This is a genomic window from Amycolatopsis sp. NPDC051373, assembly GCF_040689465.1.
Lineage (GTDB): Bacteria > Actinomycetota > Actinomycetes > Mycobacteriales > Pseudonocardiaceae > Amycolatopsis.
In genome coordinates this window covers 147266-202568 of sequence record NZ_JBFBAE010000014.1, presented here as the reverse complement: position 1 = coordinate 202568, position 55303 = coordinate 147266, and the positions used below count along the sequence as shown (strand labels likewise).

Below are 55303 nucleotides of genomic sequence, written 5' to 3'. Positions count from 1 at the left end.
CATGTGGACAGTCCTTTGTGCGGTGTGTGGAAGTGCGACAACGCCGCCACGGTAACCCTTTTCCTCCGGTTCCGCCGCCGCTCGGATCACCCGTCGAACCGGCCTGCGGCACCACTCATCCCCTTGACCCCGCACTTGCACGCCCACCGCCTCTGCCGAGCAGCACCCGCGATCCCCGGTGATTTTCACCGCTCGCGTGTCGCGCTAGGTTTACCGGCGTGGAACTGCGCACCCGGGACGCCCGCCGCCTGGCCATCAGCAGCCAGCACCTCGACGGACCGGGAGCACGCGGCGTCGGCGAGGTCCTGAACACGCTGCGGTGCCTGCAACTCGACCCGATCACCGTGGTCGCGCACAGCCACCACCTGGTGCTGCGCAGCCGGTTGCGCACCTACGACCCCGCGGAACTCAACACCCTGCTCTGGGACGAGCGCCGGCTGTTCGAGTACTGGGCACACGCCGCGTCGATCGTGCTCACCGAGGACTACCCGCTGCACCAGGCGCTGATGCGCGGCTACCCGGCCGGGAAGTCGGCGTACGGGCGCCGGGTCGCGGAGTTCCTCCACGGCAACGGCGCCTTGCGCGAGCACGTCCTCGACCGGCTCCGTGACTCCGGCCCCCTGCCGGCCGGCGCGTTCGAGGACCGCTCGGCCGTCGGATGGGTCTCGGGCGGCTGGACGACCGGGCGCAACGTCGAGCGCATGCTCGACGTCCTGTGGTTCCGCGGCGAGATCATGGTCGCGTCGCGAACCGGCGGGAAACGCCTGTGGGACTTGACTTCCCGCTGTCTGCCCGCCGGCCTCGATCGCGCACCCCTGACCGAGACCGAGATCGTCACGCGCTCCGCGGAACACGCGTTGCGCGCCCTCGGCGTCGCGCGGCGAGCCGACATCGAGCAGCATTTCGTCCGCAACCGCTACCCCGGGCTGACGGAGGTGCTGGCGACACTCGTCGAGGCCGGCCGCGTGGTGCCCGTGACTCTGGAGAAGGACCCCACGCCGTGGTACGTCCACGCTGACCGGCTGCCGCTGCTGACAGCCATCATCGCCGGCGACTGGACGCCGCGCACGACGTTGCTCTCGCCGTTCGACAACCTCATCTGCGACCGCGCCCGCGCGCAACGGTTGTGGGACTTCGAGTTCCGCACGGAGATGTATGTGCCGAAGGCCAAGCGCCGCTACGGCTACTACGTGCTGCCCATCCTCCACGGCGACCGTCTGATCGGCCGCGTCGCCCCGCGAGCGGATCGCCGCCGCGGGGTGCTCGAACTCGAAGGCGTCTACGCCGAACCCGGCGCACCGGCCCGCGCGGGTACCGCCGTCCGGCGCGCGATCGCGGAACTCGCGGCGTTCACCGGCACCGAACGCGTCGAGTATTCCGGTGCCGTACCCGAACCGTGGCGGGCGGCGCTGATCAGGAATTGACGTTTTCCTTGCGCGACTTGATCATGCGCACAACACGCGGTCCGTCGTACGGTAAAGCTTAGCTTTGACAAGCATTACCGAGAGAAAGGACCACCCGCCATGTGGGCAACCCCTCACCGTTGCGCTGCTGATCGGCTTCTTCGCCGAACCTGACGCTGGACCGGACGGGGGCCGCGATCGTGTTCCTCGTGCTCGCGGCGGCCACGATCGCCACCACGGTGGTGCTGCGCAGGAACAAAGCCGCCTGAGTCAGGCGCGCACGGGCTTGCCCGGCAACGCGTCGGGCACGATGGAGCCGGCGCGGACCACCGGGGTGCCGTTCACGAACACGTGCTCGATCCCCACCGAGGGCCGCGTTCCGTCCACATAGGACGCCTGGTCGGCGATCCTCGCGGGGTCGAAGACCACCACGTCGGCGTCGCTGCCGGCGCGCAGGCGGCCCTTGCGCCGCAGGGCGGGCACGGCTTCGTCCAGGACCTGCGCCGGCAGCAGCGAGCAGCGCGCGACCGCCTCGGACAACGTCAGCTTTCCGCTTTCGCGGTAGAGCCGGCGGATGGCGCGCGAGAACGTGCCCGCGCCACGCGGATGGCCGAGTGCGCCCGGCGGCAGCGGCCACGTCAGGGGGTCCGGCCGCCCACCTGTCCAGGTCAGCGGCATGGCGTCGCTCGCGATGGCGGTGCCTTCGAAGAGCAGGGCGCGTTCCAGCGCCGGGTCATCCTCGTCGAGGAAGTGCAGCAGCGCGAGCGCGCCCGGCGTGCTCGCACGGACCTCGGCGAGGCGCGCGGCGTCCGCGATGCGCTCCCCCGTGCCGACGAGCACGAGCGAGTCGGGCCGGATGCCTTGGCGCGCCAGGACTTCCGGGGCCAGGAAGGCCGCGCCGATGGCCGTCGAGCCGGCACCGTAGGGATAGGCCTCGGTCGTCACCTCGGCGCCTTCCATCCGGCAGCGCTCCACGAGCCCGAGCACGCGGTCGACCTGGCGCCCCGACGTGCTGTTCACGTGGCAGTAGTGCAGGTGCACGCCGGTCTGCCCCGCGACGCGCGCGATCTCCTCGGCGCCGTCGACGGGCACGTCCGGGTCGGCTTCCACGAGCGGGCGCGCGTGCGTGAACGCGGGCCGCCCGGCCTCGGCGGCCAGCTCCGCCACGGCGACGAACTCGGCCGGGTCGAGGTGCGGCGCGTAACCGGCGAGCACGCCGATGCCCAGCGCGCCGTCGGCCAGGTCCCGGGACAGGTGCTCGAAGATCCGCGCGTGCTCGGCCGTCGACGCCTCGGCGCGCCACGCGGGCACGCCCAGGTGCGTGAGCACCGTGTCGGGCGGGCCGTCGAGCGGCGCGCCCGCGAGCACAGCCATGCGCGCCAGCGCCCACGACGTCGAGTAGCCGTAGTTGATCGGCCGGCCCTCGGCCGCGGCCCGCGCGTACGCCGCGCCGACCGGTGTGATGCCGGCCTCCAGCTCCAGCGCCGTGGTGACGCCGTCGAGCGCCTGCAGCCGCTGCTCGGGAATCGCCTGGCCGTGGCTGTGCAGATCGACGAACCCCGGCGCGACGACGAGGCCGGTCGCGTCGATCGTCTGCTCGCCGCGAAGCGGTGTTGCGGACACCACACTTACGGTGCCACCGGTGATCCCGACGTCAGCCACCGCGTCGAAGCCGCTCTCCGGGTCGAGCACGCGTCCACCGCTGATCACGAGCGGAAAGCTGTCCTGTGAAGTGGTCACGATTCGCTCCTGGGAGTGGGCGACGGCACGCACAAGGTACTGCTGATTCACCCGGCCGTGGGAATGACCCTCACCCCCGGTTTGTTGACACGTCCGCAGAGCTGAGACTAAATTGCGGACGCGTCATCAAACACCTCTGGATCAAGCCCTGACCAGTGCGACTGACCCGATGACCGCCCCCTCGAACCAGGAAAGTCGGACATGACCAAGATTGCGATCATCCTCGGCAGCACCCGTCCGGGCCGCAACGGCGAAGCCGTGGCGAAGTGGGCCCTCGACATCGCGAAGCAGCGCGGCACCGCCGAGTACGAGCTCCTCGACCTCCTCGACTACGAGCTCCCGCACCTCGACGAGCCGCTGCCGCCGGCCATGGGCCAGTACGCGCAGGCACACACCAAGCGCTGGGCCGAGAAGATCGCCGAGTTCGACGGCTACGTTTTCGTGACCGCGGAGTACAACCACGCCATCCCGGGCCCACTGAAGAACGCCATCGACTTCCTGGCCGCCGAGTGGAACAACAAGGCTGCCGGCTTCGTCGGTTACGGTTCCGTCGGCGCCGTCCGCGCGGTGGAGCAGCTGCGCCTCGTCCTGAGCAACCTGCAGGTCGCCCACGTGACGAGCCAGGTCGCGCTGTCGCTGTTCACCGACTTCGAGAACATGTCGACGTTCAAGCCGGCCGAGATGCACACCGGCTACCTCAACACCACGCTCGACCAGGTCGAGGCGTGGAGCAAGGCGCTCGCCACCCTTCGCAACGCCTGAGTCCCGTGTTTGACCTCCCCGCAGCCGGGTAGCCGGTGAGCAGCCGACAAGGGAGGCGACACGATGAACGACAAGGCCGAGAACAAGGCGGAAGAGCTCAAGGGCCGAGCCAAGGAGGCCGTCGGCGACGCCACCGGTAACGAGCAGTGGCAAGCCGAAGGCAAGTCGGAGCAGGGTAAGAGCAACTTGAAGCAGGCCGCCGACAAGGTCAAGGACGCCGTGAAGGGCGTCAAGGACTGAGTTCGGGAAAACCCAGGGTCACGTGACCCTGGGTTTTCTTGCGCCCACCGTACTTGCGCATCACGCAGACTTTGCGTGATGCGCAAACTTACGATAGCTTGGGAGCATGACCGAACGACCGAGCCTGCGCGAACGGCGCCGCCAGGAGACGCGCTCCGCGATCTCCTGGGCCGCGATCCGGCTCGCCGTCGAACGCGGTCTGGCGCACGTGACCATCGAGGACATCGCCACCGAGGCCGGCGTTTCGCCGCGCACCGTGAACAACTACTTCTCCAGCAAGGCCGAGGCCATCGCGGCCCGGCACCACGACCGCGTCCAGGGCATCGCCGACCTGCTGCGCACGCGGCCGGCCGACGAACCGCTGTGGACCGCCATCACCGAAGCCGCGCTCGCCCGGTTCGAGGCCGACGGCGCCGACCGCGCCGAGCGCACCCCGGATCCACTGTGGACGCAGGGTGTGCAGCTGATGGTGGCCGAACCCGCGTTGCAGGGCGAGTTCCAGAAGGCCAATGTGGCGGCCGAGATCGCACTCGCGCAGGCGATCGCCGACCGAACCGGCACCGACGTCGACCACGACCTCTACCCCGTGCTCGTCGCCACCGCCGCCGGCGGCGCGATCCGCGCGGCGACGGTCCACTGGCTGCAAGCCGAACCACCCGTTTCCTTCGGCTCGGTGCTGCGCGCCGCTTTGGGCGCGGTAACCGTCTCACTTCCCTGATCTCCCAGCTGTTCCGATCCGCCAAGGAGAAAACCATGCCCGCGATCGACGTGGTGATCGCCGGCGGTGGGCCCAATGGGCTCATGCTGGCGTGCGAACTCAGTCTGGCCGGCGTCCGGCCGATCGTCCTGGAACGGCTCACGGAACGCGATGAGGAACAGCGGGCCAATGGGCTCGTCGGCCAGGTCGTGCGGCTGCTGCACCGCCGTGGCCTCTACGATCGGCTCACCGGCCAGGCCGAGCCGGCACCCGCGCCGCAGTACATGTTCGGCGCGTTCCCCCTCGACCTTGCCCGGTTGCCGGTCAATCCCGTTTACATCCTGCCGATACCCCAGCGGGAGCTGGAACGCGCACTCGAGGAACGGGCGATCGAGCTGGGCGTGGAGATCCGTCGCGGACACTCGGTGACCGGCTTCGAGCAGGACGGCTCGGTGCGCGTCACCGTCGCCGGCCCCGCCGGTGAGTACACTATGGACACCAGATTTCTGGTCGGCGCCGACGGCGGACGCAGCACCGTCCGCAAGCTCGCCGGCATCGATTTCCCCGGTGTCACAAGAGACAACGTTGTTTCGTACACCGGGCACGCGAGCGTGCCGGACTCCCTGCGCGACCCCGCGACACGCGGACTGCGCCTCGACGGCGTCGGCGTTGTCCAGCCCTTCCGGCACTTCCGCACGGAGACGGGCCTGTTCGTGTTCGCCCCGTTTCCGAACGCGGCGCCGCTGATCGCTTCGTCCGAACGCGACCGTCCCAAAACACCCGACGAAGTACCGCCGACGCTCGACGAGCTTCGCGCCAGCGTCCGCCGAGTCCTCGGCGTCGATCTGCCGCTCGACACGCCGACCGGCCCCGGGCCGCACCAGCTGCGCCGGGTGTCCAGCGGCAACACGCGGCTGGCGTCGACGTTCCGCGCCGGCCGCGTGCTCCTGGTCGGCGACTCCGCCCACGTGCACTCCGCGATCGGCGGGCCGGGCCTGAACCTGGGGCTGCAGGACGCGGTGAACCTGGCGTGGAAACTCGCCGCCGAGGTCCGCGGCTGGGCACCGGCCGGCCTGCTCGACACCTACGACGCCGAGCGCCGGCCGGTCAGCCGCCGCGTCGTGATGCACACGCAGGCACAAGGCGCGCTGACCGCGCCGGGCCCGGAAGTCACGGCGCTGCGCGAGCTGTTCGGGGAACTCCTCGGCCACCAGGACGTGACCCAGCACCTCGCGGATTTGTTGTCCGGCGCGGACATCCGCTACGGAGACGACCCGCACCCGCTCGTCGGCCGCTGGGCACCGGACCTGCCTTCCGACGCCCTCGCCAAGGCGTACCTCGCGGCGCGGCCGGTCCTGGTCGACCTCACCGCGGACGCCTCGCTCGCCCCCGCCGTGACCGATTTTCAGGACCGCGTCGACACGGTGTCCCTGCCCGTCAGGTCGATCGAAGCGACCGCGTTGCTGATTCGCCCGGACGGCTACGTCGCTTGGGCCTCGTCCGATCCCGAACCGGACGTGGCCGGACTGCGGAAAGCGTTGGTCCGCTGGTTCGGCGCCGTCACCGCAACCGCGTGACGGCCACGTCGACACACGCCGACGCGGCCAGCCGGCCCTCGGGCGTCACCAGGCTGCGCGTGGCCACGGTGAACGCGGTGCGCAGGCCCTTCCGGTGCGTGTCGTCGAGGGTGACCATCTGGTAGTAGCTGTCGTGACAGGTCTGCCAGACCTCGTCGGGCGTGCCGCCGAAGTCGACGACCATCCGGTCCCACGCGACGGGTTCGAAGCCGGCAGGGCCGAGCAGCTCGTCCAGACCTTCGCGCGTGCGGGTCCGGGGGTCGCCGGCCGCCGGCACCCGGCGTTCCTCCGGCACCACGGCGAACAGCGGTCGCGCGACCTTGAGGAAGATCTCCATCGCCTCCCGCCCGCCACCACCGACGCCGATCGCCAGCGTGCCGCCCGGGGCCAGCACGCGCGCGACCTCGGCGACGACCTGCTCGACGTCGGCCATGAGCATCAACGCCATCAACGACACGACCGTATCGAACTCGCCGTCCTCGAACGGCAGCTCCTGCGCCCGCCCTTGGCGCAGATCGGCTTCGGCCAGCTCGGGCCGGCGCCCGGCCGACGCCAGCTGCCCGGGCGAAAGGTCCACGCCCGCCAGCTTCGGCACCCCGCGGCTGCCGAGTTCGGCGAGCAGCGCGCCGTCACCGCAGCCGAGGTCGAGCACGGCCTTGGCTGTGGTGACGCGGTCGGCGAACACCTCGTACACGGTCCGCCCGTCGCCCGTCACACGACCGCGCCCGGCCAGCTCGGACGCGGCGTCCGGGCGGGCGTCGTGGTAGCTGCGCAGGAACTCCTCGGCGGACGTCATGGCGAGACGTTAGCGCGGATCGTCACTCCGCCAGGCGCGTTCGGGCGATGTTGAGCCGCACGGCCGCGGGCAGGATCCCGTCGGCGGTCAGCAGCCCACGCGTCGCCTCGCTGAACTCGGCGCGCAGTTCGGCGAGCTGCACGTCGTCCAGCGTCGAGGCGGGGTAGAGCGTCTCACAGCACGTGACCCACACTTGTTCCGGCGGTGCGGCGAAATCGACCACGATCTGTTCCCAAGCAACGGGTTCGAACCCCACCGGCGCGAGGAACTCGTCGAACCCCTCGGCGCTGCGCGTCCGCCGGTCCCCGTCGATCGGCGGTTTGCGTTCTTCGGGCACCGCATCGAACCTCGGCTTGGCGAGCTCGAAGAGCACCTCCGTGGCCCCGACGGCGCCAACCCCGCCCACCACCGCCGCGAACACCCCACGCGGCGCCAGCACCCGCGCCGCCTCCGCCACGACCTGCTCGAGGTCGGCCATGAGCATCAACGTCATGTGCGACACGACGGCGTCGAACGTTTTGTCCGCGAAGGGGAGTTCCTGTGCTCGCCCTTGCTTCAGCTGGGCTGCTCTGAGCTCCGGCCTTTGCGCGGCCAGCTCCAGCTCCCCCGCGGACAGATCGATCCCGGCCAGGCTTTCGGTTCCCTGCCTCGCGAACGTCGCCAGCAGCGCCCCGTCACCACACCCGAGATCCACCACCCTGCGCGCTTTCCCCACCCGCTCGGCGAACACGTCGTAACTCGTGCGCCCATCCCCGACCACCCGCCCGGCCTCGATCAGCACCGACTGCGAATCCGGCTTGCGGTCGTGGTACTCCCGCAGCCACAGTTCCCCCGGTGTCGTCATGCCCCCGACGTTAGCGCGGAAGATCTCAGCGCAGCCTCGTTTCGACGATCCGCATGTTCAGCCCTGCGCGCAAGCGGCCGTTCTCCGCGAGTTGGCGGGTTTCTTTCAGGAACGCGGTTTCGAGCCGCTTCAGCTGCGTGGCGTCGAGGGTGTCGACCGGGTAGAACATCTCGCAGCAGCGCGTCCAGACGTCCGCTTCGGGCCCGCCGAAGTCGAGGTCGATCAGGTCCCACGAGACGGGCTCGAAGCCGGCCGCGCCGAGCAGCTCGTCGAGGCCTTCGCGGCGCCGCACGCGCGGATTGCCAGCGATGCGGACTCGGCGCTCTTCGGGAACCTCGTCGAACAGGGGGATCGCCAGCTCGATGAACACCTTCAGCGCTCCCGTGACCGCACCGGCGATGGCCGCGCCGAACACCCCACCCGGTGCCAGCACGCGAAGCCGCTTCGGCGATGACCGCTTCGACGTCGGGGAAAAGCATCAGCACCATGTGCGACACGACGGCGTCGAACTCCCCGTCCCCGAACGGCAACTCCTGCACCCGAGCCAGCCGCAGGTCGGCTTTCCCAAGCTCCGGCCGGGCGCGCGCCACGTCGAGATGCGCCGCGGACAGATCAACGCCCGCCAAGACCTCCGCGCCGTTGATCGCGGCCAGCAGCGAACCGTCGCCACAGCCGAGGTCGAGCACGCGCCGTGCACCGGACAACCGCGCGGCGAGGACCTCGTAACTCGTCCGCCCGTCATCGACGACCCGGCACGAATCGATCAGATCGGACATCACATGGGGTTTCCGGTCGTGGTACGCGGCCATGAAGGCTTCGGCGGGTGTCGTCACCCCCGCGACCGTAGCGGGATTTAATCCATCTCTTCGCGTGAACGACAACCAGGTGGTGCTGCGACCGCGATGAAGGCAGCCCCGTTCGGAGTGGCCGGGGCGGACTATTCCGCCAACGCTGCGCTTACCTCGCAGCTGTCAACGACCAACCCCGAAACCTCCAACGAGTGTCCCCACCAGACGACCACAGCAGGATTTGATACATCTCTCCCATGAACGACAACCAGGTGGTCCTGGGCATCGACATCGGCACAACCGCCGTGAAAGTGGCCGCGTTCGGCACAGACGGCCGGGCGCGCGCGGTGCACAGCGTCGCTTACCCGATCACCCGGCCGCGGCCCGGCTGGGCGGAGCAGGACCCCGAGGACTGGTGGCGAGGCTGCGTCACCGCGACCAGCACCGTCCTCGCCGAAGTGCCCGACGTCGTCATACGCGCGGCGGGGATCGTGAGCCAGGTCAACACTCACCTGCTCGTGAAGCAAGACCTGACCCCGCTGACGCCCGCCGTGATCTGGCAGGACCAGCGGTGCGCCGACATCGCGCGGGAGCTGGACACGCGGTTCACCCCCGAGGCCAAGCTGCGGATCTGGGGCGGGCCGGTGGCGCTGGACGCGTCGTTCGTCGGGGCGCGGGCGGCGTGGTTCGCGGAGCACGAACCGGACAAGTGGGCCCGGAAGCGGTGGATCCTGAGCCCCAAGGACTTCATCGGCGCGCGCCTCACCGGCCGCGTGGCGACGGACAAGCTGTCCGGCGTCCGGATCGCGGGCGCGCGCGGCTATCTGCCCGAGGCTGTCGCCCTCGTCGACGGGCTGGGTGAGCGGCTGCCGGAGCTGCTGGAGCCCGAAACGCCGCTGGGGCCGGCAAAACAACTCGAAGGTGCGCCCGTCGTCGTGGGAACGATGGACGCGTTCGGCGCGGTTTTCGGAACGCGCACGACGGAGCCGGGCCGCGGCATGATCTCGTGCGGCACGTCGCTGGTCGTCGCGGGTGCGTCGCGTCACCGCGCCACCCAGCAGGGCATCGTGACATTCCCGCCGCGCGGCGACCTCTACGTCCACGCCGGTCCGACGCAGGCCGCGGGCGAGGCCGTCAGGTGGTGGGCCCAGGCGTCGGGACAGACCGTGCCCGAGGTGTTCACCACAGCGGCCGACGGTGCGGCCGGGATCGTGTTCACGCCGTACCTTCAGGGCGAACGCGCACCGCTGTGGGACGCCGACGTGCGCGGCAGCTTCCTCGGGCTGAGTTCGTCGGCGACCCGAGCGGACCTCTCGCGCGCAGTGCTGACGGGCGTCGCGTTTTCTGCGCGGCACGTGCTGGAGCAGGTGGAGCAGGCGTGCGGCTTCCGGCTGCCGACCCTCACGTTCTCCGGCGGCGGCGCGCGCAGCGACCTGTGGACGCAGCTGCACTCCGACGTGCTCGGCCGCCCCATCGAACGCCTCCGTGTGCACGACAGCGCCGCGCTCGGGGCCGCGCTGCTGGGGGCCGTCGGCGTGGGACTGCAGCCGGACGTCGAGACGGCGGCCGCCGCGACCGTCGCCGTGGAGCGCGTGTTCGAGCCGCAGACGGACCTGACGCGGCTGTACGAGGCGTACCGCGCTTCGTACGAGGGGCTCGCGAAGGTGCACGAGCTGCTGCGGTGAACCAGCACCACACTGCGTCCGTGTCCTCCGGCATGGACGAGGAACAGCCGGCCCCGGACTACGACGTGCTCGCCGCGATCATCGGCTTCCCGCCCCGCGACCCTGATGTAATGGAGGAATGAGGACGATCCGCTACGGCGGCGAACCCAGCCAGTTCGTCGAGCTGCACGGCGACCACCCCGTGCGCGGCACGGCTTTCCTGCTTCACGGCGGCTGGTGGCGCGCCCAGCGCGACCTGCACCTGATGGACGCGCTCGCCGCCGACCTCGTCGCCGCCGGCTGGCTCGTCGCGAACCTCGAGTACCGCCGCATCGACGGCGACACCGGCGGCTGGCCCCAGACCCTCCGCGACGTCCTCGCCGCCATGGCCGCGGTGCCCGTTGCCGAAGACCTGCCGACGATCGCGGTCGGCCACTCCGCCGGCGGCCACCTCGCCCTCCTCGCCGCTGCGTCCGTGAAACCGTCCGCCGTCATCGGCCTCGCCCCCGTCACCGACGTCCCGCGCAGCGCCGCCGAAGGCCTCGGCGAGGGCGCCGCCAGCCTGTTCCTGCCGTCCCCCGACCCGGCCGCCTCGCCCCTCAGGTGCCTGCCGATCGGGGTGCCCCAGCTGATCCTCCACGGCGACACCGACGTCCGCGTCCCCATCGACCACAGCCGCGTCTACGCCGAAGCCGCCCGTGCCGCGGGCGACGACGTCACCTTCACCGAACTCCCCGGCGTGGACCACTTCCGCGTGATCGATCCCGCCGACGACCCCTGGCAGCACGCCCGCACCTGGCTCACCACCCGCTTCGACTGAGCGGCGGAAAAATCGGTGGGCACGGCGACGCCCCACCGCTATCGTTCCGGGGACCGTGACTCGACACCGGGAGGTGAGACCCATGAACGCTGTTTCGATGTGGGTGCTCCCCTCGTCGTCACGGTCGGGCGACTGACGTAGGGGTTGCCGGGAGCGCCTTGATCAGGCACTCCCGAAAGGTGACCACTATGAACACTCTGCGCTTCACCGCGGGCGAACCCGCGGTGGAGATCACCCACGTCGCGCCGAAGCTGTGGCACGCGCTGGACGACGACCGGGTGACCGGCCGCGCCGAGGCCACCACGCGCCCCGACGGGCGGGTCTTCCTCAGCGTCGACGCCTGGCACCGCTCGGTTTTCGACCAGCTCGTCCGCACGATGCTCGAGACCCTGCCGGAACCGCTCCACACGGTGGTCGACGAAACCGACCACGAACTGCTGGCCGCCTGGCGCCAGGCCGGCCTGACGATCCGGCGGCGCGAGTGGGAGTACGTCGTGCCCACCGATCCGCGCGTCACCGGGCCGGCGCTCCCCCCACCGGGCGTCACCCTCGTGCCCGCCGGGACCGCCGAAGACGGCCTGCTACGCGAGGTGGACCGCGCCGTCCGAGCCGAGGTCGAAGCGCGCGTCGGCTGGCAGGAAATGCCGGCCGAGGTGCTGGTCCGGCCCGGCGACACCATCATCGACCCGGCGAAGTACGCCGCTGCGGCCGAAGAAGGCGAGTACGTGGGGCTGGTCCGCGTGGTCCAGGTGACGCGGCTGCCCCGCATCGGGCTGGTCGCCGTCCGCGCCTCCCGACAGCGTCGCGGCATCGCCCGCGCGCTGCTGGTCCACTCGCTCGGCGTCCTGCACGAGGCGGGGATCGAAAGGGCGTCGGCCGAGGTGAACGAGGCCAACGAAGCGGCGACGGCGTTGTTCGAGGGCCTCGGCGCCCGGCGGGCCAACAGCACCCTGGAGCTGGTGCGCCATGGCCGGTAAGGACGGGATCGAAGTCGAGGGAACCGTGGTGGAGTGCCTGCGCGACGCCCGGTTCAAGGTCGAGCTGTCGAACGGGCACCACGTACTCGCCCACATCAGCGGCAAGATCAGGAAGAACTTCATCAAGATCGTGCCCTACGACCGGGTCCTGGTGGAGCTGAGCCCGTACGACCTGAGCCGGGGCCGGATCCTGTTCAGGTACCGGAACTAGCGCCGGTTCCCGTCGGCGGGTGGGCGCACCTGCCTGCGCCGCCCGCCACGGGACCGTCCGAAGTGGACCCCCACTCCCGGTTTGCCCGAACACACCACCTGCCGGGGCAGGAAGCGCCCGAAGGTCAGACGTTCGCTTCCACGAACTGGTGGCCCTCGGTATTCTCGACCACGATCGAAGCGACCTGAGAGGGGTCGACGAGGGCGGAACCGTTGAGGTCCGCACCGTCGTGGACAGCCTTCTGGGACACGAGCCAGCCACCGGCGATTTCGCGGTCGCCGTTCTTGCTGACCACGATCAGGCGGCACTTCTCGCCCGCCGGAATGCCCGTCACGGCCGCCTCGACGCGAACCCAGCCGGCGGCCGGGACGATGCTCGCGGTGAGCCGCGTTTCGCCCGAGGTGCTGCTGAGGAACTTGGTGCCGGGCACGGTGCTCGACGCGGTCGTCGGCACCGGCGCGGGTGGCGGTGGAACGGCGACGGCCGGGCCCGCGGGCGAACCCGCCTTCCCCACCACGACACCGATGCCCATCGCGGCGGCGGCGACCACGACCGCGGCCGTCGCGGCAAGGAACCGGCCGCGCCCGGCCGAGCTGCGCGCTTCCGAACGCACCTGGCGCAGCGTGCGCTGCAGCAGCAGGTCGCCGCCCTCGGGCGGGCCGTCGAGCAGCGCTTCGGGCGGCACTTCGCCCAGGAACTCCTGCATCTCGCGCAGCGACTCGACCTCCGCGCGGCAGTCCGCGCAGCCGGCGAGGTGCGTCTCGATCGTCTGCTTCTCCTGCGCGGAGACGTCACCGGCGACGTAGCCGGCGAGGTCCGCGTGGTCGGGGAAGTCGCTGAACCCACTCATCTACGCCGCCCCCACCCGCTGATCCGCGAACTTCTCCCGCAATGCCCGTAAACCGTAGTACGAGCGGGATTTCACCGTGCCCGCCGGGATTCCCAGCTGCTCGGCGGCCTCGGTCACCGTACGGCCGTGCAGGTACATCTGTTCCAAGACTTCGCGGTGCTCGGGCGAGAGGCCCTCGAGCGCCGACAGGACCACCATCGAGTCCACGACGTGGTCGGCGTGGTCGTGCTCCACCGGCACGGTCGTGGGCGACTCCGCGACCTCCGCCGGGCGCGCGTCACGCGCGCGGACCTTGTCGATCACCAGGTTGCGGACGACGGTCAGCAGCCAGCCTCGCACGGAACCCTTGCCGTTGACGAGGCTGTCCGGGTTGCGCCAGGCGCGCACCAGGGCCTCCTGCACCACGTCCTCGGCGGCCGCGCGGTCGTTGAGGAGTCTCGTGGCGTAGGCGAGCATCGCCTTTCCGTGCTCCTCGAACAACGAGCGGACGAGCGCCTCGTCGGCCACCTGCTGGCGGTGACGAGTCCTCAACCCGGCCATTCCGGACCACCCTCCCCGAACCGGCAAGATCACCCTTGCCCTGCTGCGCAGAACTGTAGGACAGCACCCGAGGCCGTCCGCACGAGGTGCGCGATCGGCGACCACCACCCACAGTGGCCGCTTCGCACCCCGCGACAGTCAACCCTTCCCCTGAACGGACGATTGCCATCACCGGGGGCAACCGACACCTTCGGCCACGGACGGTGCCCGTTCGTCCCCCTCGGACCCGGTTTGAGCGCTCTCGCCGACCTCACCACCACGCTCGGTGACGAAGACGTCCCGCACGTCCGGCCGGGCCCGGCCGCCGCACTCAGCCGGTCGGACCACTCACCGGGACGAGTGTCACCGTGGCCGTTTTGCCGCCTTGACCGGCGACCGTGACGCGCAGTTTGTCGCCCGGGTGGTGGGTGTCCATGAGCGCGATCAGCGCCGTCGCCGAGGTGACCGGTTTGTCGTCGATGCCCACCACGAGCAGGTTCGCCTTCAGGCCCAGCTTGGCCGCCGGCCCGCCCGCGACCACGGACTTGATGAGCGCGCCGGTGCCGTTGCCGCCGTCGACCACGGTGAGGCCGACGAACGCGCTGGGTCCGATGTGGATGGTCTCCGACGACTGACCCGCCAGGATGTGGTGCGCGATGTCGGTGGCCGTGGCGATGGGGATCGCGAAGCCCTCGTGCGGACGCAGGCCCTCGTCGAACACGTAGCCGGCGTTCGCGGCCGTGTCGACGCCGATCACACGGCCCTGCTCGTCGGCCAACGGCCCGCCGGAGTCGCCCGACTGGATGTCGGCGTCGACCTGCAGCAGGCCGGTGAGCGTCTCAGTGGCGCCGGTGATCTCGTCCGCCGCCGTGACCTGCCGCCCGAGCGCCGTGACCTTCCCCGGCGACGCACTCGGCGGCCCACCCAGGCCGCCCGCGTTGCCGATCGCCACCACCCCGTCGCCGATCTTCACCGCGCCAGACTCGCCCAGCGACGCCGTGACCAGGCCGGACGCGTCTTTCAGCTTGAGCAGGGCGACGTCGTGGCTGCGGTCGTAACCCAGCACGGTGGCGTCGTAGCCGCGGCCGTTGCCGACGTCGGTCACGTGCATCGAGGTGGCGCCCTCGACCACGTGGTTGTTGGTGAGCACCAGGCCGTCGTCGCTCAGCACGATGCCCGTGCCCGCCGCGCCGCCGCCCTCGAGCCCCAGCTCCACATCGATGTCCACCACGGCGGGGCTGACCTTCGCGACCACCGACGCGACGTCGAACGCCGGCTGCGCCCGCACCTGCGCCACCGGCGGCGCAGGCGGCGTCTTCGGCCCCCACGCGTAGTGCCCGACGGCGACGCCGACGAGCGCCAGCAGCACCACCAGTCCGAGTGAGATCAGCACGGCACGCAGGGGCCGCTTGCGCTTCGGTGGCTCCTGGGGGTTCTGCGGCGGCGCCGGGACCTGCGGGAGTGCCTCTTGCTGCTGGTGCGCCCACGGCGCACCGAGGGGGGCGTCGGTGTTCTGGCTCATCTTCGGTTCCCTGCCGCTCGCATCGGACAGCACACGTGCATTGTTCACACCGCCTCGATCGGGGAACAGTACTGGCAGGCCCGCCGGGGCGTGGGTTACGTTCGAAGTGATCTTCCCAGCCTGCTCCTCTCACCAGGTCGGCACACGCCGGCGGCTGTGCACTGGGATCACCGCCTCCGGCGCCCGACGGCCCTGGTCCGCAGCGCCCATTGCGTCCTTTGTGGACACTTTCGCCGATCCGCTGAATCCGCGGGTCTGGTGCCTCCTCGGGTGCGGACGTAACGTCCGAAGCGAGACCGAGGAGAGGTGGGTCATGCCCGAACACTTCAAGATGCTCATCGGCGGTCACGCCGCCGACGCGATCAGCGGCAAGACGTTCGAATCCCGCAACCCCTACACCGGCGGACCCTGGGCCGTGCTCCCCGACGGCGGACCCGAGGACGTCGACGCCGCCGTGCGCGCGGCCCGCGCCGCCCTCGACGGCGAGTGGGGCTCCGCGACGGGCTTCACCCGGGCCGCGCTGCTGCGCCGGCTGGGTGACCTGATCGGCGAGAACGCCGAACGGCTGGCCCGCCTCGAGGTCAACGACTCCGGCAAGCTCCTGCGCGAGATGCTCGGCCAGCTCACCGCCCTGGGCGGCTGGTACCACTACTTCGCGGGCCTGGCGGACAAGATCGAGGGGCGGCAGATCCCGTCGCCCAACCCGAACTACCTCGTGTACACGAAGCGTGAGCCGGTGGGGGTGGTCGCGGCGATCACCCCGTGGAACTCGCCGTTGTTGTTGCTGACGTGGAAGCTGGCGCCGGCACTGGCCGCTGGCTGCACCGTCGTGGTGAAGCCTTCGGAGCACGCGCCGGTGTCGACACTGGGGTTCGCTGCCTTGGTCACGGAGGCCGGTTTTCCACCCGGGGTGGTGAATGTCGTCACGGGTCTTTCGCGCGAGACGGGTGCCTCCCTGGCCGGCCACCCCGGCGTGGACAAGGTCGCGTTCACGGGATCGACGGCGACGGGCCGGGCGGTTGCCCGGGCGGCGGCCGAGAACCTGGTGAAGGTGACCTTGGAGCTGGGCGGGAAATCGCCTCAGGTCGTGTTCGCCGACGCGGACCTGGAGGCGGCTGCGAACGGGATCGTGGCGGGCGTTTTCGCGGCCACCGGGCAGACGTGCATGGCAGGCTCGCGGTTGATCGTGCACGCGGATGTCCACGACGAGCTGGTGCGGTTGGTGGCCCGGCGCGCCGCCGCGATTCGGCTGGGCGATCCGACGGCGGCGGAGACCGAGATGGGACCGGTGGCCAATGAGCCGCAGTACGAGAAGGTTTTGTCGTACTTGGAAACCGCGCGAGCCGAGGGGGCGACGGTCGCGTACGGGGGTGTCGCGGATCCCGGCTTGGGCGGGTTGTTCGTGCAGCCGACGGTGCTGATCGGGGTCACACCCGAGTCGACGGTTTACCGGGAAGAGGTGTTCGGGCCCGTTTTGGCGGCATTGACGTTCACCGATGAGGACGAGGCGGTGAAGCTGGCCAACGACACGCCGTACGGGTTGGCGGGGGCGGTGTGGACCAAGGACGTGCACCGGGCGCATCGGGTCGCGGGGCGGATCCGGGCCGGGACGGTGTGGGTCAACGCCTACCGGGTGGTGGCTCCGTCGGTTCCGTTCGGGGGCTTCAAGAACTCCGGGCTGGGGCGGGAGAACGGGGTTCACGCGGTGGACGAGTACCTGGAGGAGAAGGCGGTCTGGGTGGAGCTGACCGGAGGGACGCGAGACCCGTTCACGCTCGGCTGAGTCCATTGTAGAGCCCCGAAAACCCGGTGCGCCGGCGACTCGGGCCTGGCAGGATCTTCGTGGTGTCCGGGACGATTGCGTGCGACGAGTCCGGTTCCGAGGGTGTGAACCTCATCGGGGCGAACACGGACGTCTTCGCGCACGCCGGCGTGCAGGTGGGCGTTGAGGCCGCCGCGGACTGCGTCGGGGAGCTTCGCGAACGAATCGGGTCACCGGCGCTGGAGTACAAGGCGAACCACCTGCTGCGGGCCAAGAACCGGGCGGCGCTGGTGTGGCTGCTCGGACCGTCCGGGCCACTTGCGGGGCGGGCCGGGGTCGTGCTGGTGGACAAGGCGTTGTTCGTCACCGGGAAGGTGGTGGACCTCCTCGTCGACCGGGTGCCTTACCCCGGCTGCCTCGCGCGCCGGCCGGACTCCCGGGCGCTGGCGCTGCACCACGACGGCCCGCGGCTTTTCGGGCCGCGGTGGAGTGAGTTCCTGCAGTCGTTCACCGCCCTGCTGCGAACCTCACAGCGGCGCGGCCCCGGGCTGGCGCCTTCGGAGTTCTTCGCCCAGCATGACGTGTTGAGTTCGCTTGCCCGGGTGCCGCAGTGCAGCGCTCACCTGCCAGCTGCCTCTTCGCCGGCGAAGCAGTGTTGGTCACACGATCTCGAGGACTTGCGGATCGGGCGGTGGGAGCAGCGGGGGTCGAGCCACCCGTCGATCGAGGCGCCGCAGCGGGGGTCAAGCCACCCCGAGCACCTGCGGGTCGAGTCGCGGGAGCAGCGCGAGTCAAGCCACCCCAAGCACCCGCACATCCAGCCCCAGCGGCAACGCGAGTCAAACCACCCGCCGATCGACCCGCAGCAGCAGCGCGACTCAAACCACCCCACGCACCCCCAGATCCGGCCGCCGCAGCAGCGCGAGTCAGTCCACCCGCGATTCGACCCAGCACCGGCGCGCGAGCACCTGACCGCGCTACGCGAGCAGCTGCGCGCAGACCCCTCGCTGGTACCACCACTCGACCCGCTGATGCCGGCCCTCGTCGACACGGTCACCCACTGGCACCCCACCACCGTCATCCACGACGAACAGCCCTCACTCACCCCCGCGCGCCTCGCCACCCTCCTCGGCCCCACCCGCGACATCCACTTCGTCGACTCCCGCGCCGACCCGCGCGTCCAACTCGCCGACTTCCTGGCCGGCGTCACCCGCCGCCTGGCCGAAGACGCCCTGCACCACCGCGGAGACCCCGAGCTCACCGCTCTGCTGCACCCCTACCTGCTCCCGACCTCAATCTGGGCCGGCCCGCTGTGAAGGGCAACGCGGTGGAGACTTTCGGACACTTCGCGAAGATCAGTCGGCCGACCCGTGTGCGAACAACACCCGCCGCTGCCGTCTCGGCGGCCCGGTCGAGCGGTCCCTTCACGACGCCGTCGACTACACAAAGTCACGTCCCTGCGCAACGCCCGCTCGGACTCCGCTCACCGACCCGAGCCCGTCGCGAAGGGTCTGCTCGCGACGGCCAAGACCAGCCCGCGAAATCGCCCCCGACCACCTGCCGAGACCGGCCAGCCACCCTGCCCGTCGCCAAGGGACCCCTCGCGGCTGCCAAGACCGGCCCGCGAAGCGACCCCGACGCCCGCCTAGCCCCGGCCAGCAACCCGAGCGCACCGCGAAGGGCCCGTTCGTGACAGCCAAGACCAGCTGCGGCACCCGACCACCTGCCGAGACCAGTCAGCAACCCGAGCGCATCGCGAAGGGACCGTTCGTGACAGCCAAGACCAGCCCGCGAAACCTCCCGACACCGCCTAACCCGGCCAGCAACCCGAGTCCGTCTCAAACGGACCGATCGCGACAGCCAAGACCAGCCGCGGCACCCGACCACCTGCCGAGACCAGTCAGCAACCCGAGCCCGTCACGAAGGAACCGCTCGCGGCTGCCAACACCAGCCCGCGAAACCTCCCGACACCCGCCTAACCCAGCCAACAACCCGAGTCCGTCACAGAGGGACCGCTCGCAACAGCCAAGACCAGCCGCGAAGCCACCCCGGCCACCTGCCGAGACCAATCAGCGATCTGAGCCCGTCGTGACCGGTCCAGCCGCCACCCGGATCAGTCGCGCGGCGTGACGATGTGGACCGCGGCCTCTTCGGCGGACGCGGCGCCGCCGTCGATGCCGGCGTCGGAGGCGTAGAGCTCTTCGTCGGTGTCCGGGCCGAAGCCCGCGTCTTGGGCGACGAGGCGGCCCGCGCGCGCGTCGCCGACTTCGTCGTCGAGGAGCTCGCCGTCGGTGTCGGTGGTGTCGCCGAGGTCGTCGCCGTCGTCGTACGCCAGGTCCGGCAGCTCCCGCGCGAGGCGGCCCTCCCAGCTTTCGCCGGCGAGCTCCTCCGCGGCGGTCATGCCCCACTCGCGCACGGCCAGCGGCTTCTCGGGCGGCGAGTAGCCCTCGTCGTACGGATCGCCGTCCTCGAGGGTGTCTTCGGGGTCGAGCACGCCGGTGTCGGCGTTGTCCTCGATGTCGTCGTCCACGAACGGCTCCTCTCTCCGTACCCTCCGCGTGCAGATTACGCACCGCTGCCAGTGTCCCTCGACCGGTGGGTCCCGGCGAAGATCGCTACCCTCGGGCGCGCCTACGGAGGTGGAGGGGTCAGTGACAGAGTGGAGCGGGCCGACGTTGCTGGCCCTGTTCGCCGGGTTCGGGCTGGCGTTCGTGCTGGTGGTGCCCTACGCCGTGCTCAGCTACCGCCGCCGCGGCGAGTTCGGCCCGGGGCGCGCGATCGCGGCGCTGGGGTTCCTCGTCTATTGCTGCGCGCTGATCACGTACACACTCATACCGACGCCCGTCGTCGACGCCGCCTTCTGCGCGAGCCACGAGTCGCTGCGCCACCCCGTCGTGAACCCGCTGCAGTTCCTTTCGGACATGAAGCAGTTCCACACCGGAATGCTCAGCAACCCGGCGCTGCGGCAGGTCCTGTTCAACATCGCGCTGTTCGTGCCGTGGGGCGTGTTCATGCGCCGCCTGTACCGAAAGGGCCCGGCCTTCGCGATCGCCACCGGGTTCCTCGTGTCGCTCTTCATCGAGACCACGCAGCTTACGGGCGTCTGGTCCCTCGTCGAGTGCCCCTACCGCCTCTTCGACACGGGCGACCTCCTCTCCAACACCATCGGCGCCACGGTCGGCGCCCTGGCCGCCCCGGTGCTCGGCCGCCCCCACGAACGCCTCGACGCGAAGGCCCCGCGCCCCGTCCGCAGCGGGCGTCGCCTGTTCGGCATGCTGCTGGACCTCATCGCGGTGACGCTGCTGGGCGTGGCGCTGAACGGCGTCGTCGTCGCCGTCCAGCTGCTGCGCGACCCGGACAGCCTTCGCGGTCCTGGCAATCCCGTTGTCAACGCGGTGCTCGGCGAGTGGTTGCCCGCGTTGGTCCTGCTGTTGGTGGTGCCACTGGCGGGGAACGGCGCGACGCCCGGGCAGCGCGCGGTGCTCCTGACGGTGGTGAACTCTGCTGACGAGAAGCCCTCGGTGCTGCAGATGGTGGTGCGGTTCGTCTTCGGGTCGGGCGGTTATTTCGTCGCGCTGGGGGCCGCCACGGCCAGCGCGCAACCGTCGACGTTCACTGGCGTGTGGATCGTGGTGAGCGGCCTGTTCGCGATCTTCACCCGCGGGCATCGGGGTCTGACGGGGTTGTTGTCGGGGTTGCGGGTTGTGGATGCTCGGCGTGAGAGGGAACGGGAACGGGTTTCGGCCTGACTTCGACCGCGTGACACGGCTCCACCGCGATTCGGCGTAACCTCGCCCGCGTGGCGTGGCGCATCCTTCAACGACATGCCGACTTCCGCCGGCTCTTCCTGGGAAATTCGGTGTCGCTGCTGGGCTCGAGTGTCACCACCGTCGCGCTGCCACTGGCGGCCGTGCTGACGCCGCATGCCTCGTCCGTCTACATGGGACCCCTCGGCGCCGCGGCCCTCCTGCCGCATTTCCTGTTCGGTCTCCCCGCCGGCGTCTGGGTGGACCGCCTGCCGTACCGGCACCTCCTCGTGACGGCCGACATCACACAACTGGTGCTCGTCGCCTCGGTTCCCGTCGCGGCGGCATTCGGGGTCCTGACCTTGGTGCAGCTTCCTGGTTGTCGTGTTCCTCGCCGGGTCGCGAATCTCTTCGAAACCGTTGCCGCGCAATCATTCACGCAGAGGCTGGTGCCGCACTGATGTGTTTCCCACCAATCGGGCGCTGATGCTGAGCACCATCTCACAGCCGTCGCAGGCTCAGCCCTCAGTCGCGCGTTTCCGGCGCGGGAGTCGTTCGAGCCTGTGCGACGTAGCCGCCCCGGGGGGATTTCGAGACCTCACGTCAAGGGCACCCCCTCACTTGTCCACAGGCCGCTCGCCGTGGCCGTAGTTGTCCACAGATTCCACGCCGACCGATTTTTGAGGTCTGGCAACGATAGACTGGGATGGGGACGCCCCCCTTGGGAGGGCGGGGGTTTGTCTGGCGAGTCGCGGACGGGACTGCACATTGTAAGATTCCCCCGTTCGGCCGTTGCGGTTTAGCGGCAATAGCCGCACACAGCGCAAGACCGCGAAGTGGTTCGGCCGATGTGGGTGCAGTCGTCCGTGGCCGGATTTGCGCTCGCCAGTGCCGCCGGTCTGGTCAGCGCCGCGGGCGGGACCGTTGCCGGCCAGGCGCTGCGTGGCGCGGGGCCCTCGCTCTACGGCGCGAATCAGCAGCCACTCCGTCAAACCCTCATCGCACCCGAACTGCTCTCGCGCGCCACCGCGACGTGGCGTTTCCTCGTCTACGGCACGCAACCCCTGGGCGCCCTCGCCGGCGGGCTGCTCGGCGCGGTGAGTCTCCGCGCGACCTTGATCACCGGCGCGGCGGTGATGGCCCTCGCGACGGTGTCCGCCGCACGGTTGAGCCGGATCCGGGCGCTGTAATCGCCGACACAGCATCATCGCCCTTGCTTATCCGGCAGAGCTTCTCGGGCTCGCCGAGAAGTCCCGTCGAGTTCGCAAGATCGGGCCCCGCGTCTGTCTCGCCGAGTCCGGGCCGAGCGAGATCAATGTCTCGGCGCCGTGCGACAGGCCTCGCGACGGTGTGCGCCGTCCAGACAAGCCGGAGAGCTGTGGGAGCAGTCAGCTGGAGTAAGCCTCCAGTTCCACGATCCGCGAATACGCATGATCATTCGAATCCAACACCACGATCTGCACCCCATCAGCCTGCACCGCCGGGAACGTGGACGTCACCGACCCCGAAGTGTTGCCCCGCACCGAGGCCACCGTCACCCAGGCGCCGGCCACGTGGGCCTGGACGTCGAAGTCGCGGAGGCCGTACTTCGCGGCCGGGTATTTCGTGGAGTCCAGGGTGTCGGTGACGACGCGGCCGACCGCGGAAGGAGCGGGCAGGGTCACGGCGTAGTTGTCCGGGAAGGCCGACTTCGTGCCGTCGTTCCAGCCCGTGGTGGTGGACCAGTGGTCGCCGTCCGCGTCTCCGTCAACGGCGCCGCACGGAGAGAAGCTGCCGTTGGTTGACGACGGGGTGGCTTGTTCACCGAGGAGGAGGTTGTCGCCGGGGCCCTTGGGAGGTAAGGGAAGGACGTCGACCGGGACGGACAAGCGAGCGCGGTCGGAAGACAAGCCCAGCGTGTAGTGGCCGGGGCGGGCGGAACGCGGCACGGTCACGCCGACCCGAACCGAAACCGGCTGGCCGACCGGCAGCCAAGACGAGAAGACCCGCCGGTCGAGAGCCAGAGGCCGAGGTGCGGAAAGCTCCATGTCCGCGTACATCGGGCCGCTTCCGTTGTTCGTCATGCCGACGGTGAGGGCGCTCGGCAGGCAAGGCAGGCCGACGACTTGGATCTGCCCAGGGGTGGCGGACAGCGCCAGAGCGGACGTGGCCGGGCTGCTCTGGGCGGCGGTCGCCAGTGCCACGCCGAACACGACAGCGCCGGCGGCCACCGCGAGGTGACGTCGCTGCATGGGGGAACTCCTGTCAGTGGACGTGGATGGCGGGGACGCGGTCTTCGACGGTGAGCTTGGCGCGCGTGGTGACCTTGCCGTCGCGGATGGAGACCTTGTCGACCACGCGGTAGTCGGCGGTCCACTCGCGCGGGGTGACCTCGCAGCGCACGTAGCCGCGCTGAAAGTTGCCGAACTTGACGTGAGGGTTCTCGTCGAGGATCACCCTCCCGCCGGCGTCGAGGTCCATGCCGTCCTGGCCCGAGGTGATCGACGTGCCGACGAACTCCGTCGCCACCACCGGCGAGCCCGGGTCCGCGTAGTCCGGTCGCAGCTCCGAAGCGACGCTGCGGTGCAGGTCGCCGGCGATGCTCACCAGGTTGCGCACCTTGCGGTCCTGCGCGCCGCCGAGGATGCGTTTGCGGGAGGCGACGTAGCCGTCCCACGTGTCCATCGGCACGAGCACGGGCGGGCCCGCGGCGGTGTCGAGCTGCGCGATCGCGGTCTGGTGCGCGAGCACCTCCCAGCGCGCGGAGTGCTGGGCCATGCCGTCGAGTAGCCACTTCTCCTGCGCCGCACCGGTGATCGTGCGGTTCGGGTCGAGCGAGTCAGGGTTCGGGGCTTTGGTGCCGTCGCCCGCGGCCTGGTCGTCGCGGTACTGGCGGGTGTCGAGCACGTTGAAGCGGATCAGGTCGCCGTATTGGAACCGGCGGTACATCTGGATGTCCGGGCCGTTGGGCAGCTGCGTCGTGCGCACGGGCTGGTGCTCCCACCACGCGCGGAACGCGTTCGCGCGCCGCACGAGGAACTGCGCGACGGGGTCGTTGTTCTCGGAGATGTCACCGGCCCAGTTGTTCTCGACCTCGTGGTCGTCGATCGTGACGATCCACGGCGCGGCGGCGTGCGCGGCCTGCAGGTCGGGGTCGGTTTTGTAGAGGGCGTAGCGGCCGCGGTAGTCGTCGAGCGTCGTGGTCTCGCGCTGGAAGTCCACGGCCATGTCCTGCTTGCGCAGCCCGCCGTCGGCGCCGACGCCGTACTCGTAGATGTAATCGCCGAGGTGGAACACGACGTCGTGGTCCTTCGCCGCCATGTCGCGGTAGGCGGTGTAGAAGCCCTCGTACCAGGCCTGGCAGCTCGCGTACGCCAGCGAGACGGCGGGCACCGACTGATGCGCGGTCGGGGAAGTGCGAGTGCGGCCGACCGGGCTGGTGTGCCCGCCGACGTGGAAGCGGTAGAAGTAGTGCCGCCACGGCCGCAGCCCGCGCACGTCCACGTGCACGCTGTGCGACTCCTCGCGCCGGGCGAGCGCGTTGCCGGCGCGTACGACGCGGCGGAACCGCTCGTCCTCGGCGACCTCCCAGCGCACCGACACCGGGCGGTCGTTCATGCCGCCGAACGGTTCGAGCGGCTTCGGAGCCAGGCGCGTCCAGATCACGACCGCGTCCGGCAGCGGGTCGCCGGAGGCGATGCCGAGCGTGAACGGGTAGCCGGGCACGCGGTCGGTGTCCACGGTGGTGGCGCCGGAGGCGGTGATGCCGGGCAGCGTGCCGGCGAGCGCCAGCGCGGCGGCGGCTCCGGTGACGGTGAGGAACTTGCGTCGCGTCGGGTTTTCCACGTCGCTCCGATCCAGTGCGGTCCCGGCGGCGCTCGTGCCCGCGGGAGGGCGGACGGCCGCACGCGTGCGGCACGAGAGTTGTGCTCACCGTCGGCGGCTTCCCCAGTCGCTTCCTCGCCGGTGCAGCGGGTGTTGAAACGTATCAAGACGGGACGGTTCGTGCGTGGTTCGTCCCGCTCTGGGCACGTTATCCGGCCGTCGGCGCGCCGTGAACGATCACGGCGGTGAATTCGAGCTGAAGTCTGGGGAAGGTTGTCAGGGGTAGCGCTGAGTGACCATCGGAGACGACAAATAGTGCCACCGGAATTGTTATCCGGTGGCACTATTTTTGGTTCTGTCAGATCAGACGAACAACACGCAGCTGGCCTTGTTGTCGAAGCCGTTGTTCGAGAAGTCGGTGTCCACCGAGTTCTTCTTCGCCTCGTAGCCCTGGTCGCCCTTGCAGTTGCTCGAGTCGTAGAGCTTCACGACGTGGCTCGTGTTGTTCTTCATCGAACTGGCTCCGTTGGTGACGAATCCGTTGCCGCCCGCCCACTTGGTCTTGGACAGGTTGATCGCGCCCGCACGGTAGGCGAACTCGATGTGCTGGCCCTTGTAGTCGTCGTCCTCGAACAGGCAGAAGTGCCCGGAGGCGCAGGTTCCGGCCGCACCGGCGGGCGGGGCCAGTGCGAGCATCGAGCCGGCGCCCACGAGTACGCCGAGGACCAGCGAAATGTGCTTCTTCATTCAATCGCCTTTCGATTGAGAAACCCGACCAACAGGCCGGATCCGAACAGGCGGGAACGTCCCCAGACGCGTATGGCGAACTTCCCCAGAATTCCCGCCAGCGCGAAAACTATAGCGATCACTGTTCGGCGCACACCGCCGAAGTGGTGATCGTCACCGACCAGCCGGTATGGTGTTTCGGTGATTGGGAAAAAGTGACCCGTCGCCTTCGCCGAGCGTGACGCTCGGTGGGGTGGTGTCGCATTACCGCCAGGTTTTGTCGGTGCCGCCGGGCAGACTGGCGGGCGTGTACGAGGACATCGAACGCTGCGTGCGCGCGGTGCAGTCGAAGGACGCCCGGTTCGACGGGTGGTTCTTCACCGCCGTCGTCACCACCGGTATCTACTGCCGCCCGAGCTGCCCGGTCGTGCCGCCGAAGGTCGAGAACATGCGCTTCTACGGCAGCGCGGCGGCGGCGCAGGCGGCCGGGTTCCGCGCGTGCAAGCGCTGCCGGCCCGACGTCACGCCGGGTTCACCGCTGTGGAACGAGCGCGCCGACGTGGTCGCGCGCGCCATGCGGCTGATCGCCGACGGGGTGGTCGACCGCGAGGGCGTGGGCGGGCTCGCGGCGCGGCTCGGGTACAGCGTGCGGCAGGTCGAGCGGCAGGTTTACGCCGAGCTGGGCGCCGGCCCGCTGGCTCTCGCGCGAGCTCAGCGCGCCGAAACCGCGCGGCTGCTGGTGGAAACCACCGAGATGTCGATGGGCGACATCGCGCACGCCGCGGGGTTCTCGAGCATCCGGACGTTCAACGACACCGTGCGCCAGGTGTTCGCCCTGACGCCGAGCGAGCTGCGGTCGGGGGCGTCCGGCGCGCCGTCGTCACCGGGGGCGCTGTCGTTGCGCCTGCCGTTCCGCGCGCCGCTGTGCCCGGACAACCTCTTCGGCCACCTGGCGGCCACCGCCGTGCCGGGCGTCGAGGAATGGCGCGACGGCGCGTACCGGCGCACCCTGCGCCTGCCGCACGGCCACGGCATCGTCTCGCTGGCGCCGACACCCGACCACATCGCGTGCCGCCTCAGCCTCACCGACCTGCGCGACCTGTCGGCCGCCATCAGCCGCTGCCGGCGCCTCCTGGACCTCGACGCGGATCCCATCGCGGTCGACGCCCAGCTCTCTTCGGATCCGGCGCTGGCCCCGTTGGTCGCGAAGAACCCCGGGCGCCGGGTGCCGCGTACGACGGATCCGGAGGAGTTCGCGATCCGGGCGGTGCTGGGGCAGCAGGTGTCCACCGCCGCCGCCCGCACCCACGCCGCCCGCTTGGTCACGGCCCACGGCACACCCGTCGACGACCGTGAGGGCGGCCTGGGTTTTCTCTTTCCCACTCCGGCCGATCTTGCGGATCTGGATCCTTCGTCGCTGGCGATGCCGCAGTCTCGCCGTCGGACACTGTTGGGCCTCATCGCCGCCCTCGCCGCGGGCGACCTCGACCTTTCGCCGGGCGGGGACTGGGATCGCGCCCGGGCCGAGCTGTCGGCGCTACCGGGATTCGGGCCGTGGACGGTGGAGACCATCGCGATGCGGGCGCTGGGCGATCCGGATGCGTTCGTGCCCACGGACTTGGGGGTGAAACTGGCCGCTGCGGCGCTGGATCTGCCGACGCCGCCTACGGCGCTGACCCGGCACGCAGCTGCTTGGCAACCGTGGCGGGCCTACGCGGTGCAGTACCTGTGGGCGACGGGTGATCATCCGATCAACTATCTGCCGGCCTAGGAGTGCCTATGCCTGCGGGGCGAGGAAATCCAGGAGGGCCGTGGCGACGGCGCCGGGAGATTCGAGCCAGGGGACGTGGCCGACGCCCGGCAGCGTCACGCGCGTCGCCGTCGGGAGGGCGGCGTGCAGGGAGTCCACGGCCCAGCGGGGGCGGATGTCCTGGTCACCGTCGACGATGAGAGTGGGAGTGGGCAGGGCGCGGCAGGCCGCGATGAGCTCGGATTCGGTCGGGAAGTGGTGTTTTTCCTCGGTGTTGATGGCGGCGTTGCACTCGTAGTTGATCGGAAACCAGGGCGTGGCCATCCGCTCGGCGTGGGTGAGGGCGGTCGAGGGATCGGGGAAGTCGGCAGACCATTGCAGGACAGCCAATTCTCGGTCCTCGGCCGGGGTCCGGGCGCGGGAGTTCAGGTCCCTGAGCCGTGAAAGGTCCGGGCCGAGGCGGCCGGCGAGGTTGTGTTCATACGACGGATGCCAGGCGCGACCGAGGCCGGTTCCGGACACATAAACCAGCTTGGCGACGTGGGCCGGGTGGTCCAGGGCGTAGCGCAGTGCCAGCGTCGCTCCCCAGGAATGGCCCAGAACGGTGGCACGGGCCAGCCCGAAGTAGCGACGGACGGCGTCCAGATCGGCGATCGTCTGCGCGAGCGAGTACGGGCCGCGGCGTTCCGAGCGGCCGCACCCGCGCTGGTCCCAGCGGATCACGCGCAAGCGCGTGGCCAGCACGGCAGCGAGGTCGCCGAACATGTCCCACAGGCCCGGGCCGCCGTGGCACAGGATGAGCGGCTCGCCCCCGCCGATGACAGTCGTCCAGAGGCGACAGCCGTCATCCGCCGGGATCAGGTCCCCAGGGGGATCCGTGGGATTCAGTCTCGCGGGATCGATCTGGTTCGCGTCCGGATACTCCACGCCGGTCAGCCTCGCATCAACCGCTTGAATCGGCACCGGGTGAACCGCGCCGCTCAGCTCCGCATGGTCGATGCGATCCGAACCCGCACGATCCAGTCTCGCGTGACCGGCGCGATCCGAACCCGCACGATCCGGTACCTCGTGATCTACGCGGATTGAACTCACATGGTCCGCGCGATCCAGCCCTCGGGAATCCCCGCGGCTCAGGCCCTCACAATCCACACGACCCAGCTCCGCGGAACCCACACGGTCCGATCCCACGGGTCCGAGCGATCCAGCCTCCAGGAATCCCCGCGGCTCAGGCCCTCACAGTCCACACGACCCAGTCCCGCGGCACCCACACGGTCCGAACCCACGAGTCCGCGCGATCCAGCCTCCAGGAATCCCCGCGGCTCAAGCCCCCACAGTCCACACGACCCAGCCCCGCGGAACCCACACGATCCGAACCCACGTCGCCCGCGCGGTCCGGCACCTCGTGGTCCATGCGGATCGAACCCACACCATCCGCGCGACCCAGCCCCGCGGCACCCACACGGTCCGAACCCACCTCGCCCGCGCCGCTCAGCTCCGCATGGTCCATGCAATCCGGACCCGCACGGTCCAGTCTCGCGTGACCGGCGCGATCCGAACCCGCACGATCCGCGCGGTCCGGTCCCGCGCAACCCCACGCGATCCGAACCCACGTCGCCCGCGCGATCCGGCACCTCGTGATCCACCCGGACCGAACCCACACCATCCGCGCGACCCAGCCCCGCGCAACCCACGCGATCCAAACCGACGCGGTCTGCGCGGTCCAGCCCCCCGGCAAACCTCGCGGCTCAGGCCCTCGCAGTCCACACGTCCCAGCTCCGCGGAACCCACGCGGTGCGAACCCACGTCGCCCGCGCCGCTCAGCTCCGCATGGTCCGTGCAATCCGAACCCGCACGGTCCAGTCTCGCGTGACCGGCGCGATCCGAACCCGCATGATCCGCGCGGTCCGGTCCCCCAAGATCCACGCGGTGCAGTATCGCCCCCAGCCGCGCTGAGGCCGGTGGGGACAGAGCGAGGGTTACATGGCAGTCACCTCCACGCAGCCGAAGGCCCTCACTTGAACAAGCCGTTCAGAGCACCGAAATCCATAGCGGAGCCCAGTTCGCCGTAGGTGCCCGCGCCGAGCATTTCCTGAGCCGCGCGGAGGGCCACGGCGTAGGCGCCCTGGGCCAGCGCCGTGCCGACGGTGACGCGGCGGACGCCGGCGGCCGCGAAGTCCGACACGGAGGGCGCGCCCGGCCCGGCCATGGTGGCGACCGGGAGAGGGGAAGCGGCCGTCAATTCTCGAAGCACCGCCAGGTCCACCAAGCCCGGCACGAAGATGCTGTCCACGCCGGCCTCGGCGTATGCGTGGGCGCGCGCCATCACGTCGTCGAAGCGGGCCTCCGGCTCGCCGACGCCGAAGAGGTACACGTCCGTCCGGGCGTTGATCCACAGCTCCGGCAAGCCGGCCGACGCGGCGGCCGCACGGCCTGCCGCCAGACGTGCGGCCTGCACCTCCGGAGAGAACAGCGAGAGCGTGCCCGCCCGGGAGTCCTCCAGGTTGACGCCGACCGCGCCGGCGCCGATGACCTCCTCGACGGTCGCGGCGACGTCCGCGGGATCGGGGCCGTAGCCGCCTTCGATGTCGGCGGTCACCGGCACCGAGACGGCCCGGACGATCTGCCGCACCGCGGCCGTCATCTCAGAGCGCGTCAAACCCTGGCCGTCACTGCGACCGAGCGCCCACGAGACGCCGCCGCTCGTGGTGGCGATCGCCTGCGCGCCGGCGTGCTGGATGACGGCCGCGCTGCCGGCGTCCCAGGCGTTCGGCAGCACCACCATCGGCTGGGCGTGCAGCTCTCTGAACGCCTTTGCCTTGTCCTGCAACGAATCCATGCGATTCCTCCCAGTCGAATCCGAACAAGGGAGGACGCTAGCAGCGGGCACCGACAAAAACTCAGCTCAACGAGATCTCGCTCAGATCGATCGACACCATCACCGTCTCCTCCCGGTACGCGCGCCGCCGCGTCGGGAAGCTCAGACCCGAGAACACGGCGTGGTCGTACACGTACTGCACGCCGGGAAAACCGCCCGCCACGTCGACGTTGTAGTCGTGCCGGCGCAGCAGCCCGTCCGGCCCGAAGAAGAAGCGCTGCACCCGCGAGTGGCTCGCCACCGAGGCCGGGAACGTCGCCTCCAGCACGTGGCAGCGCTCACCGTCCACGACCACCGGCGCGGACTCCACGACCGAAAACCCCTCACCCGCCATAAGGAACGGTGTTGTCAGGCACGTCCACAACGCGTACCCGTTGAAGTACGCGCGGTGCAGCGGGTCCCACGGCGTGTCAGTCCGTGCCCCGCGAACGACTCGCGCGGGTTGTCGCGCGAAGCAACTACAGTGCCGTCCAGCTTCTCGATCGCGATGAGCCCCGGCTCGAAGCGCGTGCGCTGGTCGGGCGCGCCGAACGGGTGCAACGAGCCCTCCTCGCGCACCAGCGACACCGTCATCCGCCGCGGGTTCGGGTCCTGCACAAGGCCTTTCATCGCCCAGAACTCGCCGCCGGTCACGATCGTCGCGGTCAGCGAGGTGAACTGGCGCCAGCGGTCGAGGCCGCCGTGGGCGTCGAGGACGTCGTCGAGCAGCGCCACCTCAGGCCGCCAGGTCGAGGACGACGCGGAAACGCGCCTGGCCGGACAGCATGCGCTCGTACGCCTTCGGGGCGTCGGTCCACGGAACGATCTCGTTCATCGGCCGCACGCCGCGGGCCTCGGCGAACGCGAGGCTGTCCTCGTTCTCGACGGCCGAACCGGTGAGGCTGCCGGAGACCGTGCGCGTGCCGAAGATCAGGTCAGTGGTGCCGATCGACAGCGGGTCGGGCGCCGCGCCGACGACCACCAGCCGCCCGCGCGGCGCGAGCCCCGCGACCAGCGGCGACATGGACGCGCCGCTCGAGGCCGTCGCGACGATCGCCGCCGCGCCGCCCAGCTTCTGCAGCTGCGCGCCGGGGTCGGCGGCGGTGCTGTCGACGTACTCGTCCGCACCGAGACTCGTGGCAAGCTCGGCCTTGTCCGTGCCACGCGCGATCGCTGCGACGCGGTAGCCCAGCGCCTTCGCGTACTGCACGCCGAGGTGGCCCAGCCCGCCGATGCCCTGCACCGCGACCAGCGAGCCGGGGCGCGCGCCGAGGTTGCTCAGCGCGCTGTATGTGGTGATCCCCGCGCACAGCAGCGGCGCGGCATCCGAAGAGGACAGTCCACTTGGGACGCGGACGAGGCCGGTCGTGCGGGCGTAGGCGTATTCGGCGTAACCGCCGTCGACGTGCGTGCCCGTCCACGGCTGGTCGGTGCAGTTGACGAAGTCGCCGCGCCGGCAGTACTCGCATTCGCCACAGTGCCCGCCCAGATAACCGATGCCCACGCGCTCACCCACGTGCCACGCCCGCACACCCTCGCCGACGGCGTCGATCACCCCGACGATCTCGTGGCCGGGCACCCGCGGCACGTCCGGGTCGGCGCGCATCCCCTCGACCGCCAGCACGTCCGAGTGGCAGACGCCGCAGTACTCCACTTTGACCCGGACCTGCCCGTGCGACGGAGCGACGAGCTCCCGCTCACTGAGCGCGAACTGGCGGGTGCCGGTGACTTCCAGAGCTCGGTAAGTTGTCATGATTTGAATATGACCGGTCGTCTTAGACACTGTCAAGGGCCGCACCCGAATCGAGCACCCACGTTTTTCAGGGCAGGTCGAAGCCCAGTTCCTTGGCGGCGTCGACCGGCGTCGGCTGCGCCCACCGCTGCGCGACGGACTGGTGCGTCGACAGCGAACGCAGCTCCGCACGGTCGAGGTAGAGCACGCCGCCGAGGTGGTCGGTCTCGTGCTGGACGATGCGCGCCGGCCAGCCCGCGAACTCCTCGTCGACGGCCGCGCCCGTCTCGTCCTGCGCCTCAAGCCGGACGCGCAACGGCCGCGCGACCACGGCTTGCCAGCCGTTCACGCTCAGGCAGCCCTCGAAGAACGCGACCCGCTCCGAGCCCAGCGCCGTGTACCGCGGGTTCACCAGCACGCGGAACGGCAACGGACCGATGCCCCGCACTGCCAGCACTTCGGGCGGCGTGTTCGGCCGCTCGTAGTCCTCGACCACGGCGAGCCGCACCGGGAGTCCGATCTGCGGCGCGGCCAGCCCGACGCCGGGCGCCGCGTGCATCGTCTCCTTCATGCCCTCGATCAGTCCGGCGAGCGCGGCGTCACCCAACTGGCCTTCGTAGGGCGCCGCGGCCGTGCGCAGCACCGGGTCACCGGCCTGGACGATGGGCCACGGGAGCGGCTGGGCGAGCAGTTCGTCCACCAGGTCGGCGAGCACGCTGGGGGCACCTTCCTACAGCAGGGAGCCGAACACCACGTCGAAGAAGTCGTCCAGCGGGGCGACGCTCTTGGCCACCTTGGTACGGATGATCGCACCCTCCCACGCGTCGAGCACGAACCGCCCGAGCAGCTCCGGGTCCTTGTCGCCCTTGACCTCGCCTGCGGCCTGCGCCTGGCGGATGGAGTCGGTGATGCTGTCCGACCAGTGCGTGAGGCTCTCCCCGACCTGCTTGCGGATCACGGGACTGTGGTCGGCGCGCTCGGAACCCATGTTGCCGATGAGGCAGCCGCGGGTGAACTCGTTGTCCACCAGCACGTCGCGCATCACGGTGAACCTCGCGCGCAACGTGTCGAGCGGACCGAGGTCGCCATGGCCCTCGCGCCAGCCGGAGCTTTCGGCGTAGCGCGCGACGACCTCGGCGCCGAGGTCTTCCTTGCTCTTGAAGTGGTTGTAGAACGACCCCTTGGGCACGCCGGCCGCCCGGGTGATGGTGTCGACCGAACACGCGGCGAAGCCGTAGCGGTGGAATTCGGTGACCGCGGTGTCGACGATCACCTCACGAACGCTGGGACGTGGCATCTGCCAATTATATGACCGGTCGTCTCAGCTGTCGACCAAGACAGTCGACCAGGGTCGGATCCCGAGATCCAAGGCCGATCTCGCACCCGCCTGATCGCTTCCGGCATGCTGGGCTCCGTGGCCTATGACGTGAACGCGATCCGCAAGCACTTCCCCGCCCTTGCCGAAGGGGCCGCGCACTTCGACGGGCCCGGGGGCTCGCAGGTGCCGGACGTGGTGGGGGAAGCCGTGGCGGCCGTCCTCTGCTCCGCGATCGCCAACCGGGGAACAGTTACGCCGGCCGAGCGGCGCGCCGACGGGGTCGTGCGGGAGGCACGACAGGCGGTGGCGGATCTGCTGGGCGCGAAGCCCGAGGGCGTGGTGTTCGGGCGCAGCATGACGCAGGTGACGTACGACTTCTCGCGGACGCTGGCCAAGACGTGGGAGGCCGGGGACGAGGTCGTGGTCACGCGGCTCGACCACGACGCCAACATCCGGCCGTGGGTGCAGGCGGCGGCCACGCGTGGGGTCACCGTGCGGTGGGCCGACTTCGACCCCATGACGGGTGAGCTGCCGGTGGAGGCGGTCACGGCGCTGCTGACCGACAAGACGCGGCTGGTGGCCGTGACGGCGGCGTCCAACCTGCTCGGCACGCGGCCGGACGTCGCGGCGATCACGGCGAAGGTGCGCGAAGCCGGGGCGCTCAGCTACGTCGACGGGGTACACCTCACCCCGCACGCCATGGTTGACGTCGCCGCACTCGGTGCCGACTTCTACGCGTGCTCGGCGTACAAGTTCCTCGGCCCGCACCTCGGCCTGCTCGCGGCCGCGCCCGAGCTGCTGGAGACGCTGCGGCCGGACAAGCTCGTGCCGTCCAGCGACGCCGTGCCGGAGCGCTTCGAGCTGGGCACGCTCCCCTACGAGCTGCTCGCCGGCACAACCGCGGCCATCGACTTCCTCGCGAACCTGGTGCCGGCCGAGGGCACGCGGCGCGAGCGGCTGGCCACGTCGCTGGCCGCGCTCGAGGTCCACGAGCAGGAAATGCTGCAGCGCCTCGACGACGGGCTCGCCGCGCTGCCCCAGGTGGTCCGCTACGGCTCCCCCGGCCGCGAGCGCACGCCGACGGTCCTGTTTTCCGTGCAGAACCACGAGCCCAAGGCCGTGTACGAACACCTGGCGAACTACAACGTCAACGCGCCGGCCGCGAGCTTCTACGCCATCGAGTGCTCCCGCCATCTCGGCCTCGGTGACACGGGCGCGGTCCGCGCGGGCATCGCGCCGTACACGACTGCGGCCGAGGTCGACCGGCTGGTCAGTGCGGTTGCGGAGCTGTGACCTCCGTCCCGCGCACGTAGACCGCCGCGGATGTCGTGGATGGCCGCCGGATCGGTGAACGGATTGCTGCCCGCTGAGAGGACGTCGGCGTCGAAGCGCGGCGCCACGCGGCCCTTGCGGTGGCCCAGCCCGCACACCCCGGCGGCCACGGACGTCGCGGTGCAAAAGGTGTCCACTGTGGACATCTCGGGCAGCTCCGGCATGTGCACGGCGTGCCGCAGGACATCCGGGGGCTTGACCGGCGTGACGCCGGCGTCGGTGCCGGCGGTGAGCTGCACGCCGGAGCGGTAGAGCAAGCGCAGGTTGGCCACCAGCGCGTCCATCCGCGACACGATCTCGCGGCGCAGCGCGCTGTGCGCGTCGCCCGCGATGCCGGGGGTGACGCCGACCGTGATGTGCCGCGCGGCGATCTCCCGCACGAGGTCCGATGGGGCGGCGTCGACGCCGTCTGTGGTCATGAAGCCGGCATGTTCCAGGCCGTCGACGCCGGCGGCCACGGCGTCGGCCACCGGTTGCGTCCCGTGGGAGTGCGCGGTGACGGGCAGGCTCAGCCGGTGGGCCTCGTCGACGGCCGCGCGCAGCACTTCGGGCGTGAACTGCGGCACTTCGATCCGCGTGCCGGGCGTGAGGTTGCCGCCGCTCGCCATCAGCTTGATGACGTCCACCCCGCGTTCCGCGTGCTCGCGCACGGCGGCCCGCGCGGAAGCCTCTGATGTGGCCGACCCGGACTTCCGCACGTGGTGGGCCGACCACCGGGTGCGGATGGCGGGGTTCCGGCGCAAGACGTTCCCGCACCCGCGCGTCGGGCCGGTGACGGTGGACTCGCAGCGCCTCGGGGTGGAGACCGACCCCGGTCAGTTCGTGGGGGTGTACTCGGCCGAGCCCGGTTCGGCGTCGGAAGCCGCGTTGCGCAGCCTCGCGGAGATGGCGTTGACCGGCTGAGTTCCGTTGTGGAACTCTCGTGGCATGAGCATCGACGTCGTGGCCGGCGAAGCCGTCACCACCGTGACGATCAACCGTCCGGACAAGCGCAACGCGCTGACCACGGCCCTGTACTCCGCCTTGGCCGAAGCGCTGGAGACCGCGGCCACGCCGATCGTCGTCCTCACCGGCGCCGGCGGCACGTTCACCGCGGGCAACGACCTGGGCGACTTCCTCGCCCACGACGGCTCCGCCGCCGGGGACGACACACCCGTGCGGCGGTTCCAGGAGGCGCTGCTCGCCACGCGCGCGGTGGTGGTCGCGGCCGTCGACGGCCCGGCCGTCGGCATCGGCGCGACGCTGCTGCTGCACTGCGACCTCGTGTACGCGACCGAGCGCAGCTACCTGCAGTTCCCGTTCACATCGCTGGGCCTGGTGCCGGAGTACGGCAGCAGCTTCGTGCTGCCGCGCCTGCTCGGCCCGCAGCGCGCCGCCGAGCTGCTGCTTTTCGGCGACCGCGTGCCGGCCGTCGAGGCGCACCGGCTGGGGCTCGTCAACGAGGTGCTGGCCGACGCGGCAGCGCTGGAGGCCCGCGTCGCCGACCGGACGGCCGCGCTGGCCGCGCAGCCGGCTTCGTCGCTGGCGCTGACCCGCGAGCTGCTGCGCGATACCGAGAACACCAGCGTGCGCGCGGATGGACGTGGAGTCGCAGCATTTCGCGAAGCTGCTGCACGACCCGGCGACGGTCGCCAACCTGCGAGCGAAGCTCGGCCGCCGTTACCAAGCCTGCCAAAAGTAGGCGGGAATCCAGCAGGACGTGACCGCGTCCGGCAACCGTCCCCGCCGTGACTGTGGTCGGATGGGTAACCGACAGCGCGCTAGGCGAGCTTGCGGCGGCGTTTGTCCACGGCGCCGTCGAGCAGCGGCCGTAGCTCCTCGACGATCGAGTCGAGCGGGGCGACGTCGTGCTCGGCGCGCGCGAGCACGATCGCGCCTTCGAGGGAGCTGATCATCAGCACGGCCAGCGAAGCCGCACGCGGGGGAGATACGCCCATCTGCTCCAGTGCTTCCACGAGCGGTTTACGCCATTCGGCGAATGCGCCGGCCGTGCTCTCCCGCAGCTTTTCGCTCATCGCGGCGGAATCGGCGACCGTGGCGACGATCGGGCAGCCGTTCCCGAATCCCTGATCGGCGAATTCGACGCGCCACGGCGCGACCATCGCGGCGAAGAGGTTGCCCGGCATCGCGTCTTCCAGCGATTCGGCGTTGCGGCGCACGCGGCGCGCAGCGTACCTGCCGGCCCAGGCGACCGCTTCGGCGACGAGCTGCTCCTTACCCCCGGGGAAGTAGTGCTGCAGCGACCCCCGCGGCGCGTTCGCGTGGGTCACCACGTCCCGCAGGCCCGTACCGCCGACGCCGTGGGTCCGCAGCAGCTGCGCGGCGCTGAACACCATCCGGTCCCGCGCCGGCCTCTCCGACTCCACCACCGACGACCTCCTTCATGACACCGGTCATGCTAGTCGGCACGACCCGTTCGAACTCCTTCTCGCCCCGCTCGAACGTCGGGACCGGGCGGAAGCCGTGCGCGCGCAGCAGGCCCTCGGCCGGCGCGTTGCCGACCTGGACGGTGGCGTGCAGCGTCCAGCCCGCCCAGCGGACGTCCTCGCTCAGGCTGCGCACGAGCGCGCTCGCGATGCCGCGGCGGTGCCAGGCGTCGGCCACGAGCACCGCGAGCTCAGCCCGGCACTCGCCTTCCGGCACGAGGTTGACCAAGCCGACCGCAGCGTCGCCGACCTTCGCGACGAGGGCCGCGCCGGCGAGCAGGAACGTGCGGTAGCGCACCAGGATCCAGTCCGGCGCCGGGCGCCCGGGCAGCGTGAAGCGCCACGCGAGGCTCGCCGGCGAGCACGCTCGCACGAGGCCCTCCACGGCACCGGCGGTCGCCGGCTCGACGGTCATTATGACAGCTGTCATGACCCTTGGGTAGCACGGTTTCCCTGATCGACTCACTATGACGGCGGTCATAGTCTTGCTCACGCTGCCGACACGGCCGGTCCCGACCGAGACCCACACCGCCCAGTCGAACGGTGGGACATGACCGGTTCCGGGTAATCCGATTTCACTTCCCGTGTGCGCCATCACCCGGTGCGCTGAAAAATGCCGGTAATTCATGCGTGGAACACAATCTGTCAGCCCGTGAGCCTTATCGGGTGAAAACCGTTCGCGAAACCTTCCTGCCTCCTGATTCTTCTCTATCTTCTAATCGAATCTTCTCGAAACAGTGCACGAAGGGGACGCGGTCATGACCCAGTCGATCGAAGCTCCGGCGAAGGAATTCTGCGTCGACTGGGAGATGGAGGGAAACGACGGCGGCCGCGTGAACGTCACGCTGTCGGGTCAGGTGAGCCTGCTCGACGGCAGCCGCTTCTACAAGGTCGACGGCGTGCTCTACATCGCCGAAGGCGCGGAGTACTGCCGCCAGGTCGGCAACCCGCGTCTCTACGTCCGGCGCAACGGCGTGGAAGCCAGCGGCCGGCACTGGGGCTGGGAGACGATCAGCTCGCGCAAGACCGCCAACCGCCTCTGCACGATGGACGGGTACTTCGTGCGCACCGGTTACTGGGCCCCGTCCGACCGGTCGATCCAGCTGAGCATCGTGGCGGAGCACGGCATCACGCGACGAAAGTCGTTCAGCAGTACCGCAACCGTCCGGCTCGTGGACTGACGCCGGTTTCCGGCTCCGCATTCAACGCGTGGCGAGCATCGGGCGAGTCGATCACGACGTGAAGTGACGGCGTTCACCCACAAGTGGAGTGAAGGCCTTGAGCGTGCTGAGGAACACACCGTTTTCCCAGGAAAATCAAAGAAAACGTTGTGCTGGACACAGCGCGCGCGGGCGTGCAAGAGGACCATGGAGCTCATGCGGAACAAGGCCCGGGCTGGCAGACCACCTCTTCTCTTTACCCGTTTCCTGCGACGTTTGGGATTCGCGCGCAATCCGCTCGTGCGGCGCTCCGACCGGATCGAGGGTCTCCTCGCCGGCCTGGCCGCGCTGATCGCGATCTTGGCGCTCCCGCTCGTGGTGCTGCTCGGCAAGGCTGACGTCTCCCACGAGACCGCGGCGTCGGACGCGCAGCTGCACGCGCGCCACCAAGTCACCGCGACCGTGCTCGCGCCCGCGCCGAAGACGGCGTCGACGGGCGACAGTGCCCCGATCGCCCACAGCTCTCGCGTGACCGCCGACTGGCGGCTGCCGAACGGCTCGCTGCAGACCGGCGTCGTGACGGTGCCCGCGGGCGCCGGCAACCCCGGTTCGCAGGTGCCGATCTGGCTGGACGACAACGGCAAGCAGACCACCGCCCCGCTCACCCACGCCGACGCGGTGACAAACGGCGTGCTCGTGGGCACCTTCACGTGGCTCTGCGCGATCGGCCTGCTGGCCGGCGCGCTCTGGATCGTGCGGCGCGTGCTCGACCACCGGCGCGCGGTGCGCTGGGCCGACGAATGGGCGCAGCTCGCCGGCCCGGAGGCAGTTCGCTGAAACGGTTGCCTCCGGGCCCGGCCGGCGGACCGGCGGAGCGACACCCCCAGCGCCGCCCCGCGGCAGTGCAACGCCTACCGCTAAGCCTGTGTTGGCGAGTTAACTAACAGCTAACTCGCGCTGCTCACAGTCTTGTGTAGGGGAGCCCTGATTGTCAACTGTCAGCTAATCTGGGATAGTCGGCCTAGCTGAGAGCAATCAGTCGCTGACCGGAGGGGGCGGACATGTCCAGTGACTCGAGTGATGACACTCGGCCGACGTTGGCCTCCAGGCTCGACGATCTGTTCCGCACGGTGCGTCCGCAGGGCAAGCACTGGACGAACGCCGAGGTCGTGACCGAGCTCAAGCGCGTGTCGCCGGAGCTGAAGGTCGGCTCGGTGTACCTGTCGCAGCTGCGGTCGGGCAAGCGCACCAACCCGTCGCAGGAGCTGCTGGCGGCGCTGGCGAAGTTCTTCGGGGTGTCCGTCGCGTACTTCTTCGACGAGAAGGTGGCGGGCGACGTGCTGAGCGAGCTGGCCGCCATCGAGGCGATGCGCCAGGCGGGCGTGCGCGCGGTCGCGATGCGCGCGGCGGGCATGCGCGAGGAGAACCTGCAGGCGATCACCACGATCATGGACCAGTACCGCCAGATGCAGGGCCTGCCGCCGGTCAGCGACGAAGCGGCGGGCTGAGGATGGCGGAGGAGCGTCGCGACCAGCTCAAGCGGATGCGCGAAGAGGGCGCCCGGCGGATCGCCGAGCTGGATCTGCCGAAGGGCTGCGACCTCCAGACACTGTGCGAACGGCTGGGCACCATCCGCGAACGGCCGATCACCCTCGTGCCGATGCCCATGCCGGCCTCCCACCCGTGCGGCATGTGGGTCGCGGCGCAACAAGAAGACCTCATCTTCTTCGACGCCAACACCACCGGCGCACACCAGGAGCACATCATCTTGCACGAGCTCGGTCACATCATCTGCTGCCACCGCGGCTCGGGCCTGCTCGACGACGAGAGCGCCCGCTCCCTCTTCCCCAATCTCGACCCGGACATCGTCCGCGACATGCTGATGCGCGCCACCTACGACGACGCGCAGGAGCAGGAGGCGGAGATCATCGCGTACCTGCTGTCGGAGCGGATGGGCGTGGTTCCGGCTCCCGCGCCGGCCGCGAAGGTCCCGGCGGCGCAGGAGAAGCCGATCGACCGGATTGAGCGGATGCTGCTTTAGGCGTTCGCGCACTGCCGACTTTCCCCACCCGATCGGGTTGTGGACAACTACCCCGATCTGGCGCTCGGTCGCCGAAAGTGTCGGGGGTGGGCGATAGGCTGGACAAGGGCCGTTCCCCCTGGGAGGGCGGGGGTTTTGTCTCCTCCCGGCGGGGCCGGGGTTTCGCCTCCGCCCGACAGGGCCAGGGTTTCGCCTCCCCCCGACAGGGCCAGGGTTTCGCCTCCCCCCGACAGGGCCAGGGTTTCGCCTCCGCCCGGCAGGGCCAGGGTTTGTCTCCCCCAGCGGGGCGGGGCAAGAACTCCGCCGCGCTACGCGTGACGAAGACACTGCGGTTGAGGAGGCTGAGCCGTCCTGATCGTCTCGCGGCCGCCGCTTACCGTCCGGCCCTTGCACCACGAAACCGCCGTGTCCCGTCTGGCCCGCGTCGTCTCGCTGCACGAGCTGCCCGAGACTCAGCTGTGCCGGCGGGTCGGCGTCGGCTGCCGCACTCGGGCGGGGCCCTTCCGGGTCCCTCGCCGCAATGGAGCGCAAGGCGTGGCTGGGCCGCGTACACGGTCGAGTTCGGTCGGTGGACCCGTAGCGGCGGACCGCCGCACGAGTCCGAGCAGGCTCGTGAGTGCCCAGACCGGCAAGAACCGGCGCGGGCGCTCACCGCTAAGCGCGCAGCCGGGCGAGTTCCGTGGCCACCGTCTTCGTCGTGTACTCCAGCTGGGCGAGTTCGTGGTCGGTGGTGAGGAAGAAGCGCAGGCGGGCCTGGGATTCGTCGACGGCCGGGTGGAGGATCGGGTCGACGATGATGCCGCGGTCGTAGAGGGCGCCGGCCAGGCGGATGGTCGTGGTGGAGTCGCCGATGACGCAGGGGACGATGGGGGTCGCGGAGGCGGAGCCGGTGGGCAAGCCGGCGGCCTGGGCCAGCTTCAGGAAGGACCCTGAGTTTTCGCGGAGGCGAGCCAGCCGCGAGGGTTCTGTGCGCAGGACGCGCAGGGCGGCCAGCGACGCGGCGGCGCTGGCGGGCGTAAGGCCGACGCTGTAGACGAAGCCCGGCAACGAATACCGCAGCCACTGGACCGCGCGGGACGAGCCGGCCAGATAGCCGCCGCAGCCGGCCAGGGACTTGGACAGCGTGCCCATCCAGAGGTCGACCTCGGACCGCAAGACGCCGAAGTGTTCGCCGACGCCGGCGCCGCGTGCGCCGACCGTGCCGATGCTGTGGGCCTCGTCGACCATCAGCAGGGCGCCGTAGCGCTTCTTGACCTCGATCAAGCCCGGCAGGTCGGCGAGGTCGCCGTCCATGCTGTAGGCGCCCTCGACCACGATCAGCACGCGGCGGAACCGAGCGCGCGTACGGCGCAGGATGTCTTCGAGCTGCGCGACGTCGTTGTGCGGGAACGGGCGGCGCGTCGCTCCGGAGAGGGTGCAGCCCTGCAGGATGCTGTCGTGCGCGAGCGAGTCGTGCACGATGAGGTCGCCGGGGCCGACGAGGTGGCCGATGGCGCTCACGTTGGTGGCGTGGCCGCTCACCAGCGCGAGGCAGTCGTCCGTGCCGAGGAACGTCGCCAGCTCCATCTCCAGCTGACGCGTGAGGTCGCGGTCGCCCGCGAGGAGGCGGCTGCCGGACACCGAGGTGCCGTAGCGTTCCACGGCGTCGTGCACCGCGGCCGTCACCGCCGGGTGGCCGGAGAGACCCAGGTAGTTGTAGCTGGAGAACGACAGGTACTGCCGGCCGCCGACGGTCGTCGTGCTGGTCAGGAGACCTTGGTGCTTGCGGAAGTACGGGTTCGACACGCCGAGGTCCGAAAACTCCCGCAGCCGCGCGTCGATCGCCGCGGCTTCGGGGAAGTCGTCGATCGACGCCGTGGCCGGGTCGAACGCGACGGTCTCCGAAGCCAGTGGCACGGGCACCGGCACGGCGGGCGTGATCAGCCCCGCCACCGCACCGGCCGTGACACCGCGCTCCTGCTCGATCTCGAAGCGCTGCCCGGGGAAGCGCTTGCGGAGGTTGGCTTCCAGCTCCGTCAGCATGAGAGAGTCGAACCCGAGATCATCGATCAACGCGTGCCCGGCGCACAGGTCACCGACCGGGAACGCACTCGTGCGCGCGACCTCCTCCAACACCACGGCCAGCACGTCCCGCGCCGACGGAAGTCCCTGTGGCACAACGGGTTCCACGGCCGAGACAGCATTCAGCGGCGGCAAGGACTGCGCCTTCACCCGCTTCGCCTCGTCCACGACCCAGTGGTTCCGCGGGCTGAGCGGGCTCGGCGGCAGCGTGCACGGCGGCGTCCTGCCGATCGCGGGCCGCAGCCCGGCGCCGGTCACGGCCAGTGCGGCCAGCTCCAGCAGCGGCAGCTCCGGCGCGGGCACCTCGGCGCCCGGCGCCACGACCCCCGCGTACGTCGCCGGCGCCAGCTCCCCCGTCGTCCCGGATTCCAGCGCGACGGACGCGGCGACCAGCTTCGACACCGCGTCGGCGGCATCGTCGGCCACCACCGCCAGCCGCTCGGCGAACAAAGTGCGGCTCGCCAAAGTGGACGCCACCGCGGCCAGCGGCAGCGGATCGCGCGAGAGCACCTCCGCCACCTCACGCGCGTGCCGGGCCAACCCCGCCCGGTCGCGCGCGGTCAGCAGCAGCAACTGCGGACCACCCACGGAAACCGTTGGCAGCGCAGGGGATTCCTCGAGCACCACGTGCACGTTCGTCCCACCGAAGCCGAACGCGCTCACCCCCGCGCGGCGCAGACCGTCGGCGGTCCACGGCGTCACCTCGCCGGCCACCCGCAGACCGGCCTCGTCGAGCGCCAGGTGCCCGGCCGGTTCGAAATCCGGCTGCGGCAGGATCTGTCCCTTGTGGACCGACAACACCGACTTGATCAGCCCGGCGATCCCCGCGGTCCCGAGCGAATGCCCCACCACGGACTTCGCGGCGCCGAGGTAGGCGGGAGTGGTCGCGTCGCGACGCAGCTCGCCTAACGCGTTGATCTCCACGTCGTCGCCCACCGACGTCGCCGTGCCGTGCGCTTCCACGTACCCGACGGAACCGGGCTCCACGTCGGCGTCGCGGTACGCGCGGCGCAGCGCCAGCAGCTGGCCCGACTCCTGCGGCATCATGCCGCCCTTGACCGTGCCGTCGTTCGACAGCCCGACGCCGCGGATCACCGCGTAGATCCGGTCGCCGGCGGCCTGCGCGTCGGCCAGCGGACGCAGCACGAGCACGCCGGCACCTTCACCCAGCACGAACCCGTCGGCCCGGCTGTCGAACGGGCGGCACTCGCCGGTGCGGGAAACCGCACCGATGCGGCACAAACCCACCAGCAGGTCCGGCGTGAGCACCAGCTGCGCGCCACCGGCCACGGCGATGCGGCAGCGGCCCGCCCGCAGCGCGAACACCGCGTTGGCCACCGCCGTGAGGCCGCCGGAGCAGGCGGCGTCGAGCGCGTAGCTCTCGCCGTGCAGGTCGAACACGGAGCTGATCGAGCTCGGGCCCATGTTGAGCAGCAGCCCGGCCATGGCCGTGGCGTGCAGACCGCCGACGGCCGAGCCCGCCTCCGCCAGCTCGGCGCCCGCCGACCGGCCGAACTCGCCGCCCGCGAGCTGGCGCAGGCGAATGTGAAGCGTGCTCATCTCGCGGTAGCCGCTCTCGGACAGCGACATGATCACCGACGTGTCTTCGCGCTCGAAGCCGCCGGTCTCCCAGCCGGCGTCCTGCAGCGCTTCGCGCGTGAGGTCGACCAGCAGCCGGTGCTGCGGGTCGAGTGATTTCGCGCGGCGCGGCGGGATGCCGTAGTGCCCGGCATCGAAGTCGCCGACGTCGTCGAGCAGCGCCATCTTGTCGGAGTACGCGGCCGAGGTGTCCCGGAAATCGTCATTGTAGAACGAGTCCCGGCGCCACCTCGAATCCGGGACGGTCCTGAACTGAGGTTTCGGCTCGCTGAGCAGATCCCAGTACTCGTTCACGTTCCGCGCACCGGGAAAACGGCACCCGATGCCGACAATAGCAATGTCCGGTCGATTTTCGATTTCGTGCGCAGCAGATCCCCAAGACGCCATAACAGAACTTCCTCGCGCCGATCGCCCACCCAGTAGGTGAGAGATTGCCCCGTGGCGATCGGATTTTCAAGAGCGTCTCGGAACTCGTGCGAAAATCCCCGACCGCGGGTCAACCCACGGTAGCCGATCGATCACGCCACCAGCTCACCGTCGCCGCCGCCTGCTCCCCGAGCGGAGTGGCTTGCTCGCCCGAGAATTCCGTGAACGCACGCGAATCCACCACGAACGGGCGGTCGAACTGGTAGCGAACCTCCTGCAGTTCTCGCAGCAAGGGCGAAAACGCGGCCGCCATCCGCAGCAACGGCGCGGGAAGCCGTTGTACGCCGACCGGCGGCACACTCGCCGCTTCGCACAGCACGCCGACCATCACGCGCGACGAACGTGCCGGCAGCGTCGGCACGTGCCACGCGCGACCCCACGCCTTCTCCTCCGCGGCAACGCGCACCAGCGTCCGCGCCACGTCAGGAATGTAGGTCCAGCTGTGCGGCGCGTCCGGGTCCCCCATCACCTGAACCTTGCGCCCCTTCAGCACCGCCGGCACCACTCGCGCGCCCAGGTGCCCGCCGTCGGTCACGCCGGGGCCGAAGAAATCCGACGCCCGCACCTCGGCGGCGCGAATCCGGCCCTGCTCGTGCAGGTCGTGCAGGTCATTCCACAGCTGTGCGCGCACGCGGCCCTTGGGCCCCGTCGCCTCGAGCGGCAGATCCTCGGTGATCGGACCTTCGACGGGCCCGTAGCCGTACAGGTTCCCGAGCGCCACGAGGACGGCGCCGGTCGCCTCGGCCGCCGCGGCGGTCGCGTCGGCCAGCGGCGGCCAGTCGCGCGTCCACCGGTGGTACGGCGGGCTCGCGCACTGGTAAATCGCGTCAGCACCCTCGGCTGCGGCGGTCAGCGCGGCACTGTCGGTGGCGTCGAGCACCACGTGCTCGAGCCCCGCTTCCTCCGGTCGCGGCGACCTGCCGATCACCTTCACCCGCTCGCCCCGTCCGGCGAGCAGCCTCGCCGTCGCCGCCCCTGCCGGGCCGAACCCGATCACCACGTGAAGACTCATGCGCCACACCATAGTCAGCCCGGTGAGCGGGATTGGCTTTTCAGGTATCCGTAACTTCGGGTTCACCGCGAACTTCTTCGGACAGTTGTCCGTAAGCCTCTCGGATGCCTCGCGAAGCTCCCGCGAACACTCCGTGAAATGGCACGCGATTAATCGGATTCACAGGGACTTCTCAGTGGTCTTCACTCAAGTCTTCCCTGTGGCCGGAGCCGCTTTTCGGACCCTAGGCGGCCGACGGGCGTTGGTGTAGGGTCGCCGATCATGGACAGTTCCGACAAGGATGCCTATGTCTTCTGAAGATCTCCCCCGGCTCGTCAAGGAGACGGCTCGTCGTCAACTCGCAGAGACCGGTGCGACCGGTCTGACGCTGCAGACGGTGGCCGTCGGAAGTGGCGTGACCGTGGCCGAGGTGCAACCGTTTTTCGAAGATCGCGACGATCTCCTGACCGCATTGATCACCGACGCCTACAACGCCTCCGGCGAGGCCATGGAACAGGCCGATCCCGGCGAGCGGGAAACGGATCCCGGCGCGCGTCTGCTGGCCGTCACCCGCGCATTGCGCGAATGGTCGCTCGCGAACCCGGCCGAGTTCGCCTTGCTCTACGGCTCGCCCGTGCCCGGCTACGAGGCACCGGAGACCACGGTGGGCCCGGCTTCGCGCACGCCCGCGGCGCTCGCCGCGGTGCTGCGTTCCGCGCTGGCGGCGGGATCCCTCACGCCGCCGAGCCGGCCGCTGCCCGGTCCGACGCTCGTGACCGCCGAGGCCGTCGCGCTCTTCGGCGGACAGCCCGAGGCTCCGTACGGTGATCTGCTCGAACGCGGGATCGTGCTGTGGAGCAACCTGATCGGCCTGCTGGTGTTCCAGGTGTTCAGCCGTACGCACGACAGCGTTGCCGACCAGTCGGCCTTCTTCGACTACGCGGTGGCCGTGGCGGCGGAAGCCGTCGGCCTGGCCGTGCCGCTCGAAGGCAGCCGGCGCGAGGCCGTGAACGCCTGAATCTCCAGTTACTAGTCCGGCCAAAAGTAGGCCGATCCCCCACGCGGCGCGTAACCGTTGCTACGAAGCCATTCGGCCGTGACTGTGGTCGGATTGGTAACAATCGATACAGTACACAACTGGGGTGGTCTTGTGTGAACGCGCTGAAGATCGTGCTCTTCGCGTCGTCCGCGGTGTCGTCGTACGCCGCGTTCCTCTACAAGCTCGCGTCGATCCGGCGCGGCTGGGGTGACATCGGGTACGTGACGATGATGGTGACGCTGGTGCTGCAGTGCCTCACGTTCACGATGGGAGCGGTGTCGCTCAGCGTCGTCACGTTCTTCGGCGTGCAGAACCTGGCCATCCTCGTGCTGCACCTCTCGGCGGTTGCCTACTGCATCAGCGCGCAGATCCTGCTGATGCAGTGGGCGAACCCGCTCTCGGAGGTACGGCGCGCGATCCGGGCGTGGATCGTCTCCGGCGTCGTGCTGTGCGTCGTGCTGACAGCGTTGTTCTTCATCGGCAACCGCCCCGGCACGCCGGCGTCGGCGTTCGGCACCGGCAGCAGCAATCCGGTCATCCTCGTCTACCTGCTGCTGTTCATCGTCTCGCAGGCCGTGCCGTGCGTGACGATCTACCGCCAGTGCATCCCGTATGCGCGAAGCACCACGAAACCGTGGCTGCGCCGCGCTTTGCGGATGCTCGCGGCCGGAGCGGTGGTGCTGTTCCTCTACTGCGCCGCGCGCACGGTGAACATCGTGAGCCCCATGTTCGGCCTGTCGGTCGGACCGTGGGCCATCGCGGCGTCGCTGTTCAGCGCGCTCGGCATCGTGATCGTGTCGCTGGGGCTGACCATGCCGTCGTGGGGCGGGCACGTGTCGAACCTCCTTGCGTGGGGCCGGAACTACAGCTCCTACCGCGCGCTCTACCCGCTGTGGCACTCGCTGTACGAGTCGTCGCCGGGCATCGCGCTGGAGCCGCCGTCCGGTGCCGACCGCCAGTGGTCCGATCTGCACTACCGCCTGCACCGCCGCGTGATCGAGATCCGCGACGGCTGGCGGGCGCTGCGGCCGTACATGGACCGCGCCGAGTCCTCCCCGGCCGAAGCGGCGGACCAAGCCCTGGTCGAGGCCACGAAGATCAAGCACGCGCTGCTGGCGAAGAACTCCGGCGTCACCCCGCCACACAGCCAGGACAGCGGCAGCTTCGACGACCACGACGCCAAGACCTTCGCCGCGGAAGTCGAGTGGCTCACGCAGGTTTCGGCCGCCTACGGCCGGCTGGGCTGAACCACTTCCGTCCGAAGTGGACCGTGGCTCAGGCCTGGACCAGTTCGCCGCGGTCGTGCGGCAGGTCGGCCAGCAGCGCGTCGCCCTTCACCAGCCACGAGACACCGAACGCGATCACCGCGAGGGATTCCAGCCACACCGTCGGGTGCAGCGAAGCCGTGGCCGCGTCGAAGAAGAGCCCGTTGATCACGATCAGCGCCAGCGCCGCCAGCATCACGCCGCCACACACGCGGTAGACGACGTTGCGCACGGCTTTGCGCGAGGTCGGCGAGGTCTCGTCGGACTTGGTGAACAGGAAGAAGCAGAAGAACGCCAGCGTCAGGAAGAAGATCGCCGCGAACACGAGGTGCGCCACTCCCACAGCGCGCTCAGTGCCCGTCGGCGAGGCCGGGCTGGTCGGGAAGAGTGCGACGCCGATGGCGGCGACCGCCGCGACGTTGCCCGCGATGTCGTCGATCCGCCCGTAGCCCCGGTAGGAGACGAGGAAAACGCCGATGGCGCACATCGTGCCGACGAAGACGTCGCGCAGGTCGCTGTAGTAGTAGCCGCTCAGCGAACCCTGCAGGCCGCCGCCCTGCAGCAGCTCCTTGCCGAGGATCACGACGAACGGCAGCGCGAGGCCGAGCACTCCGATCGCGCGGCGGAGGAAGAGGAACGAGTGCACGAGGGTGTTCACGGTTGCCTCCCCGGTGTGGTCCACACTTATTTTTACCGGGTCGGCCTGGTTTTCACAGGGCGACGGGAGTAGTTCCCAAAACGTTGTCGAGCTCGGCGAGCAGCCGGGCCTTCGAGCGGGCGCCGACGATGGTGTGCACCGGTTCGCCGCCGCGGAACAGGATCAGTGTGGGCAGCGACATGACCTGGTACTTCCGCGCTGTCTCGGGGTTCAGGTCGGTGTCGATCTGGCGCACCGTCAGGGAATCCGCCCGCTCGGCCGCGATCTCGGCCAGCACCGGCGCGATCATCCGGCACGGCGGGCACCACTCGGCCCAGAAATCGACGAGCACCGGCTTGTCGTGGTCGAGGACGTCGGCGGCGAAGGTCGCATCGGTGGTCATCGGATCTCCTCGGCAACACAGGGGTCGTGCCGGGCCGAAGCCTCGGCGAGCTTGTCCATCAACGCGGTCCGCACGGCGCCGAGGTCGGCCAGGCACTTCTCGACTTCCTCGAGCTTGCGCCGGTACACCTCGACCGAAGCCGGGCAGGCGTCGCCGGACTCGTGGCCGGTGCGCAAGCAGTCGACGAACGGGCGAGTGTCTTCGAGGGTGAACCCGACCGTGCGCAGCGTCTGGATCTCGCTGACCAGTCGTAGATCGTTCTCGTCGTACTCCCGGTACCCGTTCGCCGACCGCCCCGCCGGCAGCAGCCCCTGCGCCTCGTAGAAGCGCAGCGCCCGTGGTGTCGTCCCCGCCCGCCGGGCGAGCTCGCCGATCCGCATGCGTCCGACGGTAGACCTTGACGTGCGCGTCAAGGCAACCTCTCAGCCCGCGACCTTGCCGGTGTACTCCTGGTACTGCACCGCGTTCGCCGCCCGGGTGCTCATGTAGTCGAACACCTTCCCGAACACCGGGCCGGTCAGCATGCGGTACATCCGGTTGCGGCTGCGCAGCTTCTTCTCGTTCTCCGGCACCAGGAACCCGCCCGAGCCGGCACCGTTCTTGTGGCCGATGTGCGCCGGCTTGCGCACGCGCTGCTCGTACTTCTCGAACGCGGTCACGTGGTCGCCGTTCGCGGCCGCGAGCTCGCCGGCGAGGATCTGCGCGCCCATCATCGCCAGGCCCGTGCCGGAGCCGCCGGGGCCGGCGCACCACGCGGCGTCGCCGAGCAGCACCACGCGGCCCTTCGACCACTTGTCCATGCTGATCTGGCCGATGGTGTCGAAGTACAGATCCGGCGCGTCGTCGATCGCGCTCAGCAGCCGCTGCATCTCCCAGCCCGCGCCGGCGAAGACGTCGGCCACGATCTCCTTCTGCCGCTCGGGGTCCGGTCGGCCGTAACCACGCGGGTCGCCGCGGAAGTACAGGATGACGGTCACGGCGTCGCCTTCGCGGCCGCTGTAGACCATCGCGCCGCGGCCCGGCTCGTTGAAGATCAGGCCGCTGTGGTCGAGCCCGAGGTGGTTGGGCGCGGTGAAGGCGGCGACGTGGTAACCGAGGTCCTTGCGGAAACGCGCCTCCGCGCCGAACGCGGCGGTCCGGACACCCGAGTGCACACCGTCGGCGCCGACCACCAGGTCGAACCGGCGGGGCGCGCCGTGGCGGAAGGTCACCTCGACACCGTCGGCCGTCTCGGTCAGCGAGGTGACGCGGTCGCCGAACACGTACTCGGTGTAATCCCGGGTGCGCTCGTAGAGGATGCGGGCGAGGTCGCCGCGCAGGATCTCGAGCTCGCCGCTGGCGAACGAGCTGGGCACGGTCACGATCGGCTTGCCTGCCGAGTTCAGCAGCAGCTGGTCGCCCATCGCGGTCTCGTACTTGCGCAGCTCTTCGGTGAGCCCCATCGCGTCGATCAGCTTCATCTGCTCGCCGCGGAAGTCCACGGCCTGGCCACTGGGCCGCAGTACCGGCGCCGCCTCGACGACGGTCACGGAGTAGCCGTGGTGGTGCAGCCAGAAAGCGGCCGACGGCCCTGCCACGCTGGCACCGGAAACGAGCACGGTCTTGGTCATCGCTGGAGTCCCTTCTCGGGGTTCGGCGTTTCGATGACGCAAGACTGCGACCCGGCGCTGACCACGCCCGCACGGTGCGCTGACGGAGGTGGTGCGCGCTCGTCAGCGGGGGTCCGGGCGACCGTCAGCGCAAGCCGCGAACACCCGAAACCAGCAGGTCGACGCCGCGGGCGAAGTACGAATCCTCGTCGCCACACGCGGCCAGCGCGCCGGCGGCGGCCGAGACGTTCGGGAAGCGCTCGGGCGACAACGCGGCCAGCGCGACCCGCTTGCGCTCCACGGCTTCGTCGCGCGAGGACGCGGGATGGACGTCCGTGACGCCGGGCTCGGCCGTCACCAGGGTGACGCTGGCGCACAGCAGGTAGCCGCCGAGCTCCGCGGCCTCTTCGGCCGTGAACCCGGCTTCGCGCAGCAGGCCGAGCACGTGGTCGGCCACGGTGAGGCCGGCGTCGGACTCGAGGATGCGCGGCGGGACGAGGTCGGCGACCGCAGGGTGGGGGCGCACGGCGGCCAGCACCGCCACGAGCGCGGCCCGCAGCCGCACGTCCCAAGGCCCGCCGGAATCCGGCAGCGAGACGTCCGCCAGCAGGCGTTCGGCCAGGCCGGCCACGAGCTCGTGCTTGTCCTTGAAGTGCCAGTACAGGGCCATCGGCGTGACGCCGTGATCCTGCGCGAGGCGGCGGATCGTCAGCGCGTCGAGGCCCTCGCGATCGGCCAGGGCGAGGGCGCCATCGACGATCGTTTCGCGGCTGAGCTTCTCGCGCGTTTTGGCCACGAACCCGACTTTACCTCGTACAGGGGCCGTCTTCGTCGTCTGCGTTGAGGCGCGAGACCATGCGGTCGAAGACGCGTTCCAGCACCTCGAGCTCGTCGGGTTTGACCTGCTCGAAGAAGTACCGCCGCACGGTCTCCACGTGCTCGGGCGCGGCCGCCTCGATCGCTTCGCGCCCGGCCGGCGTGAGGCGCACCATGGCGCCGCGCGCGTCGTCCGAGCAGTCCTCGCGCGTGACGAGGCCGCGTTTCTCCATCCGGCTCACGTGGTGCGACAGCCGGCTGCGGTCCCACCTGATCTGCATCCCGAGGTCGCGCATGCGCAGCACATCACCAGGTGCCTCCGAAAGCGGCACCATCAGCGTGTAGTCCGGACCCGAAAGGCCCGCGTCGCGCACGAGCTGCCGGTCGATGGCGCCGTTCAGGGACCGCTGGAGCAGGTGGTACAGCTTCCAGACGTGCAACTCGCGCTCGTCGAGCCAGCGTGCGTCCGTCATGAAGTGAGTCTACCCCGATTTGTTGACGTATCACCCTATTGTCTGCCCCGCTGTGTTGTCTGCCCCGCCTCCGGCGTGGCGGGCGAGATCGCCGGGGAGCCGGCGTCTCGATCGGGCGGTCGGATCGGCCGGGGGCCGATCGCACCGCCCGATCGAGACGCCGGCACGATCTCGCGGGGGGTGCCTCAAGAGGCGAGGGGGGCGGTCAGCCCGCGGCGATGATGGCGACGTCCGGGCTGTCAGCGTAAAGGCGTTCGACGAACGCCACGCGCCGGGCCAGGACGCGGCGCTGGTTGAGGTAGCCCTTGTCCGTGATCTCGCCCGCGTCGAGGTTCGGCGGCTCGGCCAGCACCACGAGCCGCTCGACTCGGCCCGCCGACCCGGCCGCCGCGTTCATCGCGGCGAGCAGCTTCCCGACGTGCGCGCGCAGCTCGGTGTGGACCACACACCCGTCCGAGGCATCGAGCGAACCCCCGAACAACGCCCGCGCTTCGGCCTGGTTGAGCCAGGCCAGCGCGCTGACGTAGGAGCGGTTCTCCCCCGCGATCACCGCGTCGGACAGCAGCGGCACGGCCGAGAGCAGCCCCGTGCGCAGCGCGCCGACGCGGACGAACGTGCCCGTGTCGAGCTTGAAGTCCTCCGCGATGCGGCCACCGAACAGCAGCCCGGCGTTCGGGTCGGCCGAGGCCGGCACGGCGGCGTCGCCGGTGCGGTAGAAGCCTTCGTCGTCGAATGCCGCGTCCGTGAGGTCGGGCCGGTGCAGGTAGCCGGGCGTCACGGAGGCGCCGCGCACGCGGATCTCCCGCGCCTCGCCCACGGGCGCGAGCTTGACCTCGAGCCCCGGCAGCGGCACGCCGATGCACCGCGCGTCGTCGAACGGGAAGTGCGCGCTCGTCACCGCGGGCGCCGTCTCGGTCGCGCCCCACGAGCTCGTCAGCGGCACGTCGACGCCCGCTGCCCTGGCCGCATCCGCCAGCCGCGTGCGCAACGCCGCCGGCAACGCGGCCGCCGCGTTGAACAGCAACCGCAGCCGCGAGAAGAACACGCGCGCGAAGTCGGGGTCCTGCTCCAGCACGGGCACGAGCTGCGCGTAGCCGGCAGGCACGTTGAAGTAGAGCGTGGGCTGCGCCGAACGCAGGTTCTCCAGGCTGCGGCCGAACAGCTGCGGCGCCGGCTTGCCGTCGTCCACGTAGAGCGTGCCGCCGTTGTGCAGCACCAGGTCCACGTTGTGGTTGCCGCCGAAGGTGTGGCTCCACGGGAGCCAGTCGACGAGCACGGGCCGCTCCTCACCCAGGAACGGCCACGCCTGCCGGATCGACTGCTGGTTCGCGCACAGCATCCGGTGCGTGTTGAGCACGCCCTTCGGCGAACCGGTCGAGCCCGACGTGAAGAGCACCTTCGCGAGCGTGTCCGGTCCCGTCGCGGCGTACGCGGCTTCAAGCTCCGGGCCCGGCGAAGTGGCCAGCAGGTCGTCGAGGGATTCCGCGCCCGGCACGGTGTCGACCTCGCGCGCCAGCACCACGCTGGGCCGCTCAAACCTGGGCCGATCAACACCGCGCCGATCAACGCCAGGCCCCTCGACGGCGGCGAGCGCCTTCGCGAACGGACCACCGGCCTCTGCGAACACCAGCCCCGGCTTCAGCACCTTCGCGATCTCCCGGATCCGCGCGTGGTCGCCGCTGAGCAGGGAGTACGCCACACTGATCGGCGCCACCGGCACGCCCGCAGTCAGCGCGCCGAGCGTGAGCGCGAAGTGCGCGACGGAGTTGCCCGAAAGGATCATCACCGGCCGGTCCGGCCCCAGGCCGCGGTCGAGCAGCGCCTGCCCGAGCGCGTCGGCGCGGCGGCGGACCTCGCCGTAGGTCAGCGTCGCCCAGCCGTCGCCGTCGCGTTCGGCCACCAGCGGGTAATCCGGGTCGGCTTCGGCCCAGTCCCGCAGCATCGCGGCCACGCTGCGCGGATAGGCGCCCAGCGGGTCGCGGGAGCGGAAGACGACGCTCCCGTCCGGCCGGTCCTCGCGTTCGACGTCGGGTTCAGCGAACATTCGACCGTCTCCTCCGTGAGACCCGTGAGAACGCAGCATCTCACGCAACTATTGCGGGTCGCGAGAAATTTGTCGAATGTCAATTTCCGCGCCGTCGGTCATCCGGCGCAGCACGGCGCCCGCCTTGAGCAGCAGTTCGACCTCGTCCTGCTCGAGGTCGCCGAACCGCTCCACGAGCACTCGCGACTCGTCGCGCACCACCGCGCCGAGCCGGCGCCGGCCCTGCTGGGTGAGGTGCACGTAGCTCACGCGCTTGTCGCCGGCGTCGGCCGCGCGCGCGACGAAGCCGGCCTCCTCCATGGCGTGCACGACCTTCGTGGCCGTGGGCTGGGAACAGCCGACCTCCTCGGCGAGCGCGCCGATGCGCAGGGGTCCGGAGCGGGCCAGCTTGGCGAGCACCAGCAGCTGCGTGCGCGGCAGATTGTCGGGTGGCGCCGCCCGGTGCAGCTCGCGTAGCAGCCGGTACAGCGACAGCACGAACTGGAACGCCTCGTCGGCGTCGACGTCCGGCGACTCGCCCACCATGGCCCGCTCCTCACCCTCGTGGTCACCTCACCGGATGCGCAGCTCCGGTGAGTACAGATCGAACCAGGTCGCGAAGTTCAGCACACGCTCCACGAGTGGCCGGAGGAAGGGCACGGTGTCCTCCCGGGCAAGCAGGCCCACGAGCAGGCCGCGGTCGAACAGGTCGAACACGGGGTGTGCCGGCGCGGCCAGCAGGTCGCCGACCTGGTCGCGCAGGGCTTCGAGGTACTTCGGGTCCTGCGTCGACGGGTACGGGCTTTTCACCCGTTCGGCCACCGACACCGGCAGCACATCGCGGGCCGCCGCGCGCAGCAGGCTCTTCTCGCGGCCGTCGAACGTCTTGGTCGTCCAAGGTGTGTTGTAGACGTACTCGACGAGCCGGTGGTCGCAGAACGGCACGCGCACCTCGAGGCCGGTGGCCATGCTCAGCCGGTCCTTGCGGTCGAGCAGGATGCGCACGAACCGCGTGAGGTGCAGGTAGCCGATCACGCGCATGCGACGCTCGTGCTCGGTCTCGCCGGGCCGCGTGCCGGCTTCCGCGACCGCGGCCGAGTAGGAGTCCCGCAGGTGCGTGGCAAGGTCCAAAGAAGACCGCACACCCTCGGCGAAGATCCGGCTCACCCCGCGTTCGCCCGACTGCAGCCGCCGCGCGAGCCACGGGAAGGTGTCAGCCTGCTGCACCTCCGGGTCGTGGAACCACGCGTAACCACCGAAGACCTCGTCGGCCGATTCACCGGACAACGCGACGGTGGAGCGCTCGCGGATCGCACGGAACAGCAGGTACAGCGAGCCGTCCATGTCTCCCAGCCCCGTCGGCAGGTCGCGAGCGCGCACCACGGCGCGGCGCACGGCCGGGTCGGCGAGCTCCGCCGAGTCGAGCACGATGTCCTGGTGCATCGAGCCCACGTGCTCGTGGACATCACGCACGTACGGCGCGTCCGGAGTGGACCGCAACGCGTCCGGCACGAAGTTGTCTTCCTGCCCCACGAAGTCCACGGCGAAGCTGCGCACCCGCTCGTCCTGGTCGGCCAGCTGCCGCGCGGCCAGCGCGGTGATGACACTGGAGTCGAGACCGCCCGAGAGCAGCACGCAGCGCGGCACATCGGCCACGAGCTGGCGGCGCACGATGTCGTCGAGCAGCTCGCGAACGTGCTGCACGGTCACGCCGATGTCGTCGGTGTGCTCGGCCGGCTGCAGCTGCCAGTAGCGGCGCACCTTCAGGCCGGTGCGGTCCAGGGTCACGACGGTGCCGGGCTCGACCTCGCGCATGCCCGCCCACACGGCCTGGCCGGGGTTCTTGGTGAACGACAAGAGCTCACGCAGGCCGTCCGTCTCCACGACGGGCCGGATCTCGGGGTGCGCGAGGATCGCCTT

Annotated in this window: 56 protein-coding genes and 2 pseudogenes (2 of these 58 cut by a window edge); 24 read left to right on the top strand and 34 right to left on the bottom strand. The window is 70.2% G+C overall.

Translation table 11 applies throughout. The features are described 5' to 3' along the window. Positions 1 to 3, bottom strand: partial view of a TOBE domain-containing protein gene (locus tag AB0383_RS26930; protein WP_364181281.1) — the beginning only. The gene continues 207 nt to the left of window position 1, outside the view; the window shows 3 of its 210 coding nt (coding positions 1-3); it begins with the start codon at positions 1 to 3; its stop codon lies off the left edge, out of view. Between the two features lie 215 nt (positions 4 to 218). Here AB0383_RS26930 and AB0383_RS26925 point away from each other — a divergent pair, with 215 nt between their 5' ends. After that, entirely contained in the window at positions 219 to 1424 is a 1206-nt protein-coding gene (locus AB0383_RS26925) for a crosslink repair DNA glycosylase YcaQ family protein (RefSeq protein WP_366188837.1), read from the top strand. Between the two features lie 249 nt (positions 1425 to 1673). Here AB0383_RS26925 and AB0383_RS26920 read toward each other — a convergent pair whose 3' ends face one another. Then, complete coding sequence (locus AB0383_RS26920; protein WP_366188836.1) at positions 1674 to 3176, bottom strand: amidohydrolase family protein; 1503 nt, start codon at positions 3174 to 3176, stop codon at positions 1674 to 1676. A 168-nt stretch (positions 3177 to 3344) separates the two neighbouring features. Here AB0383_RS26920 and AB0383_RS26915 point away from each other — a divergent pair, with 168 nt between their 5' ends. From AB0383_RS26915 to AB0383_RS26900, 4 genes are all read left to right on the top strand, one after another. Continuing rightward, positions 3345 to 3905, top strand: coding sequence for an NAD(P)H-dependent oxidoreductase (locus tag AB0383_RS26915; RefSeq protein ID WP_364181290.1), 561 nt, complete (start codon positions 3345 to 3347; stop codon positions 3903 to 3905). A gap of 63 nt (positions 3906 to 3968) precedes the next feature. Further along, positions 3969 to 4145 carry a CsbD family protein gene (locus tag AB0383_RS26910; protein WP_364181293.1) on the top strand — a complete coding sequence of 59 codons (177 nt, stop codon included), beginning with the start codon at positions 3969 to 3971 and terminating at the stop codon, positions 4143 to 4145. A gap of 106 nt (positions 4146 to 4251) precedes the next feature. Then, the gene (locus AB0383_RS26905; RefSeq protein WP_366188835.1) at positions 4252 to 4863 is read left to right on the top strand and encodes a TetR family transcriptional regulator; all 612 of its coding nucleotides are present in this window, start codon (positions 4252 to 4254) and stop codon (positions 4861 to 4863) included. Positions 4864 to 4898: 35 nt separating this feature from the next. After that, positions 4899 to 6419: an FAD-dependent monooxygenase gene (locus tag AB0383_RS26900; RefSeq protein WP_366188834.1), complete on the top strand. Its 1521-nt coding sequence runs from the start codon at positions 4899 to 4901 to the stop codon at positions 6417 to 6419. Here the strand turns inward: AB0383_RS26900 and AB0383_RS26895 are convergent. The 4 genes and pseudogenes from AB0383_RS26895 to AB0383_RS26880 form a co-directional block, all read right to left on the bottom strand. Next, on the bottom strand, positions 6403 to 7215 hold the full coding sequence (locus AB0383_RS26895; RefSeq protein ID WP_366188833.1) for a class I SAM-dependent methyltransferase: 813 nt from the start codon (positions 7213 to 7215) through the stop codon (positions 6403 to 6405). The two genes, AB0383_RS26900 and AB0383_RS26895, sit on opposite strands and share 17 nt — an antisense overlap. A 22-nt stretch (positions 7216 to 7237) precedes the next feature. Beyond that, positions 7238 to 8059 (bottom strand): class I SAM-dependent methyltransferase, encoded by an 822-nt coding sequence (locus AB0383_RS26890; protein ID WP_366188832.1) that lies wholly within the window; start codon positions 8057 to 8059, stop codon positions 7238 to 7240. A gap of 25 nt (positions 8060 to 8084) precedes the next feature. Beyond that, positions 8085 to 8429: a hypothetical protein gene (locus tag AB0383_RS26885; protein ID WP_366188857.1), complete on the bottom strand. Its 345-nt coding sequence runs from the start codon at positions 8427 to 8429 to the stop codon at positions 8085 to 8087. A gap of 115 nt (positions 8430 to 8544) precedes the next feature. Next, positions 8545 to 8835, bottom strand: a pseudogene (locus tag AB0383_RS26880) (class I SAM-dependent methyltransferase); the annotation flags it as partial. Between the two features lie 269 nt (positions 8836 to 9104). Here AB0383_RS26880 and AB0383_RS26875 point away from each other — a divergent pair. The 4 genes from AB0383_RS26875 (at position 9105) to infA (ending at position 12519) form a co-directional block, all read left to right on the top strand. Beyond that, positions 9105 to 10532 carry an FGGY-family carbohydrate kinase gene (locus AB0383_RS26875; RefSeq protein ID WP_366188831.1) on the top strand — a complete coding sequence of 476 codons (1428 nt, stop codon included), beginning with the start codon at positions 9105 to 9107 and terminating at the stop codon, positions 10530 to 10532. Positions 10533 to 10650: 118 nt separating this feature from the next. Further along, positions 10651 to 11331 carry an alpha/beta hydrolase gene (locus tag AB0383_RS26870; protein WP_366188830.1) on the top strand — a complete coding sequence of 227 codons (681 nt, stop codon included), beginning with the start codon at positions 10651 to 10653 and terminating at the stop codon, positions 11329 to 11331. A 188-nt stretch (positions 11332 to 11519) separates the two neighbouring features. Further along, positions 11520 to 12308 carry a GNAT family N-acetyltransferase gene (locus tag AB0383_RS26865; RefSeq protein WP_366188829.1) on the top strand — a complete coding sequence of 263 codons (789 nt, stop codon included), beginning with the start codon at positions 11520 to 11522 and terminating at the stop codon, positions 12306 to 12308. Next, positions 12298 to 12519 (top strand): translation initiation factor IF-1, encoded by a 222-nt coding sequence (gene infA, locus AB0383_RS26860; RefSeq protein WP_364181320.1) that lies wholly within the window; start codon positions 12298 to 12300, stop codon positions 12517 to 12519. Before AB0383_RS26865 ends, infA begins: the two co-directional genes overlap by 11 nt. 124 nt (positions 12520 to 12643) lie before the next feature. Here the strand turns inward: infA and AB0383_RS26855 are convergent, their stop codons facing one another. The 3 genes from AB0383_RS26855 to AB0383_RS26845 form a co-directional block, all read right to left on the bottom strand. Next, a complete protein-coding gene (locus AB0383_RS26855) occupies positions 12644 to 13369 on the bottom strand; it encodes a zf-HC2 domain-containing protein (protein WP_366188828.1) in 726 nt (241 codons plus the stop codon). Beyond that, entirely contained in the window at positions 13370 to 13909 is a 540-nt protein-coding gene (locus AB0383_RS26850; protein ID WP_220243543.1) for a sigma-70 family RNA polymerase sigma factor, read from the bottom strand. Between the two features lie 310 nt (positions 13910 to 14219). Further along, the gene (locus AB0383_RS26845; RefSeq protein WP_366188827.1) at positions 14220 to 15410 is read right to left on the bottom strand and encodes a S1C family serine protease; all 1191 of its coding nucleotides are present in this window, start codon (positions 15408 to 15410) and stop codon (positions 14220 to 14222) included. A gap of 313 nt (positions 15411 to 15723) precedes the next feature. On the opposite strand from AB0383_RS26845, the gene AB0383_RS26840 reads away from it, so the two are divergent. Both AB0383_RS26840 and AB0383_RS26835 read left to right on the top strand, forming a co-directional pair. Continuing rightward, complete coding sequence (locus AB0383_RS26840) at positions 15724 to 17193, top strand: aldehyde dehydrogenase (RefSeq protein WP_366188826.1); 1470 nt, start codon at positions 15724 to 15726, stop codon at positions 17191 to 17193. A 62-nt stretch (positions 17194 to 17255) separates the two neighbouring features. Further along, entirely contained in the window at positions 17256 to 18488 is a 1233-nt protein-coding gene (locus AB0383_RS26835) for a DUF3800 domain-containing protein (protein ID WP_364181329.1), read from the top strand. Positions 18489 to 19285: 797 nt separating this feature from the next. Here AB0383_RS26835 and AB0383_RS26830 read toward each other — a convergent pair. Then, positions 19286 to 19702 (bottom strand): DUF5709 domain-containing protein, encoded by a 417-nt coding sequence (locus AB0383_RS26830; protein WP_364061123.1) that lies wholly within the window; start codon positions 19700 to 19702, stop codon positions 19286 to 19288. A gap of 121 nt (positions 19703 to 19823) precedes the next feature. On the opposite strand from AB0383_RS26830, the gene AB0383_RS26825 reads away from it, so the two are divergent. The 3 genes from AB0383_RS26825 to AB0383_RS26815 all read left to right on the top strand — a co-directional run bounded on the left by AB0383_RS26825 (position 19824) and on the right by AB0383_RS26815 (position 22108). After that, the gene (locus AB0383_RS26825; RefSeq protein WP_366188825.1) at positions 19824 to 20921 is read left to right on the top strand and encodes a VanZ family protein; all 1098 of its coding nucleotides are present in this window, start codon (positions 19824 to 19826) and stop codon (positions 20919 to 20921) included. Positions 20922 to 20971: 50 nt separating this feature from the next. After that, the gene (locus AB0383_RS26820) at positions 20972 to 21379 is read left to right on the top strand and encodes a hypothetical protein (protein WP_364181335.1); all 408 of its coding nucleotides are present in this window, start codon (positions 20972 to 20974) and stop codon (positions 21377 to 21379) included. A 387-nt stretch (positions 21380 to 21766) separates the two neighbouring features. Continuing rightward, on the top strand, positions 21767 to 22108 hold the full coding sequence (locus tag AB0383_RS26815) for a hypothetical protein (RefSeq protein WP_364181338.1): 342 nt from the start codon (positions 21767 to 21769) through the stop codon (positions 22106 to 22108). Between the two features lie 198 nt (positions 22109 to 22306). On the opposite strand, the gene AB0383_RS26810 is transcribed toward AB0383_RS26815, so the two are convergent. From AB0383_RS26810 to AB0383_RS26800, 3 genes are all read right to left on the bottom strand, one after another. Then, complete coding sequence (locus AB0383_RS26810; protein WP_364181341.1) at positions 22307 to 23149, bottom strand: hypothetical protein; 843 nt, start codon at positions 23147 to 23149, stop codon at positions 22307 to 22309. Between the two features lie 13 nt (positions 23150 to 23162). After that, on the bottom strand, positions 23163 to 24743 hold the full coding sequence (locus tag AB0383_RS26805) for an alkaline phosphatase D family protein (protein WP_364181343.1): 1581 nt from the start codon (positions 24741 to 24743) through the stop codon (positions 23163 to 23165). Positions 24744 to 25085: 342 nt separating this feature from the next. Continuing rightward, positions 25086 to 25469, bottom strand: a complete 384-nt coding sequence (locus AB0383_RS26800) for a peptidase inhibitor family I36 protein (RefSeq protein WP_364181346.1) — start codon at positions 25467 to 25469, stop codon at positions 25086 to 25088. Positions 25470 to 25755: 286 nt separating this feature from the next. Here AB0383_RS26800 and AB0383_RS26795 point away from each other — a divergent pair, with 286 nt between their 5' ends. Then, a complete protein-coding gene (locus AB0383_RS26795; protein ID WP_364181348.1) occupies positions 25756 to 27219 on the top strand; it encodes an AlkA N-terminal domain-containing protein in 1464 nt (487 codons plus the stop codon). Between the two features lie 6 nt (positions 27220 to 27225). Here AB0383_RS26795 and AB0383_RS26790 read toward each other — a convergent pair whose 3' ends face one another. The 7 genes from AB0383_RS26790 to AB0383_RS26760 all read right to left on the bottom strand — a co-directional run bounded on the left by AB0383_RS26790 (position 27226) and on the right by AB0383_RS26760 (position 33081). After that, a complete protein-coding gene (locus tag AB0383_RS26790) occupies positions 27226 to 28347 on the bottom strand; it encodes an alpha/beta hydrolase (RefSeq protein WP_366188824.1) in 1122 nt (373 codons plus the stop codon). Positions 28348 to 29209: 862 nt separating this feature from the next. After that, positions 29210 to 30034: an isocitrate lyase/phosphoenolpyruvate mutase family protein gene (locus AB0383_RS26785; protein WP_364181354.1), complete on the bottom strand. Its 825-nt coding sequence runs from the start codon at positions 30032 to 30034 to the stop codon at positions 29210 to 29212. A 61-nt stretch (positions 30035 to 30095) separates the two neighbouring features. Then, positions 30096 to 30383 (bottom strand): hypothetical protein, encoded by a 288-nt coding sequence (locus tag AB0383_RS26780; protein WP_364181357.1) that lies wholly within the window; start codon positions 30381 to 30383, stop codon positions 30096 to 30098. 38 nt (positions 30384 to 30421) lie between these two features. Further along, entirely contained in the window at positions 30422 to 30787 is a 366-nt protein-coding gene (locus tag AB0383_RS26775) for a hypothetical protein (RefSeq protein ID WP_364181359.1), read from the bottom strand. Between the two features lies 1 nt (position 30788). Continuing rightward, entirely contained in the window at positions 30789 to 31805 is a 1017-nt protein-coding gene (locus AB0383_RS26770) for an alcohol dehydrogenase (RefSeq protein WP_366188823.1), read from the bottom strand. 67 nt (positions 31806 to 31872) lie between these two features. Continuing rightward, entirely contained in the window at positions 31873 to 32499 is a 627-nt protein-coding gene (locus AB0383_RS26765; RefSeq protein ID WP_366188822.1) for a peptide deformylase, read from the bottom strand. Positions 32500 to 32514: 15 nt separating this feature from the next. Continuing rightward, positions 32515 to 33081 (bottom strand): TetR family transcriptional regulator C-terminal domain-containing protein, encoded by a 567-nt coding sequence (locus AB0383_RS26760; protein WP_354883626.1) that lies wholly within the window; start codon positions 33079 to 33081, stop codon positions 32515 to 32517. Between the two features lie 117 nt (positions 33082 to 33198). On the opposite strand from AB0383_RS26760, the gene AB0383_RS26755 reads away from it, so the two are divergent. Then, positions 33199 to 34395 (top strand): cysteine desulfurase-like protein, encoded by a 1197-nt coding sequence (locus tag AB0383_RS26755; protein ID WP_364181367.1) that lies wholly within the window; start codon positions 33199 to 33201, stop codon positions 34393 to 34395. A gap of 38 nt (positions 34396 to 34433) precedes the next feature. On the opposite strand, the pseudogene AB0383_RS26750 reads toward AB0383_RS26755, so the two are convergent. Further along, positions 34434 to 35060 (bottom strand): annotated as a pseudogene (locus tag AB0383_RS26750) (amidohydrolase family protein); the annotation flags it as partial. On the opposite strand from AB0383_RS26750, the gene AB0383_RS26745 reads away from it, so the two are divergent. Further along, a complete protein-coding gene (locus AB0383_RS26745) occupies positions 35050 to 35337 on the top strand; it encodes a hypothetical protein (RefSeq protein WP_364181370.1) in 288 nt (95 codons plus the stop codon). The pseudogene AB0383_RS26750 and the gene AB0383_RS26745 sit on opposite strands and share 11 nt — an antisense overlap. A 24-nt stretch (positions 35338 to 35361) precedes the next feature. Beyond that, positions 35362 to 36165, top strand: a complete 804-nt coding sequence (locus AB0383_RS26740; RefSeq protein ID WP_364181373.1) for an enoyl-CoA hydratase-related protein — start codon at positions 35362 to 35364, stop codon at positions 36163 to 36165. A gap of 29 nt (positions 36166 to 36194) precedes the next feature. Here AB0383_RS26740 and AB0383_RS26735 read toward each other — a convergent pair whose 3' ends face one another. Both AB0383_RS26735 and AB0383_RS26730 read right to left on the bottom strand, forming a co-directional pair. Beyond that, entirely contained in the window at positions 36195 to 36707 is a 513-nt protein-coding gene (locus tag AB0383_RS26735; protein WP_364181376.1) for a TetR/AcrR family transcriptional regulator, read from the bottom strand. Further along, on the bottom strand, positions 36649 to 37290 hold the full coding sequence (locus AB0383_RS26730) for a GNAT family N-acetyltransferase (protein ID WP_364181379.1): 642 nt from the start codon (positions 37288 to 37290) through the stop codon (positions 36649 to 36651). The genes AB0383_RS26735 and AB0383_RS26730 overlap by 59 nt, the downstream gene beginning before the upstream one ends. Positions 37291 to 37618: 328 nt before the next feature. Between AB0383_RS26730 and AB0383_RS26725 the strand changes: the two genes are divergently transcribed. The 4 genes from AB0383_RS26725 to AB0383_RS26710 all read left to right on the top strand — a co-directional run bounded on the left by AB0383_RS26725 (position 37619) and on the right by AB0383_RS26710 (position 40061). Then, positions 37619 to 38041 carry a hypothetical protein gene (locus AB0383_RS26725; protein WP_366188821.1) on the top strand — a complete coding sequence of 141 codons (423 nt, stop codon included), beginning with the start codon at positions 37619 to 37621 and terminating at the stop codon, positions 38039 to 38041. Positions 38042 to 38320: 279 nt separating this feature from the next. Continuing rightward, complete coding sequence (locus tag AB0383_RS26720) at positions 38321 to 38857, top strand: hypothetical protein (protein WP_364181383.1); 537 nt, start codon at positions 38321 to 38323, stop codon at positions 38855 to 38857. Between the two features lie 224 nt (positions 38858 to 39081). Further along, positions 39082 to 39528, top strand: coding sequence for a helix-turn-helix domain-containing protein (locus AB0383_RS26715; RefSeq protein ID WP_220243569.1), 447 nt, complete (start codon positions 39082 to 39084; stop codon positions 39526 to 39528). Positions 39529 to 39530: 2 nt separating this feature from the next. Then, positions 39531 to 40061 (top strand): toxin, encoded by a 531-nt coding sequence (locus AB0383_RS26710; RefSeq protein ID WP_364181386.1) that lies wholly within the window; start codon positions 39531 to 39533, stop codon positions 40059 to 40061. Between the two features lie 654 nt (positions 40062 to 40715). On the opposite strand, the gene AB0383_RS26705 is transcribed toward AB0383_RS26710, so the two are convergent. Next, positions 40716 to 44108: an aminotransferase class I/II-fold pyridoxal phosphate-dependent enzyme gene (locus AB0383_RS26705; RefSeq protein WP_366188820.1), complete on the bottom strand. Its 3393-nt coding sequence runs from the start codon at positions 44106 to 44108 to the stop codon at positions 40716 to 40718. A 109-nt stretch (positions 44109 to 44217) separates the two neighbouring features. Then, on the bottom strand, positions 44218 to 45159 hold the full coding sequence (locus AB0383_RS26700) for an NAD-dependent epimerase/dehydratase family protein (protein ID WP_366188819.1): 942 nt from the start codon (positions 45157 to 45159) through the stop codon (positions 44218 to 44220). A 286-nt stretch (positions 45160 to 45445) separates the two neighbouring features. On the opposite strand from AB0383_RS26700, the gene AB0383_RS26695 reads away from it, so the two are divergent. Continuing rightward, a complete protein-coding gene (locus AB0383_RS26695; protein WP_366188818.1) occupies positions 45446 to 46156 on the top strand; it encodes a TetR-like C-terminal domain-containing protein in 711 nt (236 codons plus the stop codon). Between the two features lie 134 nt (positions 46157 to 46290). Beyond that, entirely contained in the window at positions 46291 to 47424 is a 1134-nt protein-coding gene (locus tag AB0383_RS26690; RefSeq protein WP_364181396.1) for an MAB_1171c family putative transporter, read from the top strand. 28 nt (positions 47425 to 47452) lie between these two features. Here AB0383_RS26690 and AB0383_RS26685 read toward each other — a convergent pair whose 3' ends face one another. The 9 genes from AB0383_RS26685 to asnB form a co-directional block, all read right to left on the bottom strand. Then, the gene (locus tag AB0383_RS26685) at positions 47453 to 48100 is read right to left on the bottom strand and encodes a DUF998 domain-containing protein (RefSeq protein ID WP_366188817.1); all 648 of its coding nucleotides are present in this window, start codon (positions 48098 to 48100) and stop codon (positions 47453 to 47455) included. Positions 48101 to 48152: 52 nt separating this feature from the next. Then, the gene (trxA, locus tag AB0383_RS26680; RefSeq protein WP_364181402.1) at positions 48153 to 48482 is read right to left on the bottom strand and encodes a thioredoxin; all 330 of its coding nucleotides are present in this window, start codon (positions 48480 to 48482) and stop codon (positions 48153 to 48155) included. Then, the gene (locus AB0383_RS26675) at positions 48479 to 48862 is read right to left on the bottom strand and encodes a MerR family transcriptional regulator (RefSeq protein WP_364181405.1); all 384 of its coding nucleotides are present in this window, start codon (positions 48860 to 48862) and stop codon (positions 48479 to 48481) included. The genes trxA and AB0383_RS26675 overlap by 4 nt, the downstream gene beginning before the upstream one ends. Positions 48863 to 48904: 42 nt before the next feature. Continuing rightward, positions 48905 to 50092 (bottom strand): FAD-dependent monooxygenase, encoded by a 1188-nt coding sequence (locus AB0383_RS26670; RefSeq protein WP_364181408.1) that lies wholly within the window; start codon positions 50090 to 50092, stop codon positions 48905 to 48907. A 124-nt stretch (positions 50093 to 50216) separates the two neighbouring features. Next, positions 50217 to 50867: a TetR/AcrR family transcriptional regulator C-terminal domain-containing protein gene (locus AB0383_RS26665; RefSeq protein WP_364181411.1), complete on the bottom strand. Its 651-nt coding sequence runs from the start codon at positions 50865 to 50867 to the stop codon at positions 50217 to 50219. Positions 50868 to 50877: 10 nt separating this feature from the next. After that, a complete protein-coding gene (locus AB0383_RS26660; RefSeq protein WP_364181414.1) occupies positions 50878 to 51360 on the bottom strand; it encodes a MarR family winged helix-turn-helix transcriptional regulator in 483 nt (160 codons plus the stop codon). 205 nt (positions 51361 to 51565) lie between these two features. Further along, positions 51566 to 53404, bottom strand: coding sequence for a feruloyl-CoA synthase (locus AB0383_RS26655; RefSeq protein ID WP_366188816.1), 1839 nt, complete (start codon positions 53402 to 53404; stop codon positions 51566 to 51568). A gap of 48 nt (positions 53405 to 53452) precedes the next feature. After that, on the bottom strand, positions 53453 to 53929 hold the full coding sequence (locus AB0383_RS26650) for a MarR family transcriptional regulator (protein WP_366188815.1): 477 nt from the start codon (positions 53927 to 53929) through the stop codon (positions 53453 to 53455). Between the two features lie 27 nt (positions 53930 to 53956). Next, a protein-coding gene (asnB, locus tag AB0383_RS26645) for an asparagine synthase (glutamine-hydrolyzing) (protein WP_366188814.1) crosses the window boundary here: on the bottom strand, positions 53957 to 55303 show its 3' portion. The gene runs 489 nt beyond the window's last position; only the last 1347 of its 1836 coding nucleotides appear in the window; its start codon lies beyond the right edge, outside the window; its stop codon occupies positions 53957 to 53959.

Excerpts from the sequence above, each read along its gene's own strand:
- AB0383_RS26910 (WP_364181293.1), top strand. The coding sequence starts at position 3,969 with ATGAACGACAAGGCCGAGAACAAGGCGGAAGAGCTCAAGGGCCGAGCC.
- AB0383_RS26905 (WP_366188835.1), top strand. The coding sequence starts at position 4,252 with ATGACCGAACGACCGAGCCTGCGCGAACGGCGCCGCCAGGAGACGCGC.
- AB0383_RS26815 (WP_364181338.1), top strand. The coding sequence starts at position 21,767 with ATGTGGGTGCAGTCGTCCGTGGCCGGATTTGCGCTCGCCAGTGCCGCC.
- AB0383_RS26650 (WP_366188815.1), bottom strand. The coding sequence starts at position 53,929 with ATGGTGGGCGAGTCGCCGGACGTCGACGCCGACGAGGCGTTCCAGTTC.
- AB0383_RS26785 (WP_364181354.1), bottom strand. The coding sequence starts at position 30,034 with ATGGATTCGTTGCAGGACAAGGCAAAGGCGTTCAGAGAGCTGCACGCC.
- AB0383_RS26725 (WP_366188821.1), top strand. The coding sequence starts at position 37,619 with ATGACCCAGTCGATCGAAGCTCCGGCGAAGGAATTCTGCGTCGACTGG.
- AB0383_RS26865 (WP_366188829.1), top strand. The coding sequence starts at position 11,520 with ATGAACACTCTGCGCTTCACCGCGGGCGAACCCGCGGTGGAGATCACC.
- AB0383_RS26890 (WP_366188832.1), bottom strand. The coding sequence starts at position 8,059 with ATGACGACACCGGGGGAACTGTGGCTGCGGGAGTACCACGACCGCAAG.
- AB0383_RS26655 (WP_366188816.1), bottom strand. The coding sequence starts at position 53,404 with ATGTTCGCTGAACCCGACGTCGAACGCGAGGACCGGCCGGACGGGAGC.
- AB0383_RS26695 (WP_366188818.1), top strand. The coding sequence starts at position 45,446 with ATGTCTTCTGAAGATCTCCCCCGGCTCGTCAAGGAGACGGCTCGTCGT.
- AB0383_RS26715 (WP_220243569.1), top strand. The coding sequence starts at position 39,082 with ATGTCCAGTGACTCGAGTGATGACACTCGGCCGACGTTGGCCTCCAGG.
- AB0383_RS26850 (WP_220243543.1), bottom strand. The coding sequence starts at position 13,909 with ATGGCCGGGTTGAGGACTCGTCACCGCCAGCAGGTGGCCGACGAGGCG.
- AB0383_RS26710 (WP_364181386.1), top strand. The coding sequence starts at position 39,531 with ATGGCGGAGGAGCGTCGCGACCAGCTCAAGCGGATGCGCGAAGAGGGC.
- AB0383_RS26770 (WP_366188823.1), bottom strand. The coding sequence starts at position 31,805 with ATGACAACTTACCGAGCTCTGGAAGTCACCGGCACCCGCCAGTTCGCG.
- AB0383_RS26840 (WP_366188826.1), top strand. The coding sequence starts at position 15,724 with ATGCCCGAACACTTCAAGATGCTCATCGGCGGTCACGCCGCCGACGCG.
- AB0383_RS26705 (WP_366188820.1), bottom strand. The coding sequence starts at position 44,108 with ATGGCGTCTTGGGGATCTGCTGCGCACGAAATCGAAAATCGACCGGAC.
- AB0383_RS26845 (WP_366188827.1), bottom strand. The coding sequence starts at position 15,410 with ATGAGCCAGAACACCGACGCCCCCCTCGGTGCGCCGTGGGCGCACCAG.
- AB0383_RS26745 (WP_364181370.1), top strand. The coding sequence starts at position 35,050 with ATGACGTCCACCCCGCGTTCCGCGTGCTCGCGCACGGCGGCCCGCGCG.
- AB0383_RS26760 (WP_354883626.1), bottom strand. The coding sequence starts at position 33,081 with ATGCCACGTCCCAGCGTTCGTGAGGTGATCGTCGACACCGCGGTCACC.
- AB0383_RS26730 (WP_364181379.1), bottom strand. The coding sequence starts at position 37,290 with ATGACAGCTGTCATAATGACCGTCGAGCCGGCGACCGCCGGTGCCGTG.
- AB0383_RS26900 (WP_366188834.1), top strand. The coding sequence starts at position 4,899 with ATGCCCGCGATCGACGTGGTGATCGCCGGCGGTGGGCCCAATGGGCTC.
- AB0383_RS26810 (WP_364181341.1), bottom strand. The coding sequence starts at position 23,149 with ATGCAGCGACGTCACCTCGCGGTGGCCGCCGGCGCTGTCGTGTTCGGC.
- AB0383_RS26875 (WP_366188831.1), top strand. The coding sequence starts at position 9,105 with ATGAACGACAACCAGGTGGTCCTGGGCATCGACATCGGCACAACCGCC.
- trxA (WP_364181402.1), bottom strand. The coding sequence starts at position 48,482 with ATGACCACCGATGCGACCTTCGCCGCCGACGTCCTCGACCACGACAAG.
- AB0383_RS26670 (WP_364181408.1), bottom strand. The coding sequence starts at position 50,092 with ATGACCAAGACCGTGCTCGTTTCCGGTGCCAGCGTGGCAGGGCCGTCG.
- AB0383_RS26895 (WP_366188833.1), bottom strand. The coding sequence starts at position 7,215 with ATGACGTCCGCCGAGGAGTTCCTGCGCAGCTACCACGACGCCCGCCCG.
- AB0383_RS26800 (WP_364181346.1), bottom strand. The coding sequence starts at position 25,469 with ATGAAGAAGCACATTTCGCTGGTCCTCGGCGTACTCGTGGGCGCCGGC.
- AB0383_RS26870 (WP_366188830.1), top strand. The coding sequence starts at position 10,651 with ATGAGGACGATCCGCTACGGCGGCGAACCCAGCCAGTTCGTCGAGCTG.
- AB0383_RS26855 (WP_366188828.1), bottom strand. The coding sequence starts at position 13,369 with ATGAGTGGGTTCAGCGACTTCCCCGACCACGCGGACCTCGCCGGCTAC.
- AB0383_RS26660 (WP_364181414.1), bottom strand. The coding sequence starts at position 51,360 with ATGACGGACGCACGCTGGCTCGACGAGCGCGAGTTGCACGTCTGGAAG.
- AB0383_RS26915 (WP_364181290.1), top strand. The coding sequence starts at position 3,345 with ATGACCAAGATTGCGATCATCCTCGGCAGCACCCGTCCGGGCCGCAAC.
- AB0383_RS26700 (WP_366188819.1), bottom strand. The coding sequence starts at position 45,159 with ATGAGTCTTCACGTGGTGATCGGGTTCGGCCCGGCAGGGGCGGCGACG.
- AB0383_RS26675 (WP_364181405.1), bottom strand. The coding sequence starts at position 48,862 with ATGCGGATCGGCGAGCTCGCCCGGCGGGCGGGGACGACACCACGGGCG.
- infA (WP_364181320.1), top strand. The coding sequence starts at position 12,298 with ATGGCCGGTAAGGACGGGATCGAAGTCGAGGGAACCGTGGTGGAGTGC.
- AB0383_RS26740 (WP_364181373.1), top strand. The coding sequence starts at position 35,362 with ATGAGCATCGACGTCGTGGCCGGCGAAGCCGTCACCACCGTGACGATC.